A 57318-nucleotide genomic window follows, 5' to 3' on the forward strand; every position below is an offset into this window, starting at 1 on the left:
AGCTATTCCGGCACCACCAGGGGCAGCGGCAACCGCCCCGTCGGCAAGGCCGGCACCGTGGCGCGTTTCGCCAATACCGAACCCGAGAAACTGGACTTCACCATTCACCTCGACGGCACCGGCGTCGTGCCCGACACCGGCAAGACCACGGTCGCCGACCAGATCGCCAAGCTGCGCGACATCGTCTACGACTATGACGGCGACACCCACGAACCCAACCCGGTCAAGGTGGTCTGGGGCAAGGGGCTGACCGCGTTCTTCGGCCGGCTCACCGCCATGTCGGTCGACTACACCCTGTTCCACCCCGACGGCACCGCGCTGCGCGCCAAGGTGGCGCTGTCCTTCGTCGATGCCCGCACCGAGGCCCAGGAATCCCGCGAGGCCGCGCGCAACTCGCCCGACCTCACCCATGTCGTGCGCGTGGTCGAGGGCGACACCCTGCCGCTTCTGTGCCAGCGCATCTATGACGACGCGGGCAAGTACCTGGAAATCGCGCGGCTGAACGATTTCGACGGGTTCCGCGCGCTGGTGCCCGACACGCTCTTGCGCTTTCCCCCAATGAGGTAACCCATGGCCGACAGCCCCACCCTAGACGCCGACGGCCCGATCGGCATCACCATCAAGACCGACGGCGCCGCGATCCCCGACACCGCGCAGGTGGCCTCTGTGCGCATCCGGCGCGAGGCGAACCGCATCCCCGAGGCACAGGTCATCCTCGAAACCGGCTCGATCCCCGGGCAGGACTTCGGCGACGTGGACGGCACCGCCTATGCCATCGGCAAGGACATCACCATCGCCGCCCATTACGGCAGCGGCGACCCGGCCACGCTGTTTTCCGGCGTGATCGTCGCGCAGCGGCTGCGCATCGCCGAACCGCGCGGGCCGCGTCTGGAACTGTTGTGCCGGGACAAGGCCATCGCGCTGACCCGCGGGCGCAAGTCGGCGCTTTACGCCCAGATGAAGGACAGCGACATCATCGCCCGGATCGCCTCCGACACGGGGCTGACGGCAGATGCCACCGCCACGCCCGACACCGCCCGCGACCAGCTGCGCCACCACGCGACCGACTGGGATTTCCTGCGCGCGCTGGCCGACCGCAACGGCCACCTGGTGCTGGTCGACGCGGGCAAGATCACGACCGGCCCGCCCGACACCTCTGCCGCGCCCGTCCTCACCCTGACGCTGGGCGAGGACATCATCGAATTCGACGCCGCCGCGAATACCGAGGGGTTGTATGCCACCGCCCGCGGCCTGGGCTGGGACGACACCGCGAAAGACACGGTCGAGGGGCAGGGCGGCGCGCTGCCCGCGCTGACCTGGGGCAACCAGACTGCCACCGGGCTGGCCGAGGTCCCGGCCAAGCGCGAACACCTGTTCACCACGCCCAACCGGCTGGACGCCGCCGAGATCGAGACCATGGCAAACAGCCGTCTGATGCGCGCGTCGCTCTCCGCGCTTCAGGGCCATTGCAGCTTCCAGGGCAGCGGCAGGGTGGCCCCCGGCGACATGGTCGAATTGAAAGGGCTGGGCGCGCATTTCGGCGGCACCGCCTATGTCTCGGGCGTCACCCAGGTGATCGAGAACGGCGACTGGACCACCCGCGCCCATCTCGGCCTGCCCGAGGACTGGCTGACCGACGCGCCCGGCCCGGGCGGCGGGTTCGCCGCCGGGATCACCGCCCCGATCCACGGGCTGCACATCGCCACCGTCCTGCAAATCCACGAAGACCCCGACGCGCGGCTGCGGATCAAGGTCGAACTGCCGCTGATCGGCGACCAGCCCGCCCAGGTCTGGGCGCGCATCGCCCAGCCCTATGCCTCGGGCGGGGCCGGCATCCAGTTCATGCCCGAAATCGGCGACGAGGTGGTGATCGCCTTCCTCAACTCCGACCCGAACGGCCCGGTGATGGTCGGCGCGCTGCATAACGGCCAGACCGACCAGCCGCACACCCCCGACGCGGAGAACACGCTCAAATCCATCGTCACCCGCGAACAGCTGAAAATCCAGTTCGACGACGACAAGAAGATCATCACCATCGAAACCCCCGGCGGGCACAGCGTCACGCTGGACGACGACGCCAAGACCGTGACGATCAAGGACACCACCGGCAACACCGTCGAACTGTCCGAAAGCGGCATCAAGATGGACAGCCCCAAGGACATCACCATCTCCGCCGCCGGCAATATCGACATCACCGCGTCGGGCGACGCCACGCTCTCGGGGATGAACGTCACCGCCAATGCCGACATGCAGATGACCGCCAAGGGCGGCGCGGCGGCGGAACTTTCCGCTGGCGGGCAGACCACCGTCAAGGGCGCCATGGTGATGATCAACTGAAAGGACCGACCCCATGCCCCCCGCCGCCCGCCTGACCGACATGCACACCTGCCCCGCCGCGAACGGCCCCGTGCCCCATGTCGGCGGCCCCATCGTCGGCCCGGGCGAACCGACCGTGCTGATCGCCGGGATGCCGGCGGCGGTAATGGGCGACACCTGCACCTGCGTCGGCCCGCCCGCCACCATCGTCAAGGGCTCGTCCACGGTGATGATCGGCGGCAAGCCCGCCGCACGGATGGGCGACAGCACCGCCCATGGCGGCAGCATCGCCACCGGCGCACCCACCGTGTTGATCGGGGGCTAGGCGATGGCGCGCGACGATCCGTCTTTCCTGGGGCGCGGCTGGGCCTTCCCCCGGCCTTCGACGGGCGCAGCGGGCGGCCCGCCCTGGTCGAGGCCGAGGACGACATCGCCGAAAGCCTGCGCATCCTGATGGGCACGCGCCCCGGCGAACGGGTGATGCAGCCCGATTACGGCTGCCGGTTGCACGATCTGGTCTTCGACCCCATGACCGCCGAGACCGAGGCCGAGATCGAGGTCGCGATCACCCGCGCGATCCTGTTCTTCGAACCGCGCATCGTGCTGAATTCGGTCCAGGTCGCCGACGACTGGCGCGCGGGCACCCTGCGCATCCGGCTGGAGTTCCGCGTGCGCTCGACCAATGCCCGGCACAACCGCGTCTTCCCGTTCTACCGCACCGAGGGCACGCTGATCTCCGCCCCGCCAGAGCCGGGGACGTGATGGCAGGGGGCGGCAGCACGCCGATGGGCAAGGGCCGCGAGGTGCCCGAGATCCGCTCCGCCTTCGAAAGCGCGCTGTTCGGCACCAAGGGACAGGCGGGACCGCCCCGCCGCTTCGGCGGCGCCTTCCTGGTGCAGGGCGACGCGGGCACGATCACCGGCGTGTTCCTGTCCGGCGAGGGGGGCTGACCCGATGCGCGCCTTGCCCCATCGCCACCCTTATGCCGCGCCCCACCGGAACCGGGAAAGCCCCGCCCATGCCTGACCCCTGGCCCCAGATGCGCGTCTCGCCCGGCGCGCGGGCCGATGCCCGGCTTCCCGCGGCGCTCGACCCGATCGCGCTCCGGGTGCGCCCGGCGACGCTGGCCGAGGATTTCGCCGCCGCCGGTCGCCGGCTGGGGGCCGAGGTGCCGCCGCTGGCCCGCCTGTTCCTGGACGAACCGGCCTACCTGCTGGCCGAGATCCTGGCCTTCCGCCCCGAGGATGCCGAACAGGCCTTCGACATCGCGCTTGACAAGGCGCCCGAAACCGCGCCCGCCCTGGTCCGCGCGCTGGCGCTGCGGCTGGGCGACTGGGTCGCGCGGATCAAGGCGCGGCTTCCGGGGTTGTCGGATGCGCGCCCCGCGCGGGTGATGCAGGCGGTGCTGACGGGGGCGCCCGGCGCCGACCGCGCCGCCGCCACGCCCGCCGACCCGCTGGCCCGCCTGCACCTTGCCACCGCCCGGCTGCGCAGCACGCACGCACTCCTGCGCAACGCCGTGGCCAGCCTGCAACCCGCCGCCGCCCGCACCTTCGAGGCGCGGCTCGCCTCGGCCGGATCGACCCGGCGCTGGGCCTCTTGCTGGCCGAACTGACGGCCGCCCGCGACATCGACGCCGCGATGAACACCTTCGCCGCCTGGCACATGCGGTTCTATTACGGCCAGATCATCGGCCAGCACCCCCGCCCGGCCAGCCGCGAAAGTGTGCTGTTGCACCTGCCGCCCAGCGCCCGGCCCACCCATATCGCCCAGGGCACGCCCCTGCGCGCCCGCACCGCCGACGGCACGGTCCAACGCTTCATCACCGAAACCCCGGTCAGCGTCAGCCCCGCCCGCGTCGCCTCGACCGCGGTGCTGGTCTATGACACCGACCCGAAAATCTCGTTCAACGCCGCGCTTGCGGGCATCACCGACATCCGCGCGGCCCGCTATCCGCCGGGCCCACGCCCGACCCCGATACGCCCGACCCCGAGGTGGTGCTGGCCCTGCGTTCCGATCCCGAATTGCTGGCCGCCTTCGGGCTGGACGGCAACAAGGCCCGGCTTGATGCCATCGCGCGCGAGGTGGGCGCGCTGGCCGCAAACCGCGGCGCCCGCCCGTCACTGGCCCTGCTTTACGAGGTGCTGGCCCGCAACGTGCTGGACCTCGACCCGCTGCGGGTTCTCTTGGGCCGGATCGTCGCGCTGGCGCTGGTCGAACGCGAACCCCTGCCCGAAGGCGCCTATTGGGACATGCTGCAATCCAAGATCGACACCTGCCGCGACCGGCTGGGCGCGCAGACCGCGGACGGCTCCAGCGCCTCGATGATCTTCGAAACCTTCGCCCGCACCCCGGACGGGCGGCTGGTCTACACGCTGGACGACATCTTCCAGAAACTGCTGGGCGATGCTTTCACCCTGCGGCTGACCACCCCCGCCGGCCCTCGCGCCGCGACCTGGACCCAGATCCTGCCCCATGCCGAGCCGGGCGCGGGCGGGCTGTGCTTCCGGATGAAGCTGGATGCCGCGCGGCCCCCCGTCACCGCCCCCGAGGGCGCCGAGGCGCCGGTGCTGTCGATCCGCGCCGCCGACAGCGCGCGGATTTGCCCGGTCTCGATCTTCGAACGCTACCGCGTCACCGCCATCGGCTTTTACGTGCGCGCCGAGGGGCTGACCGATGTCTTCGCCTTTTCCGATGCCGGGCCGGTCGCCACCGACCAGACCTTCCTGCCCTTCGGGCCGCGCCCTGTGGACGGGGCCAGTTTCACCATCGGCGCGTCAGAACTGGCGCGCAAGCCGGTCACGGAAATCGGCCTGGGGCTGACCTGGGCCGCCCTGCCCGGTGCGGGCGCGGGCTTTGGCGCGCAGTATCGCCACTATCCCGACATCGACGCGCTGCCCAACCCCAAGCTGCGCGTCGACTACCTGGGCGGCGAGGGCTGGACCGCCTTGACCGAGGCGCCGGTGCCGGGCCAGCCGGTGCCCGCCGCCGCCCCCGTCACGCCCCGGGAATTCCGCTCGCGCCAGACGATGCGCGCGGGCGCGGTGCGGCTGACGCTGTCAGGCACGGCGGACGGGTTCCATGCCGGGCGCTACCCGCTGGCGCTGGTCCGCGCCATGCGCACCCAGCGCCTGCCCTTCGTCCAGCGCCCGGTGCCGCCCGAACCCTTCGTGCCGCGCGCGGCGGGCCTGACGCTGTCCTATGCCGCCGCCGACCGGATCGAGCTGAACGCCCCCGACACCGCCGATCCCGGCGAACGCGCCGTGCAGGTCTCGCCCTTCGGCCGGGTCGAACTGTTCCCCCGCCGCACCCGGCCCGAAGTGACCCTGTTCCCGCCCCGGCTGGGCTATGGCCACTTGTTCATCGAACTCGACGGCCCGCATGCCACCGGCCCGCTGGCTCTGTTGTTCGACATCGCCGCAAGCGGGCACCTGCGGCTGGTGCCCGACCCCAACCCCATCGCCTGGTTCTACCTGACCGCCGCGGGCTGGGCCGCGCTGCCCGCCACCGCCGTCCTGTCGGACAGCACCGCGGGGCTGATGCGCTCGGGGCTGGTGATGATCGACCTGCCCGAGGACGCCGCCCGCAACGCCCCCGACATGCCGGGCAAGGGCGTCTGGATGGCCGCGGTGGCCACCCGACCGGGCCTCGATGCCTTTCCGGCGCTGTCGATGGTCGCGACCAACGGCCTGCGCGTGATCCGCGCCGAGGATGGCACCCGGCCCGCCCCCGATGGTCCCGCCCGCGCCTGGAGTTTCGAGACACCCCGGCCGGGGCTGGGCGCGATGCGCGAAATCGCCCTGCCCGCCGCGATCCGCCCCCCCGAGACCGACCGCCACTACATCGCCCGCGTCTCGGAACGGCTGCGCCACCGCAAGCGCGCGGTCACCCCCTGGGACATGGAACGCATGGTGCCGGAGGAATTCCCCGAGGTCTGAATGGCGAATGCCTGCCGCACCTGACCCGGCACCGGCCCGGCCCCACCCCGGGCGAGGTGACGCTGGTCGCGGTGCGCCGCGCACCCGAAACGGGCACCGGGACCTGGGCGCCCCGCGCGCATCTCTTCGACGTCAACACCCTGCGCCGCATCCGCGACTTCCTGGCCGCCCACGCCCCCGGCTTCGCCCGGATCGAGGCGGTGAACCCCGCCTTCGAGCGGCTTCAGGTGCGGGCCACGCTGGCCTTCGACGCGTTCCGCGATGACGGCGCGATGGCCCGCCGCGTGAATGCCGAGATCGCCCGCTATCTTTCCGTCTGGACCGCGCCGCCCGCCATGGCCCGCTTCGGCTGGTCGCTGAACGCCCGCGCGCTCTGCGCCCATATCGAGGCGTTCGATTTCGTGCGCGGCGTCACCGATTTCTCGGTGCTGCACCTGTCGGGCGACGACGACGGCACCTATGCGCTGCTCGATACCGCGCAGTCGGACGGGCGCGGCCCGCACGGCCCCGCGATCCGCCCCGCCCGGCCCTGGAGCCTGCCGCTCTCGGTGCGCGACCACGCGCTGGCCACCGCGCCCGAGATCCGGCCCGAAGACCCGGTCCAAAGCGGCATCGGCCGGCTTTCCATCGGCGACATGTTCATCGTGCGGCAAAGGACGAACCCGTGACAAAACAGGATCGCACCACCCTCAAGTCCTTCTTCCGCGATGGCGCGCTGCCCACCGCCGAACATTTCCGCGACCTGATCGACAGCGGCGTGAACCAGGTCGAGGACGGCTTTGCCAAGACCCCCACCGACGGGCTGAAACTGACCTCGGTCGGCGCCTCGCTTCGGGTGACCAGCCTGTACCAGGGCCTGTCCAGCCCCGCGCCCTCCTGGGTGATCGACCACGGCGACACCGCCGACGGGCAGGACCCCGGCGCGCTGCAGTTCCGGCCGATGTGGGGCGACACCCCGCCCCCGCCCGACACCGACCCCGGCGCGCCCGCCTCGCACGGGCTGTGCCTGACGCGCGACGGACGCGCGGGCGTGAACGTGGCCGATCCGCTGTGGCGGCTGGACGTCGGCGGCGTGGCGCGGATGGCGGGCCGCGTGGGCGTCGCCACCGACACCATTCCCGACATCCCCGCCGATGGCGACTGGCACGACATCACCCCGGCGCTGACCGGCTGCCAGGCGTTCGAGGTGATGGCCGGCGCCGGCGGCGAGGTGACCGAGGGGCGCTATGCCCTGCTGCACGCCATCGCGATGAACGCCTACCACCCGCGCAACCCGATCCTGAACTGGCTGTTCGGGCGGCGGCGCATCCGCGCGCAGACCGCCGTCTACGGCAGCTATGCCGACCGGCTGCGCCTGCGCTGGGTGGCGGGCGATGAACGCCACCATTTCCGCCTGCAACTGCGTTCCAACGCCGATTACGGCGCGTGCAAGCGCATCCGCTATTACCTGACCCGGCTGTGGTTCGATACCCGGATGGAGGGCGCGCGCAGCCCCCGCACCGACCTTGACGAGGGCCTGCTGTGACCGACCCGACCCCGCCCGATTTCGCCCCCCTGCGCGAACGCGGCATCCGCGCCGCCCAGGACGCCTCGGGCGAGGTCTGGACCGATTACAACCTGCACGACCCCGGCGTGACGCTGCTGGAACAGACCTGCTTCGCGCTGACCGAGGTCGGTTATCGCAACGCCCACCCGGTGCGCGACCTGCTGACCGGGCCGGACGACACGCTCGACCACGACGCCGCCGGTCTGTTCGACCCGGCCCGGATGCTGCCCACCGCGCCGGTGACCGAACAGGACCTCGCCGCCGCGATCACCCGGTCCGACCGCATCGCTTGCGCCGTGGTGCTGCGCAGCGGCCACAAGGGGCTGTACGAGGTGCGGGTGATCCCCGAACCCGACCCGAACGATCCCGACCCCGACGCCGCCGACGCCGCCGCCCTGGCCGAGGCGACGCGCATCTTCCGCGAGAACCGGCCGCTCTGCTGCGATCTGGATGCGGTGCGGGTCAGCCGCCGCCGCCCGGTGCGCCTGACCGGCGAGGTGGCGATCACCCCCACCGCCGCGCCCGAACGCGTGGTCGCCGAGATCCTGTATCGCGTCGGCGCGCTGCTGCGCGGCCAGGCCGATCCCGCTGGCGACGACCGGAAAGGTCCGGCGCGACGGGCGGTGGCGCGGCTTCGACCGGCCGCCGGTCGACACGCTTTTACCGATGATCTACCGCACGCCCGGCGCACCACCGCCGCCGGTCCCGCGCCGCCCCACCGCCGGATCGAGGTGCTGGACCACCTGATCGCGCTGCAGGGCGAGGAAATGCCCGCCACCCGCCACACCGGCCTGCACCATTACCGCAGCCGCGCCGAACGCGAACGGGCCGAGATCGACCGGCACATCACCTTCCTGCGCGCGCTGCCCGACGCCAATTTCGCCCGCAGCACCGCCCCCCATGGCACCCGCGCGGGCGGCTTCCTGGCCAAGCTGGCCCTCTTGGCCGACCTGCGGGTGGCGCAGGGCGGCGACCTGGCCGGGCCGATGGCCGCCTTGGGCCTGGCGCTCGACCCCGACGCCTGCCCGCCCGACCCGGCGCTCGACCGCGCCGACCTGCCCGCTTCCGGCGATCCGATGGCCCTTCTGATGCCCCGCGACCCCACCGCGCCGCCGCTCGTGGACGAGGCGCTGCTGATCGCCTCGCCCTTCGTGGCGGAGGGCCGCATCGCGCCCGCGCTTTTCACCCGCGCCGCCGATCCCGCCGCCTATCTCGTGGCCCCCGACGGCGCGGGCGGGCACCGCGTGCTGTTCGACCCGGGCACGGGGCAGGGGCTGTATCCCTGCGGCCAGCTCCCCCGCCGGGCCGGGGCCGACCTGTTGGCCAACCGGTTGCGGAACGGCTGGCGCGCCCTGCACGAAAGGTGCGAGGGGCTTTATCTGGTCGAGGACATCCTGCTGCGCGCCCGCACCCAGGGGTTCGCCCCCCATGTCGCCGCCCTCGTGCTGACCGGCTGGACCGCCCGAACCGCGCGCCCCGATTTCCGCGCCCATGTCGAGGCGCTGGTCGCCCGCCTGTCCCCCGCCCATGTGCTGATCCGTCCGCTCTGGCTGGGGCTGGACCAGATGGCCCGTCTCGACCGCGCCGCCGCACGGCTCGACGCGCGCAACGTGGTCCGCGAGGCGCAGGCATGAGCACGGCGCACCCGTCCCCCCGGCCCGTGGCGCCCGGCCCGCGCCACCGCATCGGCGAGGTCATCGCCGAGATCCACGTCGCCCGCCCGCGCGGCCCGCTGTCTGCACCCGACCTGCTGCTTACCGCGCTTCGGCGCGAACTGTTGCCCGCGCTCGCCCCCTGCCTTGATGGCCCGCGCCTGGCCGGGCAGGCTGTGCAGGTCGACCGGCTGGAAATCGACCTGGGCGACTGGCCCGACGATCCCGACTGGGACGCGGTGCGCGCGGCCTTCCGCGCCGCGCTCGAATCCGCGCTGGCCCCGTATCTGCACGCCCGTCCTCCGGACCTTCTGGCGGACCTGCCCGCGCGCCCCATTGCCCCCGACGAACACCCCTCCGCCGCGCAACACCCGCTCGATCATGCCCGGACGGCCCCGGGCCAACCGCCCCCCGCCACCGCGGCCACCGATCCGGTGGCGCCGCCTCCGCCGCCCTTCACCGCGCCGAACCATGGCTTGCCCCCCGCGCCCTGACCGACGCGCTGCGCAAGGCCCTTCAGACCGACCCGGCGCTGGCCGCCGAAGTCTTCCCGGCCCGCGCCCAAACAGGCGAATTGGGCCGAAACAGAGACCAAACCGGCACAGATGCACAGGGGCCGGCCCCATCCCCGGACCCTGTTCCCGCCCTGGCCGAAGCACTGCGACGGGCCCTGCGAAACGACCCATCCCTTGCCACGGCACTGGCCCGAACGCGCGCGCCCCGCGAAGACAGGACAGGCGCGCCCCCGTCCGAAACCCACGTCCTGACCCGGGCCCTGCGCGCAGCCCTGCGAAACGACCCCGACCTGGCCGTGGCGCTTGGGGTGGCGGACCTGGCCCGACAGGACACGCCCGATACCGTGCCGGGCGGCCGCCGTGCCGAGGCCGCCGAAACGGTGCACGATCCGGCCCTGCGCGCGGCGCTGGATGCGCTGACGCGCGCCCTGTCCACCGCCCCGGAAAACCGCTTTCCACACGCCACCCGCGCGCTTCGCGTGGCGCTGGATGCCTTGCCCGCCGACGACCTGGCCCGGCTTGGAAAGCGGCTCTGTTTCGGCCCGTTATTGCCCCCGGACGGGCAAACCGGCCCAAGGATCGCCCGGCTTGCCCAGCTGCTTTCGGCCCCGCCGCTGACCGACACGGCGCGCGCCGCGCTGGCCGGCAACCTGTGGCGGCTGTTGCGCGCGGCCGGCCATGACGAAACCGCCGCGATCCGCGCGGCCCAGGCGATGACCGCCCGGCTGGCGGCCCGAACCAGCCCCGGCGCGGCACGGCGACCGCGCGCCCGAAACCGCCGCCGCCCGGCCGGGGCGCACCGCCCGCCAGCACCGGCGCGCTGGCCGCGATCACGCCCCTTCTGTCCGAGATGCTGCGCGCCGCCCCCGCCCCGGTGCCGCCCGACTGGCAGGCCGCGCTGGCGCTTCTGTGGGCGGCGCTGCCCGGCACGTCGCCGCAGGCCGCCACCCGCCCCGCCGACACGGCCGCACCGCCCCTTGCGCTGGCCGCGGCGGACCCGGCCTTCTGGCGGCTTTTGCTCGCGCAGGGGCTGGCCCCGCGCGGGCGCGGCTGGGCTATCCGCTGCCCGGCGTGCCGCCCGCGCTGCGCGTGGAAACACGCGCCGCGCTGGACCGGCTGCAGGGCACCCCCGCCGCGGACCCCACCCCCGCGGCCCCGACGGGCGACACCCTGGCCGAACCGACCACACGGGCCGGGCTGGTGCTGTTTCACCCCTTCCTCGTGCTGCTGTTCCAACGGCTCGACCTGCTGGACGACGCCCGCCGCATCCGCCCCGGGGCCCGGCTGACCGCCCGCGCCGCACTGCGCGCCCTGGCGGACCCGATGCCCGGCCCCGCGCGCCTTACCGATCCGATCGAACGCGTCCTTCTGGGCCTGCCGCGCGGCTGGGTGCATCCGGGCACGCCCGACCCGGCGCCGCCCGCCCCCGACCTGACCGACAGCCTGACCCGCGCGGTGATCGACCGCTGGGGCGCGCTGGGCCAGACCGCGCCCGAGGGGTTGCGCGAAACCTTCGTGCGGCGCACCGGAACGCTGACCGAAACCGATACCGGCCCGCGCCTGGCCGTCGATCCCGGCCCCTTCGACATGCTGCTTGACCGCCTGCCCTGGGGCCTGTCCACCGTGGCGCTGCCCTGGATGGCACTGCCCCTGACGGTGGAGTGGAGGTAACCGATGGCCGACACCGCCCGGCCCCTGGCCGGCCCCGACACGACACCACACGCCAAGGCCATCGCCGCCGAACTGGCCTGGCTGGCCGAGGTGATCGAGGCCCGGCTGAAACATTTCTTCGAGGGCCGCGCGACCCCCTTCGCGCCGCCCCCCGCGCCGCGCCCCGACCCCGTTTCCGCGCTGGGGCGGCTGATCCTGGCGCTGGCCATGGCGCCCCATGTGAATTCGGCGATCCTCGACCCGTTCTTCGTGCGCAACACCGCCATCGCCCGGGTGTTCTCGCAATTCGGCGGGGTCCATGCCGAGGCGGGCGCGTTCCAGCCCACCGCCGAGACCGCGCTGTTCCTGCTGGCCGGTGCCGATACCGCCGCGCGCATCGCCGCCATGGCGCTGTTCGACCCCGACCACCCCCTGCGCCGGCTGGCGGGCGTCACCCCGGGCGGCCCGCAGGCCCAGGCGCTGACCATGCCCGTGCACCGGGTGATCGCGCTGTGCGAGGGGCGCCCGCCACGGTCCGACCTGTCCCCCGGCTTCCCGGCGCAGCGGCTGAACACGCGCCTGACCTGGGGCGACTGGGGGCTTGCCCGCCATGTCGGCCACGGGTTCAAGGCGCTGTTCTACGGCCCCCCGGCACCGGCAAGACGCTGACCGCGGCCCTTCTGGGCCAGCGCACGGGGCTGGATGTCTAGCGGATCGACCTGTCGATGGTGGTCTCGAAATATATCGGCGAGACCGAGAAGAACCTCGGTCTGGTGTTCGACATTGCGGCCGAGCGCGAATGGATCCTGTTCTTCGACGAGGCCGACGCGCTGTTCGGCACGCGCACGGCGGCGACGAACGCCCATGACCGCTATGCCAACCAGGAAGTGTCCTACCTGCTGCAACGGATCGAGGATTGCCGCAGCCTGATGATCCTCGCCACCAACCTGCGCAGCAATATCGACGACGCCTTCTTCCGCCGGTTCCAGATGGCCATCGGCTTCGCCCGCCCCGACGCGGCCCAGCGCGAGCGGATCTGGCGCGGGCTGCTGGCGGACGTGCCGCTGGCCGGCGATGTCGATATCGCGGACCTTGCCCGCCGCCACGACCTTGTCGGCGGGTCGATCACCAATGTCGCGCGCCACGCCGCGATCACCGCGATGCGCCGCGGCGCCGACCGCGTGGGCACGGACGACCTGCACCAGGCCGTCGCCCGCGAGCTGCGCAAGGAGGGGCGGACCACATGACCCCAACCAGGACCCTCGCCCGCCTGTGCCTTGCCCTGCTGCTGGCGCTGATCCTGCCCCTGGCGGGCGCGGGCCGCGCGGCGGCCGATTGCGCCCAACTGCTTTCCACCCCGGCCCAGCCACCCGGCTATGACGTGGCGCTGGTGCAGGCCGGGCTGCGCACCGCGCTGCGCGACGACAACAGGCGGCTGAGCGACGCGCTGATCGGCAGCTATACCCGCGATGCGTTGGAAAAACTATGCCGCGGCGTGCCGCGCGCGGGGTCGGTACCCGACACGCTGGCCACGCTGGAACTGCCCGTTGCCTATGGCCGGCTGACCGCGCTTTTGCCCGACTGGTCGGCGCGGTTGCTGGCCCCCGGTTTCACTCAGGCGCTGGCCGCCGACCGCACCGCCCCGCTGCGCCTTGCCGCCACGCCCGAAATGGCGGCCGCCGTGCGGGACGAACCCCGCGTCGAACCGGCCGAGGACGCCCCGCCAGAACAGCCCCAGCCGCCGCAACTGGGCGTGACCGACGCCACCGCCCAGGCCGTGCTGGACACGATCACGACCAAGGCGTTCAAGGACACGCTGTACGAAAAACTGGCCACCCGCGCCTCCAACGCCGAACTGATAAAGGGCGAGGTGCGCGCCCTTCTGAACCCGCTGGTCGAGGACGAGGTGCGCCGCATCGGCGGCACCCAGATGACCACCACCTCGACCGCGATCCGCGAAACCTGGTCCCTGACCCCGCCGCTGGAAGATGCCGTCGCCCAGATCGCCCGGATCGGCCCGCTGGGCGAAGATCCGACCGCCGCCGACCTGCAAACCCGGCTGACCGCGCTGGTCGGCGTCGAATACCCCACCCACCAACTGTTCCAGGCCGCGCGGCGCACCCTGCCGCCGCCCCCGGCCAGCCCGCCGGGGCCTCGCCGCGCCCATCGCCGGCGATTGCGGCTGCGTCGCCGACCGGGTCTATCCCGGCACGACCGATGTCTACGGCTTCTACCCGTTCAGGCTGGCGCCCCCCGCACGGAAACCGGGCGCCGACCCTGCGGCCCCGGACGCCGACCCGCCCGCCCCCGTCACCGTCGATTTCGCGCTGTTCAGCGATGTCGCCTTCTGCGGGCTGGAATTCGCGTTCCAGTACCCCGACCGGTCCACCGACGCGCGCAACCTGGGCCTCGTCAATCTCGGCTTCTGGACCGCGGTGCGGCGCGATTTCATCGCCTCGGCGCATCGCCACCGCGCCCGCGCCGCGCGGCCCACCCTGTTCGACAGCATGCAACCCGACGGTATGACGCTGATCTTCTAGGATTACCGCGGCGACCCGGCGACCGACCCCAACGTGGGCAACCTGGTGAAACTGGTCACCCGGGTGCAGAACGCCATCGGCCCGCGCGGCCAGCGCGTCAATGTCGGCTTCGACTTCGATCTGGTCGCCGCCTCGGGGCGCGTTCCGGGGGCTGGAACGCTCCGAGGTGCTGCGCAGCATCATTCCCGTGGTGCCGCCGGGCGGGCATGAATTCGTGTTCTCCCGCCCCAGCGCGGGCGAGGCGCCCGATCCCGCGAACCGCAAGTTCAGCCAGTTCAGAGACGATATCATCTATTTCGAGGACGCGTTTTCCGGCGTCGGCTTCTGGCCCGTGCCGCGGCCCGACGCGCCCGAAACCGCCGCGCTGATGCAGGTCGTCACCGAGGAATGGGTCACCGGCATCCTGCCCGCGCCGCTCGCCGTGTTCGAGCCGCGCGCCCAGGCCGTCTGTTCCTGGGCCTGCCCGAACCGGCCCTACCTGGCGCTGTCGGCGATGGCGGCCTTCGCGGTGGTCGCGCTGTTGACCTGGCGGTCCTATTACAGCGGGCTCGTGGAAAAGATCGCCTTCCGCTGGAAAACCGTCTGGATCGGCACAGGCGGGGTGCTGGCGGCGTTGGCGCTGCTCAGCACCTGCGACGCGGGCGCGACCTGGCCGCCGATCCTGCTGGGGCTGCTGGTGGCGCTTATGGCCGGGATCCTCGTCTTCGACGTGATCCAGCGCGCGCGGAACGGGCCGAAACCCTGAGCGTTACGCCCGTTTCGCGGCCGCCCCCACGCCCAGAACCTCGATCACCTTGGCCTCGATATCGGGGGCGTTCAACTTGGCCACGGCGTACATGTCCGCGGGGCTCGCCTGGTCGATAAAGATATCGGGCAGCACCATCGAGCGGAATTTCAGCCCCGAATCGAACACCCCGTTCTCGGCGTACAGCTGCGCGACATGGCTGCCGAAACCACCCACCGCGCCCTCTTCGACCGTGATCACCGCCTCGTGGTCCCGCGCCAGCCGCAGCAGCATGTCGGTATCCAGCGGCTTGGCGAACCGCGCATCCGCGATCGTGGGCCGAATACCCGCCGCGCCCAGCGCCTGCGCCGCCTCGCGCACCTCTTTCAGCCGCGTGCCGAAATTGACCAGCGCCACGCGCTCGCCCTCGGCGATGATCCGGCCCTTGCCGATCTCAAGGAGCGTGCCCTTTTCCGGCAGGTCCAGCCCCACGCCCTCGCCCCGCGGAAAACGGAAGGAAATCGGCCCCTCGTCATGGGCGACCGCGGTGGCCACCATGTGCATCAACTCGGCCTCGTCGGCGGCGGCCATCACCACGAACCCGGGCAGGTTCGCCAGGAACGCCGTGTCATAGGCCCCCGCATGCGTCGGCCCGTCGGCACCCACCAGCCCGGCCCGGTCGATGGCGAACCGCACCGGCAGGCGCTGGATCGCCACGTCATGCACGATCTGGTCATAGCCCCGCTGCAAGAACGTCGAGTAGATCGCGCAGAACGGTTTCTGCCCGCCCGCCGCCAGCCCCGCGGAAAACGTCACCGCGTGCTGTTCGGCGATGCCCACGTCGAAACACCGCTCGGGGAACCGTTCGGCGAACAGGTTCAGGCCCGTGCCGTCCGGCATCGCCGCCGTCACCGCGCAGATCTTGCGGTCGCCGCGCGCCTCGGCGATCAGGGCGTTGGCGAACACCTTGGTATAGCTGGGCGCATTGGCCGGGGTCTTCTTCTGCTCGCCCGTGGCGATGTCGAACTTCGCCACCCCGTGCCCGCAATCGGGCGCGTTTTCCGCGGGCGCGTATCCCTTGCCCTTTTTCGTGATCGCATGGATCAGCATCGGCCCCGTGGCCCGCGCCTTGACCGTGCGCAGGATCGGCAACAACTGGTCCATGTCGTGCCCGTCCACCGGCCCGACATAGGAAAAACCCAGTTCCTCGAACAGCGTGCCGCCCACGGTGATGTGCTTGACCAGGTCCTTGGCGCGCTTGGCGCCCTCCTGGAACGGCGCGGGCAGGAAGTTCACCGCGCCCTTGGCCATCGACTTGAATTCCTGGAACGGCGCGCCGGCGTACAGCCGGTTCAGATAGGTCGACATGGCGCCGACGGGCGGCGCGATCGACATCTCGTTGTCGTTCAGGATCACGATCATCCGGGTGCCCAGGTGCCCGGCATGGTTCAGCGCCTCATAGGCCATCCCCGCCGACAGCGCGCCGTCGCCGATCACCGCGATGGCGTCGCCCACGCCCGCCTCGGGGGCCGATCCCAGGTCGCGCGCCACCGCATAGCCCAGCGCCGCCGAGATCGAGGTCGACGAATGCCCCGCCCCGAAGGCGTCGTATTCGCTTTCCTTCATCTTGCAGAACCCCGACAGCCCGTCCTTCTGGCGCAGGGTGCGGATGCGGTCGCGCCGCCCCGTCAGGATCTTGTGCGGATAGCACTGGTGGCTGACATCCCAGATCAGCCGGTCGCGCGGCGTGTCGAACACCGCGTGCAGCGCCACGGTCAGTTCCACCACGCCCAGCCCGGCCCCCAGGTGCCCGCCGGTTTCCGACACGGCGGCCACCGTCTCGGACCGCAACTCGGTCGCAAGCTGCTTCAGTTCGGCATCCGACAGCCCCTTGAGGTCGGTCGGGCTGGACACGCGGTCAAGCAGCGGCGTGGTCGATTGATCGGTCAAGACGGGTCTCCCTTCCGGGACGGTGCGCGTTTCAGGTTTCCCGGGCAATAACGAAGCGGGCGGTCTCCCGCAAGATATCGGCCCGGGCACCGAACGGGGCCAGCGCCTCGCAGGCCTCGTCCACCAGGGCGTGCGCCCGCGCCTTGGCGCCATCCAGACCCAGCAGCGAGACGAAGGTCGCCTTGCCTGCATCCGCATCCTTCTGCACCCGCTTGCCGGTCTTTTCCGCGTCGCCCTCGACATCCAGGATGTCGTCCGCGATCTGGAAAGCCAGCCCCAGCGCGGTCGCGTAGGATGACAAGGGCGCGATATCGGCCCGGCCCAGCCGCGCGCCGGCCTCGGCCGACCAGCGGATCAGCGCGCCGGTCTTGTTCGCCTGCAACTCGGTGATTTCCGCCAGCGTCAGCGGCCGCCCGGCGGTTTCCGCCGCGATGTCCTGCGCCTGCCCCAGAACCATCCCGTCGATCCCCGAGGCACGCGCCAGCGAGGCCACCAGGTCGATCCGAACGCCCGGGTCCGGGTGGCAGGCCGGGTCGGCCAGCAGGTCAAAGGCCAGCGTCTGCAACGCATCCCCGACCAACAGCGCGGTGCCGTCGTCCCATTTCACATGCACCGTCGGCTGGCCCCGGCGCAAATCGTCGTCATCCATGCAGGGCATGTCGTCATGCACCAGGGAATAGGCATGCACCGCCTCGATGGCGGCCGCCGCATGCACCGCGTGATCGGCCGGCACGCCGTACAGCGCCGCGCCCTCGATCACCAGGAACCCGCGCAGCCGCTTGCCCCCCGCCACCGCATAGCGCATCGCATGCGTCACCGGCTGGTCGGCGGCATCGGCCAAAGCCTCCATCAGCCGCGCCTCGATCAGCCCGGCGGCGTCCTGCAACTGCGACTGGAACATTACATCCCCTCGACGGGCGTGGTGCCGGTGGGGGTGCCGTCGGCGTCCAGCGTGATCTGGGCGACCTTTTCCTCGGCTTCCTTCAGCTTCTTCTCGCAATGCTTCTTCAGCATGGCGGCCTTTTCCGAAAGGTCGATCGACTCTTCCAGCGGCACGTCGCCCTGTTCCAGCGCCGTCACAGCCGCCTCCAGCGCCTTCATCGCCTCTTCGAAACTCATCTCGGAAACCGGCTTGTCGGTCATGCCCCACGCTCCATCAGCACCCGCACATGGGCCGCCACGCAGGCGGCCAGCGCATCCAGATCATAGCCGCCCTCCAGTGTCGAGACCACCCGCCCGCCGCAGGCCGCGTCCGCGATGTCGCACAGCCGCTCCGTGACCCAGGCGAAATCCTCCACCCCCAGGTCCAGCTGCGCCAGCGGGTCGGCCCGGTGCGCGTCGAACCCCGCCGACAGGATCAGCAAGTCCGGCGCAAACGCCGCCAGCCGGGGCAGCACTTTCGTCTCTATCTCGGCCCGAAACCGTTCCCCGTCCGTGTGCGGCGGCAACGGCACGTTCAGCACGTTGTCATGCGCGCCGCGTTCCTCGGGCGCGCCGGTGAACGGGAACAGCGGCATCTGGTGGGTCGAGACATACAGCGCGCGCGCCTCGTCCCACAGGATGTCCTGCGTGCCGTTACCGTGATGCACGTCGAAATCCATCACCGCCACGCGCGCCAGCCCGTGGTGGTCCAGCGCGTATTTCGCCGCGATCGCCGCGGTCGAGGCCAGGCAGAACCCCATCGCGCGGTTGGCTTCCGCGTGGTGGCCGGGCGGGCGCACCGCGGCAAAGGCGTTGCCCACCTCGCCCGCCAGCACCATGTCAACCGCCTTCAGCGTGGCGCCCACCCCGCGCCGCGCGGCGTTCATCGACCCCGGCGACACGAAGGTGTCGGGGTCCAGCTGCGCCATCCCCGTGGCCGGGATCGCGGCCTTCAGCATGTCCAGGTACCCCGCGCTGTGCCCGCGCCGCAACGCGGCCTCGTCGGCCAGCGGCGCGGCCACGCGCACCAGCAGCGCGAATTCGGGCGTGGTCAGCGCTTCGTTCACCGCCTCGATCCGGGCGACGCGTTCCGGGTGGCCGGGCGGGGTCACGTGGCCCAGGCTGTCGGGATGGGAGATCAGCGCGGTGGTCATGGGCCAAAGGCTAGGGGCCGCCGCCGCCCCGGGCAAGCCTCAATCCGGCGCCAGCATGTAACCCGCGCCGCGCACCGTTTGCAGGTATCGGGGCTGTTTAGGGTCTGATTCCAGCTTGCGCCGCAGCCGGGTGATCTGCACGTCCACCGCGCGTTCCTGCGCCTGGCCCCCGTCGCGGGCCAGTTCCTCGACCAGCCGGGTCCGGCTGACCGCCTCGCCGGGGCAGGCGGAAAAGATGCGCATCAACTGCGCCTCGGTGGCGGTCAGGCGCACCCGCTCCTCGCCCGACCACAGCTCGCCCCGCCCCACGTCATAGCGCACCGCCCCAAGGTGCAGCACCTTGGGCAGCTCCGCCTCGGCCTTGCTGGCCGGCACCCGGCGCAGGATCGCGTTGATCCGCAACAGCAATTCCTTGGGCTCGAACGGCTTGGCCAGGTAATCGTCCGCCCCCGCCTCCAGCCCCGCGATCCGGTCCGAGGTTTCGCCCCGCGCGGTCAGCAACAGGATCGGCGTGGCGATCTCCTCGCGCAGGGCGCGGGTCAGGCTGATCCCGTCCTCGCCCGGCATCATCACGTCCATCACGATCAGGTCGAATTCCAGCCCCGCCAGCAGTTTCCGCGCATGCGCCGCATCGCGCGCGGCACTCACCCAGAACCCCTGCCGTACCAGGAACTTGCGCAGCAGCTCGCGGATGCGCGCATCGTCGTCGACAATCAACAGGTGGATTCCGGTCTCGTCGCTCATCGTTCGGTCAGCCGGTTGAAATGGCGCCGCATCTCCGGGTCCATCATCGCCTCAAGAACCTGCCGGAACCCCGCGACCGCCGCCGGCCCCGCCGCGCGATAGGCCGCGCGCATGCGTTCGCGCTGAGCATCCGACAGCTTCTGTTCCAGCGCCTCGCCCGCCTCGGTCAGGTACAGGTGCCGCTCGCGCTTGTCGCGCTGGCCCACCCGCGCCTCGACCAGCCCGTCCTCGACCAGCGCGCGCAGCACCCGGTTCAGCGATTGCTTGGTCACGCCCAGGATCGCCAGCAGGTTGTTCACCGTGGTCCCCGGCGCCCGATGGATGAAATGGATCGCCCGGTGATGCGCGCGCCCATAGCCGTGCTCCTCCAGGATGCGGTCGGGATCCGCGGTGAACCCGCGATAGGCGAAGAACATCGCCTCGATCCCTTTGCGCAATTGCTCGTCGGTCAGGTACAGCAGGCTCTCGCCGCTTTTCTGGGCCACCGCCGGTCCACCTTGGGCCATACCCCATCCCCAATGTTTCAACACTGACCAATTGTTACGCGATCTTATGTCAGCCTTGTTGACTTTCCAAGACTCAACTGTTAGCGATCCGTGAATTTGACGCAAGATTATGTCCGCACCGGACCTAAACTGCGCAACATTCGGAAATTCAACGCCCCGGCGGGGGCAAGCGAAGGGAACGGGCGATGGCTGCCTATGACGACCGCGACGGCTTCATCTGGATGGACGGGAAACTGGTGCCCTGGCGCGAGGCCAACGTGCACATCCTGACCCATGCGATGCACTATGCCTCGTCGGTATTCGAGGGCGAGCGCGCCTATGGCGGCACCATCTTCAAGTCGCGCGAACATTCCGAGCGGCTGAAGAAATCGGCCAACCTGATCGACTTCGAAATCCCCTATTCCGTCGATGAACTCGAGGCGGCGAAATACGAGGTGATGAAGGCCAACGGCCTGACCGATGCCTATGTCCGCCCCGTCGCCTGGCGCGGCGCGGGCGAGGACATGGGCGTCGCCTCCCGCCGCAACCCGGTCCGCACCGCCATCGCGGTCTGGGAATGGGGCGCCTATTACGGCGACGCCAAGCTGAAGGGCGCCAAGCTGGACATTTCCAGGTGGAAACGCCCCAGCCCCGAAACCGCCCCCAGCCAGGCCAAGGCCGCCGGTCTCTACATGATCTGCACCATGTCCAAGCACGCCGCCGAGGCCAAGGGCTGTTCCGACGCGATGATGTTCGACTACCGCGGCTACGTGGCCGAGGCGACGGGCGCCAACATCTTCTTCGTCAAGGACGGCGAGGTGCACACGCCGAAACCCGACTGCTTCCTCAACGGCATCACCCGCCAGACCGTGATCGGCATGCTGCACGACCGCCAGATCAAGGTCGTGGAACGCCATATCGAACCGGGCGAACTCGAGGGCTTCCAGCAATGCTGGCTGACCGGCACCGCGGCCGAGGTCACCCCCGTCGGCCAGATCGGCGACTACAATTTCGAGGTGGGTGCGCTCGCCCGCGAGATGGTCGATTCTTACGAGAAACTGGTACGGGCCTGACCCGGTTCCGGCCGTTTCAGGCCGGAACAGAGCCTTTTTCGCCCGCCCGATGACAGGTCCGCGCCCTCCGCTGCCCGCCGAAATCCCCGGTTACGGCCCGGTCCGCCCTTACGCGGCCGGGCCGGTGCCCCCGGGCAGGCCCGGCCCCGAACGCGCCCCCAACACCGCCCCTGACAAGCGCGCGCCCTCGCTCGCCGCCGCACTTCGGGCCGCCGGGCTCCGCGACGGCGCCACCGTCAGCTTCCACCACCACCTGCGCAACGGCGACGCGGTCCTCAACATGGGGCTGGCCGAACTCGCCGCGCTGGGCCTGGGCGACCTGCACCTCGCTGCCTCCTCGCTGTTCCCGGTCCACGCGCCGCTGGCCGATCACATCCGCCGCGGCACGGTCACCCGGCTGTCCACCGCCTATATCTCCGGCCCCGTGGCACACGCGCTCGACGCGCTCGCCCAACCCGCCACGCTGCAAACCCATGGCGGCCGCGCCCGCGCGATCGAGGCGGGGGAACTGCCCATCGACCTCGCCATCATCGCCGCCCCCATGGCCGACCGCACCGGCAACCTGACCGGCGCTCTCGGCCCCTCCGCCTGCGGCCCGCTGGGCTACCCGATGGTCGAAGCGGCCCGCGCCCGCCACGTGATCGCGGTGACCGATTGCCTGTCCCCGACCCCGCTGACCGCACCCGAGATCCCCGGCCACCAGGTCGACCAGGTCGTCACCGTGCCCCGCCTGGGCGACGCGGGCCAGATCGTCTCGGGCACCACGCGCCCCACTGACAACCCGCAGGCCCGCCATATCGCCGCCCTCGCCGCCCGGGTCATCGCGGCCTCCGGCCTCCTGGCCGACGGGATATCCTTCCAGACCGGCGCGGGCGGCATCTCGCTCGCCGCCGCGCGCGACCTCGGCCAGATCATGGCCCAGCGCGGCATCACCGGGAGCTTCGCGTCGGGGGGCATCACCGGCACCCTGGTCGATCTCTTCCGCGCCGGCCTCTTCCGCGACCTCCTCGACGTGCAATGCTTCGATCTCGCCGCCGTGGCGTCGTTCCGCGAGGATGCCGCGCACCGCGCCATGTCGGCCAGCGACTACGCTAACCCCTGGCACCCCGACCCGGTCGCGCACCGGCTGGACGCCGTGATCCTCGGCGCGGCCGAGGTCGATCTCGACTTCAACGTGAACGTCACGCTGGGGGCGGACGGCGTGATCCTCGGCGGCTCGGGCGGGCATGCCGACACCGCCGCGGGCGCGAAACTGACCGTCATCACCACCGCGCTCACCGCCCGCGGCACCCCGAAAATCGTGCCGCGCGTGGGCTGCATCACCACCCCCGGCGACACCGTCGACGTCATCGTGACCGAGGCCGGCCTCGCCGTGAACCCGCGCCGCCCCGATCTCGCCGACCGGCTGCGCCACGCGGGCCTGCCCCTTACCCCCATCGCCGACCTGGTCCGCGCCGCCGGGTCCGACAACAGACCCTGTTCCGCCCAAACCGGCCCGATCCGCGCGGTCTCGCACTACCGTGACGGGCGGGTGACGGACGTGATCCGCGCGCCCTAGGGTCTTTTTCTTGGCGAAAATACTCCGGGGGAGTCGCCCGCAAGGGCGACGGGGGCAGCGCCCCCACCGGTCGCCGCGCGCCAGCGCGGCGAAACCGGGCTCAGCCCGGCTCCTGCACCTCGAGTTTCATCGCGGCATACCAGTCGGCATAGGCGCGGATTTCCTCGTCGCTCAGGTCGGCGGCGATCTCCGACATGATCTCGTGCGTCCGCTGGCCGTTGCGGAACGCCTTCAGCTGCGTCGCGATATAGATGTTGGTCTCGTTCGCCAGGTTCGGCGCATCCTCGTTCAGCGCGATCCCGTTCGCCCCGTGGCAATTCACGCAAAGCGACGGCGCCGCGTCCGGGTCCGCCCCCGCGGGCAGGCTGGCCGAGGCGCCATGCGCCGAATACCACGCCGCCACATCGGCGATCTGCTGGTCGGTCAGACCCTTGGCCACCACGCTCATCATCTCGTGCTCGCGCGCCCCGGACCGGAACGCTTCCAGCTGGCGCGTGATGTAACTCACCGGCTCGCCCGAGATATGCGGCGCGATCGGCACCTGCGCCACGCCCTGCAACCCGTGACACACCCGGCACAGGCCCGCCACCTTGCGCCCCGCTTCCAGGTCCTGCGCCAGCGCGCCCCCGGCGAGGATACCCCCGCCGAGAGCCAGGGCGATCAGCCCTTTCATCAGCTGCCCTCGTACCAGATGCGGTAGACCGCCCCGGCCAGGTCGTCCGACACCAGGATCGACCCATCGCGCAGCTGCGCCACGTCGACCGGACGGCCCAGGTATTCGCCGTTCTCGTCGATCCAGCCTTCGGCAAAGGGCTCGGAGGTGGCGTTCCCCTCCTCGTCGATGAAGGTCACCATGACCCGCGCCCCCACCGGCGTGGTGCGGTTCCACGACCCGTGCTGGGCGGAGAAGATGGCGTTCCTGTACTTCTCGGGGAACATGTTGCCGGTATAGAAGGTCATGCCCAGGTCGGCGGCATGGGCCACCATCTCGACCGCGGGCATCACCACCTCGACGGGTACCTCTTCGCCGGCATATTCGTTGGTGCGCACATCGCCGCCGCCATACCACGGGTGGCCGAAATGCTGGCCCATGGCGGTCTGCCGGTTCAGCTCGCCCGGCGGAATGTCGTCGCCCATCCCGTCCACCTGGTTGTCGGTGAACCACAGCTCGCCGGTGACCGGGTGGAAGTCATGCCCGACCGAGTTGCGGATGCCGTAGGTATAGACCTCGCGGCCCGTCCCATCCAGGTTCATCCGGATCATGCCGCCGATGCCGACCTCGTTGTAAAGGTCCAGCTTCTCCTTGGGCGCCACGTTGAAGGGTTGCCCCAGCGAGATGTAGATCTTGCCATCCGGCCCGATCTTGCAGACCCGCGCGGTGTGGTTGTAGCTTTCTTCCTCGGGCGGGATCAGCTCGCCCTGGGCCACCAGGTTGAACGCCGCCACGTCCGGGCTTTCGTAAAAGAATTCCGCCGCCGGGAACAGCAGCACCCGGTTCTGTTCGGCGATGTACAGGAACCCGTCATCCGAAAAGCACGGCCCGTTCGGGATCGCGAATTTCAGCGAGGGGGCGAAATCCTTGACCTCGTCGGCGACGCGGTCCTTGTTGCGGTCGGTGACCGACCAGACCTTGTCCTTGCGGGTGCCGACGAAGGTGACGATGCCCTGCGGCCCCACCGCCATGTGGCGTGCGTCCGGCACCACGGCGTAAAGCCCGATCTTGAACCCGTCGGGCAGGGTGATCCGTTCCAGGTTGCGCTTGATCCCGTCCGCGAAATCGCCGGTCTGTTCGACAAAGGTGAACTCGGTCACGCCGGTGGTCTGGAAATTTCCCAGCTTTTCCAGGTTGTCCGGCACGTCGGCGCCCTGCGCCAGAACAGGTGTCGAAAGCACGGCCCAGGCGGCCGCGCCCATCAATGCACGTTTCATGTCTCCTCCCTCCGGGGGTTACCCCGTCCTTTTCCCGCGGCATCGCGCCGAAGGCGATCCGACGGTACCACGCAGTCGGGAGTCGGCAAATTGATCCGAAAGTCGGCGTTTTCGCCCGGCGCCGGCGCGCTAGGCGGCCCTAGCCCTGCGGGGTCATCCCCTTGCGCGCGCGGCTGCGCTCCAGGCCCAGCTGGCGTTCGCGCCAGATGATCAGCACGCCCGCCGCGATCACCAGGCTTGCCCCCATCAACGTCGCCCGCGTCGGGACCTCGTCGAACACCGCATAGCCCACGGCCAACGCCATAAGCATCGAGGCATAGTCGAACGGCGCCACCACCGCCGCCTCGGCATGGCGATAGGCCGAGGTCAGGCAGATCTGCGCCAGCCCCCCCAATATGCCGGCGCCGACCAGCATCGCCGCCTCGGCCGGGCCGGGCACCACCCAGCCAAAGGGGATCGTGGCCAGCGACAGAACCGAGGCCGTGACCGAGAACCAGAACACGATGGACGAGGTGCTTTCGGTGGCGACCAGCTTGCGCACGAAAACCTGCGCCAGTGCCGCGCAGGTGGCGCCCCCCAGCACCACGATGGCGCCCAGTGCCTCGCGCGCGTCCATCGCGTCGCTGCCGAAGGCGGTCAGCCGGGGCGACAGCACGATAAGCACGCCCACCAGCCCCAGCGCGACCGCGCTGAGCCGGAACAGGCGCACCCGCTCGCCCAGGAACATCGCGGCGAAGATCACCACCAGCAGCGGCGCGGCATAGCCGATGGCGGTGACCTCGGGCAGCGGCAGAAGGCCCAGCCCCGCGAACATCAGCCCCATCGCCGTCCCGCCCACCAGCCCGCGCCACAGGTGCCCCATCGGGTTGCGGGTGCGAAGGCCCCGGGACAGCTGCCCCTGCCAGGTCAGCCAGACCAGGATGACCGGAATGGCAAAGAACGATCGAAAGAACACCGCCTCGCCCGGCGGCACGTGATCGGCCGACGCCTTGATCAGCGCCGACATCGCCACGAACAGCGCGACCGAGGCGAGTTTCAGGGCGATGGCACGGGCGGGGTTCATGGGGGCACTCGGGATGCGGGGATGGGCCCTGCTTACGCCTGTCGCGGCGGGTTGGGAAGGGTTCGGGTTTCGCCCCGGCTGACGCCGGGGCGACCCGCGCGGGGGGCGCTGCCCCCCGCGACCCCCCGGAGTATTTGGACCAAGAAAAAGACGGGGGTCAGGGGTCCGAAAGCCGCCCGACGGCCCAGCGCGCAGCGTCGGCCACGGCGGGGTCGGGGTCGTGGATCAGTCTCTGAACCGGCCCGATCAGCGTTTTGTCGCCGGAATTGCCGATGGCATAGCAGACGTTGCGCACGAAGCGGTCGCGCCCGATCCGCTTGATCGGCGAGCCGGAGAAGCGCGCGCGAAAGGCGGCATCGTCGAGCGCCGCCAACTCGGCCAGCGGTGGGGCGCACAGGTCGTCGCGGGCGGCGTATTTCGCCTCGGTCGCGGCGACCGCGAACTTGTTCCACGGGCACACCGCCAGGCAATCGTCGCAGCCATAGATGCGGTTGCCGAGGCCCGGGCGCAGGGCCTCGTCCACCGGGCCCTTGTGCTCGATCGTCAGGTAGGAAATGCAGCGCCGCGCATCGAGCTGGAACGGCGCGGGGAAGGCGCGCGTCGGGCAGATGTCGAGGCAGGCGGTGCAGCGTCCGCAATGGTCCGTCTCGGGCGGGTCGGGGGGCAGGTTCACGGTGGTGAACATCGCACCGAGGAAGACCCAGTTGCCCAAGTCCCGCGACAGCAGGTTCGTATGCTTGCCCTGCCAGCCCAGACCGGCGGCCTGGGCCAGCGGTTTTTCCATCACCGGGGCGGTGTCGACGAAGACCTTGATTTCCGCCCCCGGCGCCTGGTCGATCAGCCAGCGGCCCAGCCGTTTCAGCCGTTTCTTGACCACGTCGTGGTAATCGCGGTTCTGCGCGTAGACGGAAATCGCCGCCCGGTCGCGGCGCGCCAGCACGTCCAGCGGGTCATGCTCGGGGGTGTAGGGTTCGGCCAGCATCACCACCGATTGCGCCGCCGGCCACAGCGCCGCCGGATCGCCGCGCCAGGCCATGCGCTCGGCCATCCAGGTCATCTGGCCGTGGCGGCCCTGGCCGACGAACGCGGCCAGCCGGGCCGGGGCCTGCGGAATCGCGTCGGGGCGGCACACGCCCATCGCCGCGAACCCCTCGTCCAGGGCGCGCGCCTTCAGGCGATCCTTGAGACCCGCGCTCAAAAGTCGAGATTGGCGTAGTGCCGGGGCGGCGGAAAGCCGGGCACCTGGTCGGCCAGGATGTTGCGGAAGGCGGGGCGCGACTTGATCTTGGCGTACCAGTCCTTGACCGCGGCGTTGCGGTTCCAGTCGACATCGGAAATGTAGTCCAGCGCCGACAGATGCGCGGCGGCCGCGAAATCCGCGAGCGTCATCACGTCGCCCGCCAGCCACCGGCGTTGGTCCAGCAGCCAGCCCATGTAATCGATGTGATACTTGATCGCCTGCGCGCCCGCCTTGACCGCGCGGCTGTCGGGATAGCCCTGGCCCATCAGCTTCTTGTTGACGCGTTCATACAGCAGGTTCGACGTCACCTCGGCGTGGAACTTGTCATCGAACCAGAAGCACAGTCGCCGCGCCTCGGCCCGGTCGGCGGGGCTGCCGGGCAAGAGCGGCGGGTCGGGGTACGTCTCGTCGAGGTATTCGCAGATCGCCTGGCTTTCGGCCATGCTGCGCCCGTCCATCCGCAGCACGGGCACCTTGCCCGCGGGGTTGCGGCGCATGAAATCGGCGTCGCGTTCCCAATAGCGTTCCTCGACCAGTTCGACCTCGATCTTCTTCTCGGCCAGCACAAGGCGGACCTTGCGGCAAAAGGGCGAAAGCGCGACGTGATAGAGACGGTTCATGGCACGACCGGGGGTACACCTGTGGTCCCTCTTGCCCGCTTGGGCGCGGTTTTTCAACTCTCGAAGCAGTCCGACCGCCCATCGGCCCGGATCGTGGCCGCGCCATCCAGGATCTGCGCGGCCCGGCGTTTCAGGGCGGGCGTCAGGCGGGCGGCGTTGCGCCCCTTGGGGTCGGGCAAGACGGCGGCCAGCGCCCCGGCCTGGGCCGCCGACAGTTGCGCGGGCGGCACGCCGAAATAGTGCCGCGCGGCGGCGTCGATGCCGAACACGCCCTCGCCGAACTCGGCCACGTTCAGGTAGACCTCCAGGATGCGCCGCTTGGACCAGGCCAGTTCGACCCCCGGCGTGATCACCGCCTCCAGCGCCTTGCGCGGCCAGCTGCGCCCCTGCCACAGGTACACGTTCTTGACCGTCTGCTGGCTGATGGTCGAGGCGCCATAGCGCCCGCCCGCCTCGATCGCGCCGCGGATGGCGCGCATGTCAAAGCCCCAGTGACGGCAGAAATTCGCATCCTCCGCCGCCACCGTCGCGCGCAGCATGACCGGCGCGATATCGTCGGCGGCGATCCAGTGATGCTCGATCCCGCCCAGCCGCCGCGCCTCGGACAGCATCGTCCATGTGGTCGGCGGGTTCAGAACGGCGGGCGCGAGGATCGCCAGACCCACCAGCGCCAGCCCGCCGAACGCCCCGCGCCGCCCCCACCGCCGCAGCCGCGCGCCCAGCGGCAGGGCCGGCCTTGCCGATGCGCGTTTGCGCGGCGCGGGTTTCTTGCGCGCGCCCTTGCCAGAGCGTGATTTCGTTTGCCGTGCCATGGGCCGCGTCATAGCCCAGCGCCGCGCGCTTGACCATTGTCCCGGAACGCGAAACCCCCGCGGCAGGCACCGCGGGGGTCAGATGTCTTCGGGCCGAAACAGACCCTATTCCGCCGGAACCGCGCGTTCCTCGATGCCCAGCGGGTGGGACAGGTGCGCCAGCATCTCCTTGGGGCAGACCTGCAGGAAGTTGCCTTTTTCCAGGTCCCAGTGGTCCAGGATGTCGCGCGCGCGGCGGCTTCCGGTTTCCTCGGCATGGCGCGCGATCAGGCCTTTCAGCTCGGCCTCCCAGTGCTGGACGGTGACCCGGCAGGTCACCAGCGTCTCCATGTTCATCCGGTCCTGGGCGATGCCGTCGGGATCGTACAGATAGGCCATCCCGCCGGTCATGCCCGCGCCGAAATTGGCCCCGATCCGGCCCAGGATCACCGCCACCCCGCCGGTCATGTATTCACAGCCGTTCGAGCCGCAGCCCTCGACCACGACCCGCGCGCCCGAGTTGCGCACCGCGAACCGTTCGCCCGCCCGGCCCAGCGCGAACAGGTAACCGTCCGTCGCGCCATACAGCACCGTGTTGCCGATGATCGTGTTGTCCGACGCCACCAGCGGCGAGGACAGCGGCGGGCGCACCACGATGGTCGCCCCCGACAGGCCCTTGCCGACATAGTCGTTGGCATCGCCCGCCACCACGATCTTCAGCCCCGGCGCCCCGAACGCGCCCAGCGACTGCCCCGCGCTGCCCGCCAGTTTCACGGTCAGGTGGTCGGGCTGCAGCTTGTTGCGCATCCCGAACTTCTGCACGATGTGGCTGGACACGCGGGTGCCGATGGTCCGGTCGGTGTTCCGCACCGCGTAAGACACCTGCATCTTCTCGCCATCCTCGAAGAACCGGTGCGCATCGCGCAGGATCGCGGCGTCCAGCGTGTCGGGCACCGCGTTGCGCGGGCGGTAACGGTCCAGTTTCGGCCGGTCCGACGCATCGACCTGCACCAGCAGCGGGTTCAGGTCCAGGTCGTCCAGATGCGCCGACCCGCGGCTGACCTGCGCCAGAAGGTCGGTGCGCCCGATCACGTCGTCCATCGACCGCGCGCCGATCTGCGACAGGATTTCCCGCACTTCCTGCGCGTAGAAGGTGATCAGGTTCACCACCTTGTCGGCGTTGCCGGTGAACTTGGCGCGCAGGCGTTCGTCCTGCGTACACACGCCCACCGGGCAGGTGTTCGACTGGCATTGCCGCACCATGATGCAGCCCATCGCGATCAGCGCGGCGGTACCGATGCCGTATTCCTCGGCCCCCATCATCGCCGCCATGACGATGTCGCGGCCCGTGCGCAGGCCCCCATCGGTGCGCAGGGTCACCCGCTCGCGCAGGTTGTTCATGCTCAGCACCTGGTGCGCCTCGGTCAGGCCCATTTCCCAGGGCAGGCCGGCATACTTGATCGACGTCGCGGGCGACGCCCCCGTGCCGCCATTATGCCCCGAGATCAGGATCACGTCGGCCTTGGCCTTGGCCACGCCGGCGGCAATCGTGCCGACGCCGCTGGAGGCCACCAGCTTCACCGTCACCTTGCAGCGCGGGTTGATCTGTTTCAGGTCATAGATCAGCTGCGCCAGGTCCTCGATCGAATAGATATCGTGGTGCGGCGGGGGCGAGATCAGCGTGACGCCCTTGGTCGAATGCCGCAGCCGCGCGATCAGGTCCGTGACCTTCATCCCCGGCAACTGGCCGCCCTCGCCGGGCTTCGCGCCCTGGGCCACCTTGATTTCCAGTTCCTCGCAGTGGTTCAGGTATTCCGCCGTCACGCCGAACCGGCCCGAGGCCACCTGCTTGATCTTGGCCGACGGGTTGTCGCCGTTGGGTTCGGGGTGGAAATGCGCCGGATCCTCGCCGCCCTCGCCACTGTCGGACTTCGCGCCGATCCGGTTCATCGCCACGTTCAGCGTCTTGTGCGCCTCGGGCGACAGCGCGCCCAGCGACATGCCCGGCGTCACGAACCGCTTGCGGATCGAGGTGATCGATTCCACCTCCTCGATCGGGATCGGCTTGCCGATGGGCTTGATGTCCAAGAGGTCGCGCAGGTGGATCGGCGGGTTGGCCCGCATCGCCGCCGAGAACTGTTTCCACAGCTCGTAGGACGCGCTGTCGCAGGCCTTCTGCATGATCGACATGGTCTTGGCTTCCCAGGCGTGGGTCTCGCCGGTGCGCCGCGCCTTGTAGAAGCCGCCGATGGGCAGCACGTCGCGCCCGCCGCGCCAGCCAAGGCGATGCACCTCTTCCAGCTTGCGCTGGATGCCGGTCACGCCGATGCCGGAAATGCGCGAATGCATGCCGGGGAAGTATTCCGCGCACATCGCCCGGCTCAGCCCCACCGCCTCGAAGTTCAGCCCGCCGCGATAGGACGAGATCACCGAGATGCCCATCTTGGACATGATCTTCAAAAGGCCCAGGTCGATCGCCTTGCGGAACCGCGCCACCGCCTCGGTCAGGCTGCACTCCAGCAGGCCGCGATTGATCCGGTCGGCCAGGGTGTCCTCGGCCAGGTAGGCGTTGACGGTCGTCGCGCCGCAGCCGATCAGCACGGCGAAATAATGCGGGTCCACGCATTCGGCCGACCGCACGTTCAGCGAGGTGAAGGTCCGCAGACCCTTGCGCGTCAGCCAGCTGTGCACCGCGCTGGTCGCCAGGATCATCGGCATCGCCACCCGGTCCTCGGACTGGTGCTGATCGGTCAGCACCAGGTGCCCCGCACCCGAGCGCACCGCATCCTCGGCCTCGGCCCGGATCCGCGCCAGCGCCTCGCGCAGCGCATCGGGCCCCGCGCCCGCCGGGAAGGTGCAGTCGATTTCCGTCATCGGCACGACGAACTGCTTCACCAGCTCATCGAACTGCGCGTTGCCCAGGAACGGGCTTTCCAGGATGATGATGCGCGTCTGGCTGCCATCCTCGTCCAGCACGTTGCGCAGGTTGCCGAACCGCGTCTTCAGGCTCATCACCCGGTATTCGCGCAAGCTGTCGATCGGCGGGTTGGTCACCTGGCTGAAATTCTGGCGGAAGAAATGGCTGAGCGGCCGGTATTTCTCCGACAGAACCGCCGACGGCGTGTCGTCGCCCATCGAGGCGATCGCCTCCTTGCCGTCCTCGGCCATCGGCATCAGGATCGACTCGATCTCCTCGACCGAGAAGCCCGCCGCGATCTGCCGCTTGCGCAGTTCTGCGCCCTCGTACAGCGTCTTTTCCTCGGCGCCGGCCAGCGTCTCGTCCAGCTCGTGCACCTTTTCCAGCCAGTCGCTGAACGGCTGGCTGGCGGCCAGCATGTCCTTCAGCTCGCTGTCGTGGAACAGCTTGCCCTCTTTCATGTCGACGGCGATCATCTGGCCCGGGCCCAACGCGCCCTTTTCGCGCACGGTGGATTCGTCGGTCGGCACCATGCCGATTTCCGACCCCGCGATCAGCAACCCGTCGCCGGTCACCACGTACCGCATCGGCCGCAGCCCGTTACGGTCCAGCCCGCCGCAGACCCAGCGCCCGTCGGTCATCGCCAGCGCCGCGGGGCCGTCCCAGGGCTCCATCACCGAATTCACATAGGCATACATGTTGCGCCAGCTTTGCGGCAGCTCGACCGCCTGGTTCGACCAGGCCTCGGGCACCAGCATCGTCTTGGCCATCGGCGCGCTGCGGCCCGCGCGCACCAGCACCTCGAACACCGAATCCAGCGCCGCCGAATCCGACGACCCCTGCGCCACGATCGGCTTGATATCCTCGGCCAGCTCGCCAAAGGCCGAGGACGCCATGCGGATTTCGTGGCTCTTCAACCAGTTCAGGTTGCCCTTCAGCGTGTTGATCTCGCCGTTATGGGCCAGCATGCGGAACGGCTGGGCCAGCCACCATTGCGGGAAGGTGTTGGTGGAATAGCGCTGGTGATAGATCGCAAAGGCGGACGCAAAGCGTTCGTCCTGCAGGTCGGGATAGAACTCGGCCACCTGCTCGGCCAGCATCATGCCCTTGTAGATGATGCTGCGGCAGGACAGCGAACACAGGTACAGCGTCGGCACCTGGGCGGCGGCGGCGGCCTTCTCGATCCGGCGGCGAATGACGTAAAGCTCGCGCTCGAACGTCTCTTCGTCCACGCCCTTGGAATTCGAGATCAGGATCTGTTCGATCTCGGGCCGCGTCGCGTTGGCCTTTTCGCCCAGAACATCGGTGTTCACCGGCACGTGGCGCCAGCCGTAGATGTAATAACCCATCCGCAGGACTTCGGTTTCCACGATGGTCCGGCACACCTCTTGCGCGCCGAAATCGGTGCGCGGCAGGAACACCTGGCCCACCGCGATCAGGCGTTCGGGGTGGGGTTCGTGGCCGGTGCGGCGGATCTGGTCATAGAAGAACGGCACCGGGATCTGCACGTGGATGCCCGCGCCGTCGCCGGTCTTGCCATCCGCATCGACCGCGCCGCGGTGCCAGACCGCCTTCAGCGCGTCGATGCCTTTCTCGACCACCTGGCGCGACGGCTTGCCGTCGATCGCCACGACCAGCCCCACCCCGCAGGACGCGTGTTCGTCATCGGGGCGGTAAAGCCCGTGCTCGGCCATGTAGGCGCGCTTGGCTTCCTCGTTGGCCACCCAGGCAGCGTCGTATTTCGTCATGGTCGGAACCCTTCCGTGATGGGTCAGGGGCTATGCCCTAATCTTGTCTCGGTCCTCGGGGGCGGTGCACGAAACTCATATGGAATTCATATGCGATTCATATGGAATTCATATCGCGGTTTCGCGCCGTTTCCCGCCCGCCGGCTGTCACTCCGCCGCGACCTGCGCGGGCTGCGCCAGATAGGCCAGGATGCTGTCGGCGGCCTCGCGCCCGTCGCGAATCGCCCAGACCACCAGGCTTGCGCCGCGCACGATATCGCCCACGGCGAACACGCCCGGCAGGCTGGTTTCGTGGCTGCGGAAATCGGCCTTGATGGTGCCCCAGCGGGTCACTTCCAGCGCGGTTTCGCCCCACAGCGTCGGCAGGTCCTCGGGCTCGAAGCCCAGCGCGGCGATCACCAGGTCGGCGGGTTCGACGTAATCCGCGCCCTCGATCACCTCGGGGGTCTGGCGGCCGGTGGCGTCCGGCGGGCCCAGGCGCATCTTTTGCACCATCACCGATTCCACCGGGTCGCCGGCGAACCCCTTGGGCGCCGAAAGCCACACGAATTCCACGCCTTCCTCTTCGGCGTTCTGCACCTCGCGCTGCGATCCGGGCATGTTGGCCCGGTCGCGGCGATACAGGCATTTCACCGTTTCCGCGCCTTGCCGGATCGCCGTGCGCACGCAATCCATCGCGGTGTCGCCGCCGCCGATCACGACGACGCGCTTGCCCTGCGCGTTCAACTCTCCGCTTTCGAATTCCGGCACGCTGTCGCCGAAGCCCACCCGGTTCGAGGCGGTCAGGTAGTCGATGGCGCGCACGATGCCCGGCACGCCCACGCCGGGCGCCTGCAGGCCGCGCGACTTGTAGACGCCGGTGGCGATCAGCACCGCGTCATGCTTGCCGCGGATCGCGTCGAAACTGATGTCTTCGCCCACGTTGCAGTTCAGAACGAACTCCACGCCGCCCTGCTCCAGCTGCTGCACGCGGCGCATCACCACGTCCTTTTCCAGCTTGAACCCCGGGATGCCATAGGTCAGCAGCCCGCCCGCGCGGTCGTGGCGGTCATAGACCGTGACCTGCAGGCCCTGCCGGCGCAGCACGTCGGCCGCCGCCAGCCCGCCGGGCCCCGCGCCGATGATGCCCACGCTTTCGGGGCGTTCCTCGGCGGGCGCGATGGGCTGCACCCAGCCTTCGTCCCAGGCGGTATCGGTGATGTATTTTTCCACCGCGCCGATCGTGACGGTGCCGTGGCCCGACTGTTCGATGACGCAATTGCCTTCGCACAGGCGGTCCTGCGGGCAGATGCGGCCGCAGATTTCCGGGAAGGTGTTGGTGGCCTGGCTGATTTCATAGGCCTCTTGCAGGCGGCCCTCGGCGGTCAGGCGCAGCCAGTCGGGGATGTTGTTGTGCAGCGGGCAATGCGACTGGCAATAGGGCACGCCGCACTGGCTGCAGCGGGCGGCCTGCTCGGCGGCCTTCTCGCCGGCGTACTCGGCATAAATCTCGTTGAAATCATGCGCGCGCGACTCTGCGTCCCGCTTCAGGGGCATTTCCTTGGCGACGCTGACGAACTGAAGCATCTGACGCTTCGACATGGAACTCTCCCTGCGGCACGGCCTCGTTTTTCCAGCCGCCTCTATACGAGCGTTCCAGCGCAATTAAAAGTCATATAGGCTGACCTTTTTGGAAAAAATTTTCGCCCCGAACCGCGCAGCCACGCCTCATGAGGTAATTTTAGGTCAGTATATATTCCATATCACGTGCCTTCTCATTCCGAATCAAGCGCGTATGCTGCCCGCGATTCCTGTAGCGGCGGATTCCCATGGAACTTTACAACCTGCTTCTGATCGCGGTGATCCAGGGGATTACCGAGTTCCTGCCGATTTCGTCCTCGGGTCACCTGATCCTATTGCCGCACCTGACCGGCCAGGCCGACCAGGGCCAGGTCATCGACGTCGCGGTGCATGTCGGCACGTTGGGCGCGGTGATCCTGTACTTCCGCAAGGACGCGATGCTGGCGCTGCGCGGGCTGGGCGGGGTCGTCCGGGGCCAGATCGACACCCCCGGCGCATTCCTGGCGCTGTGCCTGATCGTGGCCACGATTCCCGTCATGGTGCTGGGCCTGATCATCAAACTGACCGGCTTCGACGGGGCGCTGCGCAGCATGGCGGTGATCGGCTGGACGATGCTGGTCTTCGGGCTGCTGCTGTGGTGGGTCGACATCCGGTCGCCGCAAACCCGCAAGGCCCCGCAATGGACATTGAAACACGCGGCGATCCTGGGGCTGTGGCAGGCCATCGCGCTGATCCCGGGCACCTCGCGGTCGGGGATCACCATCACGGGGGCACGGGCGCTGGGCTATGACCGGGTCGGCGCGGCACGCATCTCGATGCTGATGTCGATCCCCACGATCATCGCCTCGGGCGTTCTGCTGGGCGGCGAGGTGATCCTGGACGCCGATCTGGCCATGGCCCGCGACGGCGCCATCGCCGCCGGGTTCGCCTTTGTCTCGGCGCTGGTCGCGCTGGCGGTGATGATGCGGCTGGCCCGCTCGATCAGCTTTACGCCCTACGTCATCTACCGGGTCGTGCTGGGCGCCGTCCTGCTGGGGATCGCCTACACCTAGGACCGCAGCCGCTTGGCCGATTCCCGGATGTCGTAGAACTGCCCGGCGGGGCGATAGCGCCACAGGTATTCCGGCAGCACCGATTCCATCGCGGTGGGTCTGATCCCCAGTTCGGCAAAGCCGGGCATGCCCTCGCCCACGACGTTGTCGATGGCCAGGTTCGTCACCTGGTCGCGGGTCAGAACCGTGTTCTTGAACAGCTCCAGCGTCAGACGCTGCAGAAGGTCGAACACCGTTGCCATGGCGGCGGAAACGAACAGCGGCAGGTTCAGAACGATCCGGTTCGGCCGGCCGATCACCTCGAGCATCTCTTCCATCAGTTCGGCAAAGGTGCGTACCTCGGGGCCGCCCAGTTCGTAGATGCCGGGTTTGGCCTGGCCGGTCACGCCCAGAACTGCGGCCTGCGCAACATCATCGACATAGACCGGCTGGAACCGGGTATTGCCGCCCGTGACCGGCAGCACCGGCGCGAACCGCGCCATCGAGGCGAAGCGGTTGAAGAACTGGTCCTCGGGGCCGAAGATCACCGAAGGCCGCAGGATCACGGCATTCGGGAACTGCTCCAGAACCGCCTGTTCGCCGCGCCCCTTGGTTTCGGCATAGGCGCTTTTGGCATGGGGATCGGCCCCGATGGCCGAGATCTGCACCAGACGCTCGACCCCGGCCTTGGCGGCCTCTTCGGCAATGTGCAGGGCGCCGTAATGCTGCACGAGGCCAAAGGTGTTGCGGCCGACCTCGTTCAGGATGCCGACGCAATTGACCACCGCGTCCGCCCCTTGCACCGCGGCGGCGACCGAGTCGCGGTCGCGGATGTTGCACAGGATCGGCTCCACCTGGCCGACCGCGCCATAGGTGCGCACGAAGATCGCTTCGTTCGGGCGGCGCACCGCAACGCGCACCCGCCAGCCGGCATCGGCCATGCGCCGTGCGACATAGCGCCCGACAAAGCCAGAGCCTCCGAAAATCGTCACCAGCCTGGACATTGCAAGCCTCCCTCGCGAATTGCGCCCTGCCCTGCAATATAGGGCCGGGCCGCCCCTCGCAAGACACGCGAAAAAACCCGACGAATCTCCGTTGACACCACCTGCGGGCCTCTGTAAGTCACCGCCTCACGACACCTGCCCAGGTGGCGGAATTGGTAGACGCGCTAGCTTCAGGTGCTAGTGTCCGTACGGACGTGGAGGTTCGAGTCCTCTCCTGGGCACCAACCCCTAAAGACCAGGGGCCATAGTGGCGAATTTCCTATACAAGCATGACCTGCCCGACGATCTGGACCTCGGGTCCGTCGTGGCGATCGATTGTGAAACGATGGGGCTGAACCCGCATCGCGACCGGCTGTGCGTGGTGCAGATGTCGGGCGGCGACGGCAACGCGCATCTCGTTCAGATCGAGAAGGGCCAGACGCAGGCGCCGAATCTGGCGCGGATGCTGGCCGATCCGCAGGTGCTGAAGCTGTTCCATTTCGGCCGGTTCGACATCGCGGCCCTGCTGAACACATTCGGCGTGGTTACGGCGCCGGTCTATTGCACCAAGATCGCTTCGAAGCTGGTGCGCACCTATACCGACCGGCACGGGCTGAAATTCCTGCTGCAGGAATTGCTGGGCGTCGACATCTCGAAACAGCAGCAAAGTTCGGATTGGGGGGCGGAAACGCTGACCGCGGCGCAGCTGGACTATGCCGCGTCGGACGTGCTGCACCTGCATGCGCTGAAGGCGACGCTGGACGTCATGCTGGAACGCGAGGGCCGCATGGACACGGCACAGGCCTGTTTCGATTTCCTGCCGACCCGGGCGCGGCTGGACCTGGAAGGCTGGCCCGAGATCGACATCTTCGCCCATTGAGGCCGGCCATGAACCGCGAAACCTATATCGCCATCGGCCGCCGCGTCCTGACCCGCGAGGCTGATGCCCTGTCGATGCTGGCCGACGGGCTGGACGACAGCTTTGCCCGGGCCGTGGAACTGATCCTGGGCGCCTCGGGCCGGGTGATCGTATCGGGCATGGGCAAATCGGGGCATGTGGCGCGCAAGATCGCGGCCACCTTCGCCTCGACCGGGACGCCCGCCCATTTCGTCCACCCCGCCGAGGCCAGCCATGGCGACCTGGGGATGCTGACGAAGGGCGACGTGTGCCTGGTGCTGTCGAACTCGGGCGAGACGCCGGAACTGGCCGATATCATCGCCCATACGCGGCGCTTCTCGATCCCGCTGATCGGGGTGGCAGGGCGGGCCGAAAGCACTCTGTTGCGCCAGTCGGACGTGGCCCTGCTGCTGCCCGCGGCAGAAGAGGCCTGTCCGATGGGCCTGGCACCCACCACATCCACAACGATGACGCTGGCGCTGGGCGATGCGCTGGCCGTCGCGCTGATGGAGCACCGGCACTTCACGCCCGAGAATTTCCGCGCCTTCCATCCCGGCGGCAAGCTGGGCGCGCGGTTGTCCAAGGTCGCGGACCTGATGCATACGGGCGCCGACCTGCCGCTGGTCGCATCGGGCACGCCGATGGCGGATGCCCTGCTGACCATGAGCCAGAAAAGCTTTGGCGTGGTCGGGGTCGTCGACGCGACGGGCCATTTGTCGGGCATCGTCACCGACGGCGACCTGCGGCGCCACATGGACGGGCTGCTGGAGCGCCGCGTCGACGAGGTGATGACCGCGAACCCGCTGACCGCCGGGCCCGACGACCTGGCGGAAAAGGCCCTGGGCGTGATGAACGGGCGCAAGATCACCTGCCTGTTCGTCGTCGGCGCCGATGGCCGGCCGCAGGGCATCCTGCATATCCACGACTGCCTGCGCGCCGGGATCGCCTGAGGCATGGCCTCGTATGACAACGCCTATTCCCGGTTCATCGCACTGGCCAAGATCGTGCTGCCGCTGGCCGCGCTGGGGCTGTTGTCCACGCTGTTCCTGATCTCGCGGGGGCCGGGGACGGGCGACGATCTGCCCTATGCCCAGGTCGATGTCGACGAATTGCTGCGCGAGCAACGCATCGGCGCACCAAACTATGCGGGCGTTACCCGCGATGGCACCGCCATCGCGCTGCGCGCCGATACCGCCCGGCCCGATCCCGCCACGCCCGGGCGCACCGCCGCCGACCACGTGCGCGCCCGGCTGGACATGCCCGACGGCAGCCATGCCGACATCGCCGCCGAACGCGGCATCGTCGACAGCGACGCGGAAATCGCGCTGCTGGAAGGGAGCGCGCGGATCGATACCTCGACCGGCTACCGGGTACGGGCGGAAACGCTAAGCTCGGCGCTGGGCAAGACCGAGGTTCTGGCCGAGGGACCGGTCGAGGCCGATGGCCCGCCCGGCCGGATCGAGGCGGGCGCCATGCGGCTGAGCACCGATCCCGGTAACGAAGACCGGTACGTTCTGGTTTTCAAGGACGGCGTCAAGCTGGTATACGATCCCGAGAATTAGGGGAAAGGGATTGGTCGTGTCGTTTCGCGTCGCGCTGGCCGTGCTGGCCCTTGCGCTGGGCCCGGCGGTGGCCCTGTCCCAGAACGCCGAGATCGCCTTTGGCGCGCTGTCCCATGACAAGACGCTGCCCGTCGAGGTCACGGCCGAACGGTTGAGCGTCGACCAGAGCGACGGCACCGCCATTTTCACCGGAGAGGTGCTGGTCGGGCAGGGCGACATGCGGCTGTCCGCCGACGAGGTGCTGGTGGTCTATGCCGGCGAGGGTTCGGCCTCGCGCCGCATCGCCCGGATGGAGGCCAGCGGCCAGGTCGTGCTGGCCCTGGGCGCCGAGGCCGCCGAGGCCGATCGCGCGGTCTACACCATCGACAGCGGCAGCATCGTGATGACGGGCAACGTGCTGTTGACCCAGGGGCAAAGCGCGATTTCGGGCGAGCGGCTGGTGGTCGACCTCGACCGCGGCACCGGCTCGATGGAGGGCCGCGTCCGGACCGTGTTGCAGCCCGGCGGGGCGCAATGACCCCCGAGCGCACCGACCTGACCGTGGCCGAGGGCATGGCGGGGCTGCGGGTGCGCGACCTGCGCAAGAATTACCGCCGCCGCCCCGTTATCCGCGATGTCAGCCTGACCCTTGACCGGGGCGAGGTGGTGGCGCTGCTGGGGCCGAACGGGTCGGGCAAGACCACCTGTTTCTATGCCGTCGCCGGGCTGGTCCGACCCGAGGGCGGGCGGGTGACCCTGGACGGGCGCGACGTGACCGGCCTGCCGATGTATCGCCGTGCGCGGCTGGGCATCGGCTATCTGCCGCAAGAGGTCTCGATCTTCCGCGGGCTGAGCGTCGAGGACAACATCATCGCCATCCTCGAGATCGTCGAACGGGACCGGCACAAGCGGCGCGAACGTCTGGAAGAGCTTTTGTCGGAATTCTCCATCGAACACCTGCGCCGGGCGCCCGCGCTGTCGCTGTCGGGCGGCGAACGGCGCCGGGTGGAGATCGCGCGCTGCCTGGCCGCGAACCCGAAATACCTGCTGCTGGACGAACCTTTCGCCGGGGTCGACCCGATCGCGGTGGGGGAAATCCGCGCACTGGTGGCCGACCTCAAGACCCGCGGCATCGGCGTGCTGATCACCGATCACAACGTGCGCGAGACATTGGAAATCGTCGACCGCGCCTATATCCTGCACGATGGCAAGGTGCTGATGAGCGGCACCACCCAGGAGGTGATCCGCGACGAGAACGTCCGGCGGGTCTATCTGGGCCAGAGTTTCCGGATATCGTGACCGGTATCGCATGAACTTCCGTCTTTCCCTGTCCCCGCGCCCGACGCAGGGCCTGCGCCTGACGCCGGGGATGCGCAACGGGCTGGCGATCCTGCGGATGCCCGCGGCCGACCTGTCGGCCGAACTGCATCGCGCGGCCGCCGAGAACCCGTTGATCCGGCTGCACGACCCCCTGCCCGACGCGGCGCAGGCCGGCTGGACCCCCGCCGACACGCTGGCCGCGCCCGACCCCCTGGGGGAACGGTTGCGCCGCCAGATCGCGCTGATGCCGCTGGACCCGGCGACCGCCGCCATCGCGCGGTTCCTGACCGGCGATGTCGGCGAGGACGGGTATCTTGACGCCGAAGCGGCCGAAACCCTGACGGCCTTGGGCGCAGCCCCCGACCAGATCGAGGCCGCCATCGCCGCGCTGCAATCCTGCGAGCCTGCGGGGGTGGGGGCACGCAGCCTGGAGGAATGCCTGGCCCTGCAATTGCGCGAACACGGGGTCCCCGAGGCCGAGGCGCGCGCGGCCTGCACGCATCTGGACCTTTTGGCCGAGCAACGATTCGCCGCGCTGGCCGCGGCCACGGGGCTGTCCGAACCGGCATTGCGCCGAATGGCCGAAATCCTGCCGCGGCTGACACCCCGCCCGGGCGACTCGGTCAATGGCGACCCGCTGCCCCCGGTGCCCGAAATCCTGGTCGAAGAGGGGCCCGACGGGCAATTCACCGCGACGCTGGACCGTCACATGCTACCCAATGTCGAGGTCGACACCAACCTGGCCGAAGGGCTTGCACGCGGGGCCGGGGGCACGCGGATGCGCGACGAGGCGCAGGGCCTGGTCCGCGCGCTGCGCTTTCGCGAACGCACGCTTCGGGCGGTGGCGTGGCTGATCCTGTCGCATCAACACCGGTTCTTTTCCGAGGGCATCGAGCATCTGGCCCCGATGACCCGCGCCGAGATGGCCCGGGCGCTGGGTCTGCACCCCTCGACGGTGGGCCGCGCGCTGGCCGACAAGGCGCTGAGTTTCCGCGGCGCGGTGCATCCGCTGTCGCTGTTCGTGTCGCCGGCCCTGCCCGGACCGGGTGCACGCGGCGTGACCGCCTATGCCGTGCAGCAGCGCATCCGCAGGTTGATCGACGACGAACCGCCCGACGACGCGTTGTCGGATGACCGGATCGCCGAGATGTTGCGCGGCGAGGGCGTTGACATCGCCCGGCGAACTGTCGCCAAATACCGCCAATGCCTGACCATTCCGTCATCCTTCGACCGCAGGAGGCGAAAGGCGCGATGCGGCTGACCCGAAACCCTTAAACCGTTGACCCCGGCGCCCCTCACCTTTAACGGGGGGCAACCCTGCGAAAGGCAGGCAATCCTAGGAGGCAAGATGCTGTATCAGATCAGCGGCAAACAGATCGACATCGGCGAGGCCCTGCAAACCCACGTCAAGAACGAGCTGGACGCGGTCGTGCAGAAATACGCAGAGCGCCCGACTGACGCGAACGTAGTATTTTCGCGCAATGCGCATGAGTATGTCTGCGAAACCACGGTTCACCTGTCGACCGGTCTGACGGCGCAGGCCAAGGCCCACGCCACCGAGATCTACGCGGCCTTCGACAGCTGCTGCGACAAGATGGAAAAGCAGCTGCGCCGCTACAAGCGCAGGTTGAAAGATCACCATCGCGACCGCGCCGAACCGGTTGAACTGATGCAGGCAGCTTCTTATGTTCTGGCCGCATCCGAGCACACGGAGGACGCCGAGCCCGAGAGCCTTCAGCCGATGATCATCGCCGAGATGGAGACCCAGATCCAGTCGATCTCGGTCGGCGAGGCGGTGATGCAGATGGAACTGGCCGGCAAGGATCTGCTGGTGTTCCGAAACGAGAAAACGGGCAAGATCAACGTCGTTCACACCCGCGAAGACGGGAATGTGGGCTGGATCGACCCGTAAGCCGAAGCCGACCTGCCGCGCGCCCACGCGCGCGCGGCACGCCAGAAGCGAGAGGCATATGCAGCTTTCCACACTTCTGAAACCCGAAGCCGTGCGGGTTCTCAGCACCATGTCGAGCAAGAAGCGCCTGTTCCAGGAACTGGGAGAGGTCGCGCATGCCGTCTATGGGCTGTCCGCGAATGCCGCCGTCGATGCGCTGCAGGAACGCGAAAGCCTGGGGCCGACCGGGGTCGGCCACGGCGTCGCACTGCCCCACGCCCGGCTGGCCGGGCTGGACAACGTGCGCGGCGCCTTTGTCAGGCTGGAAAAGCCGATCGATTTCGGTGCGGTCGATCGCAAGCCCGTCGACCTGATCTTTGCGCTGTTCGCGCCCGAGGATTCCGGGGTCGACCACCTCAAGGCGCTGGCGCTGGTGTCGCGGACGCTGCGCGACGCGACGATCTGCGGCAAGCTGCGCGCCAATACCGACCCGGCGACCCTGCACGCCGTTCTGACCGAGGCGCAGACCTCGACACAGGCGGCGTGACCTAGCCCGCCGTCCAGGGACCGTACCCCAGCCCCATATAGTCGCGCTGATAGGCGTTGCGCGCCGCGGCCTCGATCTCGTCATCGTAGATCGCGGCCAGCGGCACCGGCGAGGGGTCGTCCTGCGACGCGGGCAGGCCGGGCGCGTCGGCACCCACCTGCGCGGCCAGCATCGGCAATTCGATCGCCATCCGTTCGGCACGCAGCACCATGTCGGGCAGCACGACCTGGGCAAATCCTTCCAGCACTCGGGTCTGCGACGCCCAACTGGCATCGACGCGCAGCCCGGTCTGTCCCCCGAGATTGCCCTTGAGAAAGCGCAGGAAGGCGAAGAACGCCGTCCGGTGCGCGGCAGCGTCGTAGTCCGGGCCTGGCGCGCCCTCGGGCAGGGGCACGCCATAGCTTTGGCGCAGCGCGGCGCGGATCACCGGGAAACTGCCCGGCCCCGTGGGCAGGATATGGGCGGCAAAGGCCGCATGCGCGCGCGCCAGCGGGTGCGTCACCACGGTAAAGCTGCGATGGCCGGGGCTTTGGCGTTTCCATTGGCGCAGCGATTTCTGGGTAAAGCCGCGCCGAAGCGCCCCGGTGCCGGTGCCGTCCAGCGCGCCAAGCCAGGCCTCGACCTGCGCCACGGGTCCGCCCTGGATCGGCAGGAACAACAGCGGGCTTTCGGGCGCGGCGACATGGCCGGGCACCGCGGGACCGCGGCGGGGTTCGAAACAGGGGGTCCGCGACAGGTCGAACCGATCGAACCGGGCCAATGCGTCTTCCATTTCGGCGAAATTCACCACCTTGGCCGACAGGGGGTCCGGGTTCTGCTTTTTCAGGCGGTCCGATACCGTCTCGATCCGCGCCGCAACACCCAGGAACGCCAAAAGCCCGTTCAGCACCTCGGCATCGGCGATGTCTTCGTAGGCCAGGTAAAAGGCGGTTTGCCCGCTGGTCTGCAAGCCGCGCTGCAGCCGAAGCTGAAACGCCTGCACTTGGTCGAGATACCGGGCGAAATCGCGCGCATCGAACCGAACCTGGGCGGTGCGGGCATGTTTCATGTCGGTCAGGCGCCACTGGCCGGTTTCCCGCGCGATCCGCTGCGAGACATAGCTTTCGACCGGGTTGCGGGTCAGCACGATCTTGGCGCAGCGCCGATCGGCCAGCACGCGCGCCAGAACGCGCGGATCGTGGTCGTGGAAAAAGCGAAAGCCGGGCAATCCCTCGTCCGCCCGCGCCATCGCGTCGAGCAACAACGCGGGGTCGCGGTCGCGTTGATCCTGGGTGACACCCAGAAGCGCGCGCTTGTCCTTGCCACCGACGAAATGCGGATTGAACGCCTCGCCATAGCACCGCAGCCCCGGGACGGCGTTCAGGTTTTCCTCGAGAAAATTCGATCCGGTCCGCATCTCGGCGAAGATGACGAAGCTGTCGAAGGGGCCGGCGCCGGTCACGTCATTGCACCAGGTAGGGTTTCCTGGGCCGGGCCGGCAGGGCCTGCAACTCGTCGCCCACCAGGAAATCGCCCATCAGATGCGGTTTCATCCCCTGGTTCTTGAGGTTCTGCAGGAATTGGCCAAAGCCCGCCAGATCGGCCAATCGCGGCGCCTCGGTCAGGCGGCGTTGGGCGCGCGGCGCGATTTCGTCGATCAGGATCTGCAGGGGTTCCATCGGGTTCTGGACGAAATCCGCCATCGTCCAGATCCGCACCCGCGCCCGCGTATGGGGCGAGCGCAGGATCTGCAGGTGCGCCGCCTCGATCCGCTGCAACTGGGCCGCACGTTTGCGCAGATCGACAAAGCTTTGCCGGGAGTGGAACAGCGGCACGGCCCAGGCCCCGGTGATGACCGAGATCTGTGCGTTCGGGTCGGCCGCCATGAACCAGCTGATCTGCTGGTTGTCGGCGGGACCGAACTGCCAGCATTGCCGTTCCCCGCGTGTGTTCCAGATCAGGTTGGTCAGAAACGCCTTGGGGTCGTAGTCGCGGATCGCCGCGCTGTCGGACAGACCGCCATTATAGACCGGCACGCCCCCGGCGAACTGCGCCCGCTCGGGGTCGAACAGGTGGCCGTGGACCCGCGCGCCGACCGACCGGCCCAACCAGTCCTCGAAATCCTGGAACAGCTCGGCAAAACCCTCGAACACCGAATAGGGCGCGCAAGTGCGCCCGTTTTCCCAGCCTTCGCGGGGGAACCGGCTTTGCATGTACAACCCCGCCCGGCCACGGGTGCGCCGCTCCACCGCCTTGGAAAACAGCCGGTCGATCTTGCCGGGGTTTGGTTCGGCACGGTTGGCCGCGCCAGCATCGGCCCCGAGGAAGGTATCGTAAAGCCGGTTCGCCTGCGGCCAGACCTTGCGCGCGACAAAACAGTCCGACCGGCGCAAGAGTTGCAGGTGATCGTCGTAGAAGATGTGCGGCTTGCCCTGGAAATCGAACTTCGACAGCGTCAGCGAGCGGCTTTCGATCTCGGTCGCGTGTCGTCGCACAAGGGTCTGGAAATAGCTTTCGTCGGGGATCCAGACCCGGCGGAAATAACGTTCATAGATCTCGCGCCGGGGGTCGTTCAGGATCGTCGTCAGCGTTCGCCGCGTCAGGCACCACCATTGCGAGCCCAAATGCGGCGCGATCCCCTCGGGCACGCGACGGCGGACCCCCAACCGGCGCTGGAGGCGAACATAGCGGTCGAACAACCGGCGGTGGCGTTTCCATGCAAAGGGAAAACGCAGCGAGAACCTTTCCTTGCCCAGCCCCCCGACGATCCAGTCCACCTCTTCGGCGATGACGGATTCGATGAAATCCGTACGCGGCCGTTCGGCCAGATAGGCGCGCAACTCGTCCACTGGGCGAAGCGGCAGGCAAGAGCCCGAGGCCAGGTAGACATGGTCGATCTCGGGAAATTCCTCGAGCGCCATCTCGGTTCCGGCGATGGCCGCGGCGACGATCGACCAGGTGCCCCACTCGCAGCGATAGCGCCCGCAGAAGCGGATATTCGCAAGATCCCCCAACCCGGCCCTAAAGGCGCGCATCTCGGCGCGGGGCACGCGCCGGTCGACATGGATCACCACCGGGCAATCCTGCGCCGCCCAATGCCGCGCCACTGCGGCCGCCCGGTCGAGCGCGGTGTGCACCAGCATGACGAACCCCACGCTCATGCCCAGTTCCCCTTGGACATCAGCCCCAGGATTTCGAGCTGGCGCCAGTTGATGTATTTCTCGGACCACTTGCACCACAGATCCGGGTGGTCCTTCAGCTTGGCGTGATAGGCGCGGTATTCGTGACTGTTGGCATAGTGCTGGCGGCGGGTTAGTTCCTCGGCCGCCTTGTCTACGAACCCATCCAGGAACTTGGCGTGCAACAGCGCGCCGCTCGCTTTTTCGCCGCCCCACTCGTCATAAACGAGGTTCAGACCCCGTGGCAAAAGCATGTGGGTCGAGCTGATATAGACGAAACCGCGTTCCCAGCGGACCAGCGGGATCTTGTTCAGCGCGGGCGCCCGTTCGGGCCGGTCGGGGAAGAACGCGCGCGCGCGGGGCCCGCCCTGGATCCACAGGTTCCGGTATTTCCCGTTCTTGCGGATCGTGTAATTGCCGCTGTCGAACCAGGATGCGATCTCGAACGGGTCCTGGCCCGCGCGATAGGGCAGGGCGTCGATCGGACCCTTGGGATACATGTCCACCAGCATCGCCCCGAACGACCGGATCGCCGAGGTATCCAGCCAGTCGCACAGCGCCGGGATCGAGCGGGTGTCGCAGAACGGGTAGACGAAGAATTCGTCGACATCCACGGTCAGGGTCCAGTGCCCGTGGCCATATCGCATGAGCAGCCAGTTGACCCAGTCCAGGCCGAAATGCGCCTTGCGGTAACTGGCATCGGTCGACCAGAGCGAGACATCGGGCTGATCGGCGAGGAATTCGCGCGAGCCGTCATCGGACCCGTTGTCGACCACCAGGAAATGGCCGATCCCGTGGCGCCGGTAGTAGTCCAGGAAATAGGGCAGGCGGACCGCCTCGTTGCGCAGCACCACAAAGGCCAGAACGTCGGTCGGGGCGATGTCCGAGGTGCGGTCGGCGACGCGCGAAAGCTGCCAGCGCTTGCGCCGCGCCCTGAATTTCCACAGCTTGCGCTCCATGCGCATACGGTATGAGGACAGCGCGCCCAATGGCTCTCCTGCCTGTGTCCGACTTCGGGAGTCTGCCTCTGGCCTAACGGAAACCGGCTAACCGCGTGTTAAAGGCGTCTTGCCGCGCCCCTTATCGGTCTGCTTCCGGCACCGACCATCCCTCGGTCACTGCTCGCCGTGAAAGATACGCAGGCGGCCCGCGCAAGTAAACGGACCATTCGCGCGCGGACTTCAGTCCCAGCCGCCCCGTGACATGAGGCCCAGCGCCTCGAGCTGGCGCCAACCGTCATAACGGGTCGAGTCGGGACACCAGAGATCGGGATTGGCGATCAGCGCGTCGTAATAATCTTCGTACAGCGCACAATTGGCGAAATGCTCGCGCCGGCGCTTCTCCTCGCGGGATTTCTCTACGATCGAGGGCAGGAACTTGGTATGCAGCAGCACGCCCGACGGCAAGTCTCCGGCCTCCCGGCCCCGCACCCGGTTCAGCCGGGTGGGCAGCGCCGAATGGGTCGAACTGACATAGGCATAGCGCCGGTGCCAGCGGATCAGCGGCGTCTTGGACAGGGTGGGCGCGCGTTCGGGTTCGGCGGCAAAGAACATCCGCTGGCGCACGCCGCCCCGCACCAGCAGGTTCTTCAGGGGCGGCTGGTACTTGGTGGCGATGTTGCCCGCGTCGAACCAGCCGATCACCTCGGTCGGGTCCTGCCCGGGCGCATAGTGGCCGTCGGCGACCGGACCCTTGGGATACAGGTCCAGCATCACCGCGCCGAAGGCGGGCTGGCCATGCGCATCCAGCCAGGCGGTCAGATCGGGCAGCGGCCGCGTGTCGTGATGCGGATAGACCAGCAATTCGTCGGCATCCAGGGTCAGGCACCAGTGGCCGTGACCGTGGCGGATCATCAGCCAGGTCAGCCAATCCATCCCGAACCGCGACAGGCGGTAACTGTGGCCGGTGCGCCAAAGCGAAACGTCGGGCTGGGCGGCCAGCAGATCGCGTGTGCCGTCGTCGCTGTCATTGTCCACCACCAGGAAATGAGCAACGCCCAGCGCCCGGTGATGGGCCAGGAAATATGGCAGCCGCTCGGCCTCGTTCCGGACGGAGGCAAGGCCCAGGATATCCGCCTTGCCGATTTGCCCCGTTCGGTCGCACACCGGAATCAGTTGGCCACGCTTTCGGAACGCGCGCAACAACAGCCGACGGCGCGTCCAGTGCATGCGATAGGCCGTCCAAAGCGCATGCCAGTCGGGGATCGCGGTGCGGCGCAGCGGCCGCCTGCCCTTCCCGCCGGCAGGTTGCGGAGCCTCGGCCAGGCGCATGGGGCCGCGGGGTTACTGGGCGGCCTCGCGCATCGAAACCAGGTCGACGAGATATTCCATGAACTCGTCGCGCAACTCGGGGCGCGCCATGGCGAAGGACACCGTGGCCTGCAGGAATCCGGCCTTGGAACCGCAGTCGAAGCGCTGCCCCTTGAAGCGGAAGCCATAGACGCCCTGCCCGTCGATTTCTTCGGCGATGGCGTCGGTCAGCTGGATTTCCCCGCCCGCGCCGGTGCGGCCATGCTTGCGGTTCTGATCGAGGTTGTGCAGCACCTTGGGCGTCAGGATATAGCGTCCGATCACCGCCAGGTTCGAGGGCGCCTCGTCCACGGCGGGTTTTTCGACCATGCCCTTCACCAGAACCTTGTCGCCCAGGTCGCGGTCGACGTCCAGGATACCGTAGGCCTTGGTCTTTTCGTGCGGCACTTCCATAGCGGCGACCATGTTGCCACCGGTTTCCTCATAGGCCTCGATCATCTGCTGAAGGCAGGGCTTGTCGGACGCGATCACATCATCGGGCAGAATCACCGCGAAGGGTTCGTTCGCGATCAGGCGCCGGGCGCACCACACCGCATCGCCCAGGCCCGCCGGCTTGTGCTGGCGAATATAGGCGATCGCGCCGCTTTCCATGTTGGTGGTTTCGAGGATCTTGAGCAAATCGTCCTTGCCCGACTTGCGCAGCGACGCCTCGAGCGTGGGCGCGTAATCGAAATAGTCCTCGAGCGCCCCCTTGCCGCGCGAGGTGACGAAGATGAATTCCTTGATCCCCGCAGCGCGCGCCTCGTCGATCGCGTACTGGATCAGCGGGCGGTCCACGAGGGTCATGATCTCTTTGGGGATCGACTTGGTGGCAGGCAGAAAGCGAGTTCCGAGGCCCGCGACGGGAAAGACGGCTTTGGTTACCTTGCGCTTCATTTGCTCGATCGTCCCTTCGTTTTCTTAACCAGTCGACCGACGGATCCGCCGATCTGCTTCCCGCTCACGTTTAATGCATCACAATCTTACCAAAAAGGTGACGCGGGACCTTGATCCAATATACTTTCCGTTACGGCAACAAAGTGGCGCGAGCACAACAATTCCGTTCTTTCAGGCAAAGATGTGCCATCCCGGTACACATTTTTGGCCGCATTTCGCCGGCGCGGCAACATGGACGAAGGGACAGGCTGCACAGGCCCCGATCAATCCAGGCCCATTTCGGCCATCATCGACTCGATCCGGGGAACGTCCTCGGGGTTGTTCAACTCCCAGAACTGGCGGCCGCGCGCCTCGACCTCGACGCACAGCACCGGGCGTTCGCGTTCGAGGAAACGCAACTGTTCCAGCCCCTCCAGACGTTCCAGCGGCCCAGCCTCCCAGCGGTGATAGGCGGCCAACGCCGAGGGCCTGTAGGCATAGACGCCGACATGGTGAAAGACGGGCGTCGGCGCATCGTCGGAAAAGATCTGACCGGTATAGGGTATGACCTCTTTCGAGAAATAAAGCGCGCGACGGTCCCAACCGAATACCGCGGTCGTACCCCCCACACGCCCGGCCCGACGGTCGGCCAGCAACGCGTTGAGCGACCGCCCGTCGCAGCGCAAGACCGGCGTCGCGACCTCGGCCACCGGGTCGGCGGCCAGTCCCGCGACAAGGTCCTCGACGAACCAGGCGGGCGTCAGCGGGGCATCGCCCTGCAGGTTCACCACGATCTCGAACCCACCGCCAAGGGTGTCGAAGGCCTCGGCCACGCGCTCGGTGCCGTTGGCGCATCGCTCCGATGTCATCACCACCTCGGCACCGAACCCTTCGGCCGCTGCGCGGATACGGTCGTCATCGGTGGCAACCACCACGCGCGCCACGCCCGACACCGCCTGCGCGGCCAGCCAAGACCGCTCGATCAGGGTCTTCTCCTGCCCCGAGGCGCCTTTCAATGCCACCAGTGGCTTGCCCGGATACCGGGTGGACGCAAAGCGCGCGGGGATAACGATCAGCACCGACATCAGGCGGGCCGAAGAACAACGTCGGGCGAACAGGCGATGAAGAACGGGTTCTCGTAGCCCGGCTTGCCATAGGTCAGCGGCCCATGGTCGTCGAACCGTACCACCCGGCCACCTGCCCCCGCCAGTACAGCGTGACCCGCGGCGGTGTCCCATTCCATCGTGCGACCGAGGCGCGGGTAAAGATCGGCCTCGCCGGTCGCCACGAGGCAGAATTTCAGCGAAGAGCCCGCGCTGGTCATGTCCTTGACGGCGTATTTCGCGATGTAGTCGTCGGTCGCCTGGTCGCGATGCGACTTCGACGCCACGACGATCAGCGCCCCGTTGTCGGGCTGCGACACCGAGAGAGGCGTAACCGGCCCCACCGCGTCGACGGCAAGCGGCCCGGTTTCCTCGACCGCGGCGCCATCGGCGCGGGTGTAGAACAGCCGCCCCTTGGCCGGCGCATAGACCACGCCGCGCACCGGCTGGCCATCCTCGACCCAGGCGATGTTCACGGTGAAATCACCCCGCCGCTTGACGAATTCCTTGGTGCCATCCAGCGGATCGACGATCAGGAAGTTCGCGGCGCGTTCGGCATGGGTGTCAGCCTGCTCCTCGGTCACGATCAACGCGCCGGGGAACGCACGGGCGAGTTCGTCGGTGATCATCGCGTCGGCGGCCTCGTCCGCCTCGGTCACGGGGCTGGAATCGGACTTGGCGCGCACCTCGAAATCGTCCGAACGGTAGATCTCCATGATGCGCGCCCCGGCCAGCAGCGCGGCGCGCCGCATCACGGACTCGAGCTTGGCGTAATCCAAATCTGACTCCTTTCGGGCGCGGATTGTAAGGAAATCGCAAGCCCCTTATGCTTGCGTGGCAGGCGAACGGCAAGGGCGGGCAACGCCTGGAACGCACGGAAGGGTCCATGTTCCACACGAGCAGATCTCGATCGACGACGATGGGCGGGCTGCGCCTGCTGCTGCTGATTTACCACGGCAGCGTGCGGCACGTGCGCCGCAGCCACCGCAATGCGCTTGTGGGGCTGGTGATGAACATCCTGCAGACGGTGATCTTCGTCGCCGCCTTCTACCTGATGTTCACGCTGATCCCCGGCATGCGCGGCTCGGCGATCCGGGGTGATTTCCTGCTGTACCTGATGTCGGGCATCTTCCTGTTCCTGACCTTCAACAAGACCATGGGCGCCGTCATCGCCTCGGAAGGACCCGCCTCGCCGATGATGCAGCACGCCCCGATGAACACGATCGTGGCGATCGGTTCGGCCGCGTTCGGCACGCTCTACATCCAGATCCTGTCGATGCTGGTGGTGGGCTTCGTCTACCATACCGCGTTCACCCCGATCACGATCCACGACCCCGCGGACGCCTTCGCGATGGTGATGCTGTCCTGGTTCTCGGGGCTGTCGATCGGGATGGTCTTTCTTGCGATGAAGCCATGGGCGCCGGGCTTCGTCGGCCTGGTCTCGACGATCTTCCAGCGCATGAACATGATCGCCTCGGGCAAGATGTTCGTGGCCAACATGCTGCCGGGATACATGCTGGCCCTGTTCGACTGGAACCCGCTTTTCCATTGTATCGACCAGGCGCGGGGATTCACCTTCATCAATTACAACCCGCATTTCACCTCGATCGAATACCCGCTTTACATCAGTATCGCGCTGATCATGGTCGGCCTGATGGGCGAGTTCTACACGCGCAAGTTCGCCTCGGCGAGTTGGTACGCCCGGCGCTAGAACAACGTCCCGCCTCCTTGTCTTGGAAAAATACTCCGGGGGCCCGGGGGCAAGGCGATCCACCGGCAGCCGCAGAGGCCCCCCTAGTCCACCACTCGAAGCGTCAGGTTGATCCGCCCACCGCCGGCAAGCAAACTCGACGAGCCGGCACGCACCCGGTCGATGCCGTGATGGACCAACCGCGCCGCGCCCCCCATCACCAGAACATCGCCCGAATTCAGCCAAAGGCTTTCGGTCGGCCCACCCCGCTCAACACGGCCGATGCGGAACCTGGCCGCGTCGCCCAGCGAGATCGAGACGACCGGCCAGCGGAAATCGGCCTCGTCGCGGTCCTGGTGCATGCCCATCTTCGCGCCCTCGCCATAGTAGTTGACGAGGCAACAGTCGGGCCGGCGGTCCAGCCCGGTGACTGCGTCCCACACCGCCAGCGCCGATGCCGGGATAGGCGGCCAGCCCACCCCGGACGGGTGGCGCGGCTCGTACCGATAGCCGCGCCGGTCCGACACCCAGCCAAAGCGCCCGGCCGAGGTCATGCGCACGCTCATCTTCCGGCCCCGGCGGGTTTCGGGCTGGAACAGCGGCGCGGCCGCGACGACCGCACGCACCTCGTCGACCATCGCGCGCTGGCCCTCCGGGTCCAGCCAGCCGGGAAAAACCTCGACCCCGCGCACCACCATCGCGTGCCCCGGCCGCTTTGCGCCATCCCCCTCAGACATCGTTCACCACGCTCACATTTCTGTCATATGCCAAGCTTGCAGGGTCCCTGACCCCTCCTTATATAGCCCCAAGACACGGGTCCGGGGCCAATCCCCGGCCGATTTTTGGGATCGGAGGACAGAGGCCTTTTCAGGGTCTGGCCTCCACAACATCGCCGAAGAAGAGGTAACACACATGGCCAAAGTCATCGGGATCGACCTTGGGACCACCAACTCCTGCGTCGCCATCATGGACGGGTCGCAGCCGCGCGTGATCGAGAACGCCGAAGGCGCGCGCACCACCCCCTCGATCGTCGCCTTCACCGACAACGAACGCCTGGTCGGCCAGCCCGCGAAACGCCAGGCCGTCACCAACCCCGACAACACGATCTTCGCCGTCAAGCGCCTGATCGGCCGTCGCGCCGATGACGAGGCGGTGGAGAAGGACCGCAAGCACGTCCCCTACACCATCGTCGATGGCGGTAATGGCGACGCCTGGGTCGAGGTGCGCGGCGAGAAATACAGCCCCAGCCAGATCTCCGCCTTCATCCTGCAGAAAATGAAGGAAACCGCCGAAAGCTATCTCGGCGAAAAGGTGGAACAGGCCGTCATCACGGTGCCCGCCTACTTCAACGATGCCCAGCGTCAGGCCACCAAGGACGCCGGCAAGATCGCCGGGCTCGAGGTCCTGCGCATCATCAACGAACCGACCGCGGCCGCGCTGGCCTATGGTCTGGACAAGAAGGAAACCCGCACCATCGCGGTCTATGACCTTGGCGGCGGCACCTTCGATATCACCATCCTTGAAATCGACGACGGTCTGTTCGAGGTGAAATCCACCAACGGCGACACGTTCCTTGGCGGTGAAGACTTCGACATGCGCATCGTCGCCTATCTGGCCGACGAGTTCAAAAAGGAACACGGCGTCGACCTGACCAAGGACAAGATGGCGCTTCAACGCCTGAAGGAAGCCGCCGAAAAAGCCAAGATCGAGCTTTCGTCCTCCAGCCAGACCGAGATCAACCAACCGTTCATCTCGATGGACAAGGACACCGGCACACCGCTGCACATGGTCATGAAGCTGACCCGGGCAAAGCTGGAAAGCCTGGTGAGCGACCTGATCAAGAAATCGATCAAGCCCTGCCAGGACGCGTTGAAGGATGCCGGCCTGTCCACTGGTGACATCGACGAGGTGGTGCTGGTCGGCGGCATGACCCGGATGCCCCGCGTGATCGAGGAAGTGACCAAGTTCTTCGGCAAGGAACCGCACAAGGGCGTGAACCCCGACGAGGTCGTCGCCATGGGTGCGGCGATCCAGGCCGGCGTGCTGCAGGGTGACGTCAAGGACGTGGTCCTTCTGGACGTGACGCCGCTGTCCCTGGGGATCGAGACGCTGGGCGGCGTGTTCACCCGGTTGATCGACCGTAACACCACGATCCCCACCAAGAAGTCGCAGATCTTCTCGACCGCCGAGGACAACCAGTCGGCGGTGACGATCCGGGTCTTCCAGGGCGAGCGTGAAATGGCGGCCGACAACAAGATGCTGGGCCAGTTCAACCTGGAGGACATCCCGCCCGCGCCGCGCGGCATGCCCCAGATCGAGGTGACCTTCGACATCGACGCCAACGGCATCGTGTCCGTGTCGGCCAAGGACAAAGGCACCGGCAAGGAGCAAAAGATCACGATCCAGGCCTCGGGCGGTCTGTCCGATGACGAGATCGAACAGATGGTCAAGGATGCCGAGTCCAACGCCGAGGCCGACAAGGCCCGACGCGAACTGGTCGAGACCAAGAACCAGGCCGAAAGCCTCATACATTCGACCGAGAAGTCGATCGAGGAGCATGGCGACAAGGTCGACCCCTCGACCGTCGAGGCGATCGAACTGGCGGTCGCCGCCCTCAAGGACGTGCTGGAAACCGACGATGTCGGCAAGATCAAGGGCGGCATCCAGAACGTCTCCGAGGCCGCGATGCGTCTGGGCGAGGCGATCTACAAGGCCCAGCAGGAAGAGGCCGCCGGCGCCGATGCCGACGAGGCCGATGGGCCCAGCAGCGTCGACGAGGACATCGTGGACGCCGAATTCGAAGACCTGGACGACGACAGGAAGCGTTCGTAACGAGCGACCGGAACCCAAGCGGCCGGTCCGGGGAAAACCCGGGCCGGCCCGCGCGTTCCGGGCAGAGGGATAGCCGATGGCAAAGCGTGATTTCTACGAGGTCCTGGGTATCGCCCGCGGCGCTTCGGCCGACGAGATCAAGAAGGCCTACCGCAAGAAGGCCAAGGAGTTGCACCCCGACCGCAACGCCGACAACCCCAAGGCCGAATCCCAGTTCAAGGAGGTCAACGAGGCCTACGAGACGCTCAAGGACCCCGACAAGAAGGCCGCCTATGACCGGTTCGGTCATGCCGCCTTCGAACAGGGTATGGGCGGCGGGCCGCGCCCCGGGGGGCCGGGCTTTGGCGGCGGCGATTTCGCATCCGCGTTCTCGAACGTCTTCGACGACCTGTTCGGCGATTTCATGGGCGGCGGGGCGGGCGGGCGGCAGCGCGCCACGCGCGGCTCGGACCTGCGCTACAACCTGCGCATAAAACTGGAAGACGCCTATGGCGGCCTGCAAAAGACGATCAACGTCCCCGGGTCGGTCGCCTGCGATGTCTGCAAGGGCACCGGCGCCGAGGGCGGCGCGGAGCCTGCCACCTGCCCGACCTGTTCGGGCATGGGCAAGGTGCGCGCGCAACAGGGATTCTTCACCGTCGAGCGTACCTGCCCGACCTGCGGCGGCATGGGCCAGATCATCAAGAACCCGTGCAAGGCCTGCGGCGGTGCCGGACGGGTCGAAAAGGAACGCGCGCTGTCGGTGAACATCCCCGCGGGCGTCGAGACCGGCACCCGTATCCGCCTGGCAGGCGAGGGTGAGGCCGGCCTGAGGGGTGGACCGCCGGGCGATCTTTACATCTTCATCGAAGTCACAGAACACCCGCTGTTCGAACGCGAAGGCATGAACCTGTATTGCCGCGTGCCGGTGTCGATGGCGAACGCGGCATTGGGCGGCGAGATCGAGGTACCGACGATCGACGGCGGCCGCTCGCGCGTAAAGGTGCCGGCCGGCAGCCAATCGGGCCGGCAGATGCGCCTGCGCGGCAAGGGCATGCCGGGGCTGCGCGGTGGCGGGCATGGCGACATGTTCATCGAACTGGCGGTCGAAACGCCCGTGAACCTGACCTCGAGGCAAAAGGAACTGTTGCGCGAGTTCGAGGAACTCAGCGAAGAGAACAACCCCGAGGGGTCCAGCTTCTTTCGCAAGGTCAAGAGCTTCTGGGACGGGATGAAAAGCTGACGCCGGGATTTCCGGCCCGGTGTTAACGTTTCGTTCAGCATGGTTTTCGTAGGCTCGGGGCGATGACTCGCCCACGTGACACCAACCAGCTTTCGGAACCGCCGCTGCCGATCTTCACCGAGGCGCAGCCTGTCCCGCGTGCCCGCGGCGACCGGCTGCCGTCCTACCTGCGCGACCACCGGCAACGGCTGCGCACCCGCTTCATGGATGGCGGGGCGGACGCGATGCCCGATTACGAACTGCTGGAAATGGTATTGTTCCGCGCGATCCCGCGGCAGGACGTCAAGCCGCTGGCCCGCGCCCTTCTGGAACGGTTCGGCGATTTCAACGGCGTCCTTTCGGCCCCCACCGCCCGCCTGCGCGAAGTGCGCGGGGTGGGCGATGCGGTTCTAGTCGAACTCAAGCTGATCGAGGCCGCCGCGCACCGGCTGGCGCGGGCGCGCGTCATGCACCGGCCGGTGATCTCGGGTTGGGACGCCCTGCTTGACTATTGCCGCACCTCGATGGCCCATCGCGAAACGGAACAGTTCCGCGTCCTTTTCCTGGACCGCAAGAACATCCTGATCGCCGACGAGGAACAGGCGCACGGCACAGTCGATCACGTTCCGGTCTACCCGCGCGAAGTGGTCAAGCGCGCGCTTGAACTGAACGCTTCGGCCCTGATCCTGGTGCACAACCACCCGTCGGGCGACCCGACGCCGTCCGACTCGGACATCGCGATGACCGAACAGATCGCCACGGGCTGCACCGCGCTTGGTCTTGTTCTGCACGATCACCTGATCGTCGGAAAGGCGCGCGAAATCAGCTTTCGCGCCGAGGGCTTTCTTTAACCCGTCAGCGGACCCACACCTCGACACGGCGATTGATGAGACCGCCCCAAGCGCTTTGGTCACAGGCAATGGGCAGCGCCTCGCCGAATGCCTCGATACGCAGGCGGAACCTGCCGGGATCGGCGGCCGTCGCCGTCGCCAGAACGGCATCGCGTACGGCCTCGGCCCGCGCGCGCGCAATCCGGCGGTTCGGTCCGGCCGCGCCCGCGCCATCGCTGAAACCGGCAAAGATCAGCGTGCGTCCATCATACAGCCCCGCCTCGAGCGCCCGCGCAAGCGCCCCGACATTGCCATGGGATTGCGCATCCAACTCGGCCGATCCGCCGGCGCGGAACCGGAACGTGGTGGTCAGCCGCGCCGCGTCCGAAAGCACGGCGACAAGGCGCTGTAATTCCGACAGCGGCACCTCAGGGCCGGCCTGGGCGATCGCCTGGCCCAGCCTGTCCCCCTGCCGTCCGAAGGGGATCGTCTCGC

Annotated in this window: 56 protein-coding genes and 1 tRNA gene (2 of these 57 cut by a window edge); 31 read left to right on the plus strand and 26 right to left on the minus strand. The window is 68.4% G+C overall.

Annotation, left to right across the window (positions count from 1 at the left end):
- From EV662_RS12825 to EV662_RS19915, 14 genes are all read left to right on the plus strand, one after another.
- Positions 1 to 567, plus strand: partial view of a CIS tube protein gene (locus tag EV662_RS12825; protein WP_132463051.1) — the 3' portion only. Its footprint begins 123 nt before the window's first position; only the last 567 of its 690 coding nucleotides appear in the window; its start codon lies beyond the left edge, outside the window; the stop codon is at positions 565 to 567.
- Positions 568 to 570: 3 nt separating this feature from the next.
- Positions 571 to 2337 (plus strand): type VI secretion system tip protein VgrG, encoded by a 1767-nt coding sequence (gene vgrG, locus EV662_RS12830; protein ID WP_132463054.1) that lies wholly within the window; start codon positions 571 to 573, stop codon positions 2335 to 2337.
- Between the two features lie 13 nt (positions 2338 to 2350).
- Entirely contained in the window at positions 2351 to 2641 is a 291-nt protein-coding gene (locus tag EV662_RS12835) for a PAAR domain-containing protein (RefSeq protein ID WP_132463057.1), read from the plus strand.
- A gap of 128 nt (positions 2642 to 2769) precedes the next feature.
- A complete protein-coding gene (locus EV662_RS12840; RefSeq protein WP_243695845.1) occupies positions 2770 to 3078 on the plus strand; it encodes a GPW/gp25 family protein in 309 nt (102 codons plus the stop codon).
- A complete protein-coding gene (locus tag EV662_RS12845; RefSeq protein ID WP_132463060.1) occupies positions 3078 to 3266 on the plus strand; it encodes a hypothetical protein in 189 nt (62 codons plus the stop codon). The genes EV662_RS12840 and EV662_RS12845 overlap by 1 nt, the downstream gene beginning before the upstream one ends.
- 68 nt (positions 3267 to 3334) lie before the next feature.
- Entirely contained in the window at positions 3335 to 3931 is a 597-nt protein-coding gene (locus tag EV662_RS12850; RefSeq protein ID WP_132463063.1) for a hypothetical protein, read from the plus strand.
- Positions 3932 to 4313: 382 nt separating this feature from the next.
- Positions 4314 to 6254, plus strand: a complete 1941-nt coding sequence (locus EV662_RS12855; RefSeq protein ID WP_165915592.1) for a hypothetical protein — start codon at positions 4314 to 4316, stop codon at positions 6252 to 6254.
- Between the two features lie 56 nt (positions 6255 to 6310).
- A complete protein-coding gene (locus EV662_RS12860) occupies positions 6311 to 6922 on the plus strand; it encodes a hypothetical protein (RefSeq protein WP_132463070.1) in 612 nt (203 codons plus the stop codon).
- Positions 6919 to 7779: a hypothetical protein gene (locus tag EV662_RS12865; protein ID WP_132463073.1), complete on the plus strand. Its 861-nt coding sequence runs from the start codon at positions 6919 to 6921 to the stop codon at positions 7777 to 7779. Before EV662_RS12860 ends, EV662_RS12865 begins: the two co-directional genes overlap by 4 nt.
- Complete coding sequence (locus tag EV662_RS12870; RefSeq protein ID WP_132463076.1) at positions 7776 to 9434, plus strand: hypothetical protein; 1659 nt, start codon at positions 7776 to 7778, stop codon at positions 9432 to 9434. The genes EV662_RS12865 and EV662_RS12870 overlap by 4 nt, the downstream gene beginning before the upstream one ends.
- The gene (locus EV662_RS12875; RefSeq protein WP_132463079.1) at positions 9431 to 9946 is read left to right on the plus strand and encodes a hypothetical protein; all 516 of its coding nucleotides are present in this window, start codon (positions 9431 to 9433) and stop codon (positions 9944 to 9946) included. Before EV662_RS12870 ends, EV662_RS12875 begins: the two co-directional genes overlap by 4 nt.
- Positions 9947 to 11056: 1110 nt before the next feature.
- Complete coding sequence (locus EV662_RS12880; protein ID WP_132463082.1) at positions 11057 to 11638, plus strand: contractile injection system tape measure protein; 582 nt, start codon at positions 11057 to 11059, stop codon at positions 11636 to 11638.
- Positions 11639 to 11641: 3 nt separating this feature from the next.
- Complete coding sequence (locus tag EV662_RS19910; protein WP_243695846.1) at positions 11642 to 12286, plus strand: hypothetical protein; 645 nt, start codon at positions 11642 to 11644, stop codon at positions 12284 to 12286.
- Between the two features lie 56 nt (positions 12287 to 12342).
- A complete protein-coding gene (locus tag EV662_RS19915; protein WP_243695847.1) occupies positions 12343 to 12864 on the plus strand; it encodes an ATP-binding protein in 522 nt (173 codons plus the stop codon).
- 367 nt (positions 12865 to 13231) lie between these two features.
- Here EV662_RS19915 and EV662_RS12890 read toward each other — a convergent pair whose 3' ends face one another.
- Complete coding sequence (locus EV662_RS12890) at positions 13232 to 13738, minus strand: hypothetical protein (protein ID WP_132463085.1); 507 nt, start codon at positions 13736 to 13738, stop codon at positions 13232 to 13234.
- Between the two features lie 109 nt (positions 13739 to 13847).
- Positions 13848 to 14033, minus strand: a complete 186-nt coding sequence (locus EV662_RS19575) for a hypothetical protein (RefSeq protein WP_165915593.1) — start codon at positions 14031 to 14033, stop codon at positions 13848 to 13850.
- A gap of 224 nt (positions 14034 to 14257) precedes the next feature.
- On the opposite strand from EV662_RS19575, the gene EV662_RS12895 reads away from it, so the two are divergent.
- Complete coding sequence (locus EV662_RS12895; RefSeq protein WP_132463088.1) at positions 14258 to 14902, plus strand: hypothetical protein; 645 nt, start codon at positions 14258 to 14260, stop codon at positions 14900 to 14902.
- Between the two features lie 3 nt (positions 14903 to 14905).
- Here EV662_RS12895 and dxs read toward each other — a convergent pair whose 3' ends face one another.
- Genes dxs through EV662_RS12925 form a run of 6 tightly spaced genes read right to left on the minus strand, consistent with a single transcriptional unit; the run spans position 14906 to position 20156 of the window.
- Positions 14906 to 16831 carry a 1-deoxy-D-xylulose-5-phosphate synthase gene (dxs, locus tag EV662_RS12900; protein WP_132463091.1) on the minus strand — a complete coding sequence of 642 codons (1926 nt, stop codon included), beginning with the start codon at positions 16829 to 16831 and terminating at the stop codon, positions 14906 to 14908.
- Between the two features lie 31 nt (positions 16832 to 16862).
- Entirely contained in the window at positions 16863 to 17732 is an 870-nt protein-coding gene (locus EV662_RS12905; RefSeq protein WP_132463094.1) for a polyprenyl synthetase family protein, read from the minus strand.
- Positions 17732 to 17974: an exodeoxyribonuclease VII small subunit gene (locus EV662_RS12910; RefSeq protein ID WP_132463097.1), complete on the minus strand. Its 243-nt coding sequence runs from the start codon at positions 17972 to 17974 to the stop codon at positions 17732 to 17734. The genes EV662_RS12905 and EV662_RS12910 overlap by 1 nt, the downstream gene beginning before the upstream one ends.
- Positions 17971 to 18906: a histone deacetylase family protein gene (locus EV662_RS12915; RefSeq protein WP_132463100.1), complete on the minus strand. Its 936-nt coding sequence runs from the start codon at positions 18904 to 18906 to the stop codon at positions 17971 to 17973. The genes EV662_RS12910 and EV662_RS12915 overlap by 4 nt, the downstream gene beginning before the upstream one ends.
- 39 nt (positions 18907 to 18945) lie before the next feature.
- On the minus strand, positions 18946 to 19650 hold the full coding sequence (locus EV662_RS12920; RefSeq protein WP_132463103.1) for a response regulator: 705 nt from the start codon (positions 19648 to 19650) through the stop codon (positions 18946 to 18948).
- Positions 19647 to 20156 carry a MarR family winged helix-turn-helix transcriptional regulator gene (locus tag EV662_RS12925; RefSeq protein ID WP_132463106.1) on the minus strand — a complete coding sequence of 170 codons (510 nt, stop codon included), beginning with the start codon at positions 20154 to 20156 and terminating at the stop codon, positions 19647 to 19649. The genes EV662_RS12920 and EV662_RS12925 overlap by 4 nt, the downstream gene beginning before the upstream one ends.
- Before the next feature lie 185 nt (positions 20157 to 20341).
- Here EV662_RS12925 and EV662_RS12930 point away from each other — a divergent pair, with 185 nt between their 5' ends.
- Positions 20342 to 21208, plus strand: coding sequence for a branched-chain amino acid aminotransferase (locus EV662_RS12930; RefSeq protein WP_132463109.1), 867 nt, complete (start codon positions 20342 to 20344; stop codon positions 21206 to 21208).
- Between the two features lie 124 nt (positions 21209 to 21332).
- On the plus strand, positions 21333 to 22766 hold the full coding sequence (locus tag EV662_RS12935) for a citrate lyase subunit alpha (RefSeq protein ID WP_243695848.1): 1434 nt from the start codon (positions 21333 to 21335) through the stop codon (positions 22764 to 22766).
- A gap of 100 nt (positions 22767 to 22866) precedes the next feature.
- Here EV662_RS12935 and EV662_RS12940 read toward each other — a convergent pair whose 3' ends face one another.
- The 8 genes from EV662_RS12940 to EV662_RS12975 form a co-directional block, all read right to left on the minus strand.
- Positions 22867 to 23439, minus strand: a complete 573-nt coding sequence (locus EV662_RS12940) for a c-type cytochrome (protein ID WP_132463115.1) — start codon at positions 23437 to 23439, stop codon at positions 22867 to 22869.
- Complete coding sequence (locus tag EV662_RS12945) at positions 23439 to 24695, minus strand: PQQ-dependent sugar dehydrogenase (protein ID WP_132463118.1); 1257 nt, start codon at positions 24693 to 24695, stop codon at positions 23439 to 23441. Before EV662_RS12945 ends, EV662_RS12940 begins: the two co-directional genes overlap by 1 nt.
- 139 nt (positions 24696 to 24834) lie before the next feature.
- Positions 24835 to 25758, minus strand: coding sequence for a DMT family transporter (locus tag EV662_RS12950; RefSeq protein WP_132463121.1), 924 nt, complete (start codon positions 25756 to 25758; stop codon positions 24835 to 24837).
- 157 nt (positions 25759 to 25915) lie between these two features.
- On the minus strand, positions 25916 to 26956 hold the full coding sequence (queG, locus tag EV662_RS12955) for a tRNA epoxyqueuosine(34) reductase QueG (protein WP_132463124.1): 1041 nt from the start codon (positions 26954 to 26956) through the stop codon (positions 25916 to 25918).
- Positions 26953 to 27618: an FtsZ-binding protein FzlA gene (fzlA, locus tag EV662_RS12960; protein ID WP_132463127.1), complete on the minus strand. Its 666-nt coding sequence runs from the start codon at positions 27616 to 27618 to the stop codon at positions 26953 to 26955. Before fzlA ends, queG begins: the two co-directional genes overlap by 4 nt.
- Before the next feature lie 53 nt (positions 27619 to 27671).
- Entirely contained in the window at positions 27672 to 28430 is a 759-nt protein-coding gene (mtgA, locus tag EV662_RS12965; protein ID WP_132463130.1) for a monofunctional biosynthetic peptidoglycan transglycosylase, read from the minus strand.
- A gap of 105 nt (positions 28431 to 28535) precedes the next feature.
- The gene (gltB, locus tag EV662_RS12970) at positions 28536 to 33074 is read right to left on the minus strand and encodes a glutamate synthase large subunit (protein ID WP_132463133.1); all 4539 of its coding nucleotides are present in this window, start codon (positions 33072 to 33074) and stop codon (positions 28536 to 28538) included.
- 147 nt (positions 33075 to 33221) lie between these two features.
- Positions 33222 to 34655 carry an NAD(P)-dependent oxidoreductase gene (locus EV662_RS12975; RefSeq protein WP_132463136.1) on the minus strand — a complete coding sequence of 478 codons (1434 nt, stop codon included), beginning with the start codon at positions 34653 to 34655 and terminating at the stop codon, positions 33222 to 33224.
- 227 nt (positions 34656 to 34882) lie between these two features.
- On the opposite strand from EV662_RS12975, the gene EV662_RS12980 reads away from it, so the two are divergent.
- A complete protein-coding gene (locus EV662_RS12980; protein WP_132463139.1) occupies positions 34883 to 35686 on the plus strand; it encodes an undecaprenyl-diphosphate phosphatase in 804 nt (267 codons plus the stop codon).
- Here the strand turns inward: EV662_RS12980 and EV662_RS12985 are convergent.
- On the minus strand, positions 35683 to 36669 hold the full coding sequence (locus tag EV662_RS12985) for a complex I NDUFA9 subunit family protein (protein WP_132463142.1): 987 nt from the start codon (positions 36667 to 36669) through the stop codon (positions 35683 to 35685). The genes EV662_RS12980 and EV662_RS12985 overlap by 4 nt on opposite strands.
- 137 nt (positions 36670 to 36806) lie before the next feature.
- On the opposite strand from EV662_RS12985, the gene EV662_RS12990 reads away from it, so the two are divergent.
- The 9 genes from EV662_RS12990 to EV662_RS13030 all read left to right on the plus strand — a co-directional run bounded on the left by EV662_RS12990 (position 36807) and on the right by EV662_RS13030 (position 42845).
- Positions 36807 to 36893, plus strand: a tRNA-Leu gene (locus EV662_RS12990).
- 23 nt (positions 36894 to 36916) lie between these two features.
- Complete coding sequence (locus EV662_RS12995; RefSeq protein ID WP_132463145.1) at positions 36917 to 37528, plus strand: ribonuclease D; 612 nt, start codon at positions 36917 to 36919, stop codon at positions 37526 to 37528.
- An 8-nt stretch (positions 37529 to 37536) separates the two neighbouring features.
- Positions 37537 to 38496 carry a KpsF/GutQ family sugar-phosphate isomerase gene (locus EV662_RS13000; RefSeq protein ID WP_132463147.1) on the plus strand — a complete coding sequence of 320 codons (960 nt, stop codon included), beginning with the start codon at positions 37537 to 37539 and terminating at the stop codon, positions 38494 to 38496.
- Positions 38497 to 38499: 3 nt separating this feature from the next.
- Entirely contained in the window at positions 38500 to 39108 is a 609-nt protein-coding gene (locus EV662_RS13005) for a hypothetical protein (protein ID WP_132463150.1), read from the plus strand.
- Between the two features lie 16 nt (positions 39109 to 39124).
- Positions 39125 to 39625 (plus strand): lipopolysaccharide transport periplasmic protein LptA, encoded by a 501-nt coding sequence (gene lptA / locus EV662_RS13010; protein WP_132463154.1) that lies wholly within the window; start codon positions 39125 to 39127, stop codon positions 39623 to 39625.
- On the plus strand, positions 39622 to 40386 hold the full coding sequence (gene lptB, locus EV662_RS13015; RefSeq protein WP_132463157.1) for an LPS export ABC transporter ATP-binding protein: 765 nt from the start codon (positions 39622 to 39624) through the stop codon (positions 40384 to 40386). The genes lptA and lptB overlap by 4 nt, the downstream gene beginning before the upstream one ends.
- Before the next feature lie 10 nt (positions 40387 to 40396).
- Entirely contained in the window at positions 40397 to 41668 is a 1272-nt protein-coding gene (locus EV662_RS13020) for an RNA polymerase factor sigma-54 (RefSeq protein WP_132463160.1), read from the plus strand.
- Positions 41669 to 41755: 87 nt separating this feature from the next.
- The gene (gene hpf, locus EV662_RS13025) at positions 41756 to 42319 is read left to right on the plus strand and encodes a ribosome hibernation-promoting factor, HPF/YfiA family (RefSeq protein ID WP_132463163.1); all 564 of its coding nucleotides are present in this window, start codon (positions 41756 to 41758) and stop codon (positions 42317 to 42319) included.
- A 58-nt stretch (positions 42320 to 42377) separates the two neighbouring features.
- Complete coding sequence (locus tag EV662_RS13030; protein WP_132463166.1) at positions 42378 to 42845, plus strand: PTS sugar transporter subunit IIA; 468 nt, start codon at positions 42378 to 42380, stop codon at positions 42843 to 42845.
- Between the two features lies 1 nt (position 42846).
- On the opposite strand, the gene EV662_RS13035 is transcribed toward EV662_RS13030, so the two are convergent.
- From EV662_RS13035 to cysQ, 7 genes are all read right to left on the minus strand, one after another.
- Positions 42847 to 44241, minus strand: a complete 1395-nt coding sequence (locus tag EV662_RS13035) for a nodulation protein NodH (protein ID WP_207903619.1) — start codon at positions 44239 to 44241, stop codon at positions 42847 to 42849.
- 46 nt (positions 44242 to 44287) lie between these two features.
- Complete coding sequence (locus EV662_RS13040; RefSeq protein WP_132463172.1) at positions 44288 to 45985, minus strand: DUF5927 domain-containing protein; 1698 nt, start codon at positions 45983 to 45985, stop codon at positions 44288 to 44290.
- Positions 45982 to 46968, minus strand: coding sequence for a glycosyltransferase family 2 protein (locus EV662_RS13045; protein WP_132463451.1), 987 nt, complete (start codon positions 46966 to 46968; stop codon positions 45982 to 45984). The genes EV662_RS13040 and EV662_RS13045 overlap by 4 nt, the downstream gene beginning before the upstream one ends.
- A gap of 216 nt (positions 46969 to 47184) precedes the next feature.
- Positions 47185 to 48171 carry a glycosyltransferase family 2 protein gene (locus EV662_RS13050; RefSeq protein WP_132463175.1) on the minus strand — a complete coding sequence of 329 codons (987 nt, stop codon included), beginning with the start codon at positions 48169 to 48171 and terminating at the stop codon, positions 47185 to 47187.
- Between the two features lie 114 nt (positions 48172 to 48285).
- The gene (locus EV662_RS13055; protein ID WP_132463178.1) at positions 48286 to 49188 is read right to left on the minus strand and encodes a UTP--glucose-1-phosphate uridylyltransferase; all 903 of its coding nucleotides are present in this window, start codon (positions 49186 to 49188) and stop codon (positions 48286 to 48288) included.
- 263 nt (positions 49189 to 49451) lie between these two features.
- Positions 49452 to 50252 carry a 3-deoxy-manno-octulosonate cytidylyltransferase gene (locus EV662_RS13060; RefSeq protein ID WP_132463181.1) on the minus strand — a complete coding sequence of 267 codons (801 nt, stop codon included), beginning with the start codon at positions 50250 to 50252 and terminating at the stop codon, positions 49452 to 49454.
- Positions 50252 to 51049 (minus strand): 3'(2'),5'-bisphosphate nucleotidase CysQ, encoded by a 798-nt coding sequence (gene cysQ / locus EV662_RS13065; protein ID WP_243695849.1) that lies wholly within the window; start codon positions 51047 to 51049, stop codon positions 50252 to 50254. The genes EV662_RS13060 and cysQ overlap by 1 nt, the downstream gene beginning before the upstream one ends.
- A 107-nt stretch (positions 51050 to 51156) precedes the next feature.
- On the opposite strand from cysQ, the gene EV662_RS13070 reads away from it, so the two are divergent.
- Positions 51157 to 51981 carry an ABC transporter permease gene (locus tag EV662_RS13070; RefSeq protein WP_132463184.1) on the plus strand — a complete coding sequence of 275 codons (825 nt, stop codon included), beginning with the start codon at positions 51157 to 51159 and terminating at the stop codon, positions 51979 to 51981.
- A gap of 83 nt (positions 51982 to 52064) precedes the next feature.
- Here EV662_RS13070 and EV662_RS13075 read toward each other — a convergent pair whose 3' ends face one another.
- Positions 52065 to 52697, minus strand: a complete 633-nt coding sequence (locus EV662_RS13075; protein WP_243695850.1) for an alpha-ketoglutarate-dependent dioxygenase AlkB family protein — start codon at positions 52695 to 52697, stop codon at positions 52065 to 52067.
- A 175-nt stretch (positions 52698 to 52872) separates the two neighbouring features.
- On the opposite strand from EV662_RS13075, the gene dnaK reads away from it, so the two are divergent.
- From dnaK to radC, 3 genes are all read left to right on the plus strand, one after another.
- On the plus strand, positions 52873 to 54792 hold the full coding sequence (gene dnaK, locus EV662_RS13080; RefSeq protein ID WP_132463187.1) for a molecular chaperone DnaK: 1920 nt from the start codon (positions 52873 to 52875) through the stop codon (positions 54790 to 54792).
- A gap of 76 nt (positions 54793 to 54868) precedes the next feature.
- The gene (gene dnaJ / locus EV662_RS13085) at positions 54869 to 56014 is read left to right on the plus strand and encodes a molecular chaperone DnaJ (protein WP_132463190.1); all 1146 of its coding nucleotides are present in this window, start codon (positions 54869 to 54871) and stop codon (positions 56012 to 56014) included.
- Between the two features lie 62 nt (positions 56015 to 56076).
- Positions 56077 to 56844: a RadC family protein gene (gene radC, locus EV662_RS13090; protein ID WP_132463193.1), complete on the plus strand. Its 768-nt coding sequence runs from the start codon at positions 56077 to 56079 to the stop codon at positions 56842 to 56844.
- 4 nt (positions 56845 to 56848) lie between these two features.
- Here radC and EV662_RS13095 read toward each other — a convergent pair whose 3' ends face one another.
- Positions 56849 to 57318 carry the 3' end of a substrate-binding domain-containing protein gene (locus EV662_RS13095; RefSeq protein ID WP_132463196.1) on the minus strand. Its footprint extends 1087 nt past the window's final position, so only the last 470 of its 1557 coding nucleotides appear in the window; its start codon lies beyond the right edge, outside the window; its stop codon occupies positions 56849 to 56851.

It is taken from the genome of Rhodovulum marinum (genome assembly GCF_004343075.1).
Lineage (GTDB): Bacteria > Pseudomonadota > Alphaproteobacteria > Rhodobacterales > Rhodobacteraceae > Rhodovulum > Rhodovulum marinum.

Bases quoted from the DNA above. Each gene is read 5' to 3' on its own strand.
- vgrG (WP_132463054.1), top strand. From the start codon at position 571: ATGGCCGACAGCCCCACCCTAGACGCCGACGGCCCGATCGGCATCACC.
- EV662_RS12835 (WP_132463057.1), top strand. From the start codon at position 2,351: ATGCCCCCCGCCGCCCGCCTGACCGACATGCACACCTGCCCCGCCGCG.
- EV662_RS12840 (WP_243695845.1), top strand. From the start codon at position 2,770: ATGGGCACGCGCCCCGGCGAACGGGTGATGCAGCCCGATTACGGCTGC.
- EV662_RS12845 (WP_132463060.1), top strand. From the start codon at position 3,078: ATGGCAGGGGGCGGCAGCACGCCGATGGGCAAGGGCCGCGAGGTGCCC.
- EV662_RS12850 (WP_132463063.1), top strand. From the start codon at position 3,335: ATGCCTGACCCCTGGCCCCAGATGCGCGTCTCGCCCGGCGCGCGGGCC.
- EV662_RS12875 (WP_132463079.1), top strand. From the start codon at position 9,431: ATGAGCACGGCGCACCCGTCCCCCCGGCCCGTGGCGCCCGGCCCGCGC.
- EV662_RS19910 (WP_243695846.1), top strand. From the start codon at position 11,642: ATGGCCGACACCGCCCGGCCCCTGGCCGGCCCCGACACGACACCACAC.
- EV662_RS19915 (WP_243695847.1), top strand. From the start codon at position 12,343: ATGGTGGTCTCGAAATATATCGGCGAGACCGAGAAGAACCTCGGTCTG.
- EV662_RS12895 (WP_132463088.1), top strand. From the start codon at position 14,258: ATGTCGGCTTCGACTTCGATCTGGTCGCCGCCTCGGGGCGCGTTCCGG.
- EV662_RS12905 (WP_132463094.1), bottom strand. From the start codon at position 17,732: ATGTTCCAGTCGCAGTTGCAGGACGCCGCCGGGCTGATCGAGGCGCGG.
- EV662_RS12910 (WP_132463097.1), bottom strand. From the start codon at position 17,974: ATGACCGACAAGCCGGTTTCCGAGATGAGTTTCGAAGAGGCGATGAAG.
- EV662_RS12915 (WP_132463100.1), bottom strand. From the start codon at position 18,906: ATGACCACCGCGCTGATCTCCCATCCCGACAGCCTGGGCCACGTGACC.
- EV662_RS12920 (WP_132463103.1), bottom strand. From the start codon at position 19,650: ATGAGCGACGAGACCGGAATCCACCTGTTGATTGTCGACGACGATGCG.
- EV662_RS12925 (WP_132463106.1), bottom strand. From the start codon at position 20,156: ATGGCCCAAGGTGGACCGGCGGTGGCCCAGAAAAGCGGCGAGAGCCTG.
- EV662_RS12930 (WP_132463109.1), top strand. From the start codon at position 20,342: ATGGCTGCCTATGACGACCGCGACGGCTTCATCTGGATGGACGGGAAA.
- EV662_RS12940 (WP_132463115.1), bottom strand. From the start codon at position 23,439: ATGAAAGGGCTGATCGCCCTGGCTCTCGGCGGGGGTATCCTCGCCGGG.
- EV662_RS12945 (WP_132463118.1), bottom strand. From the start codon at position 24,695: ATGAAACGTGCATTGATGGGCGCGGCCGCCTGGGCCGTGCTTTCGACA.
- EV662_RS12950 (WP_132463121.1), bottom strand. From the start codon at position 25,758: ATGAACCCCGCCCGTGCCATCGCCCTGAAACTCGCCTCGGTCGCGCTG.
- fzlA (WP_132463127.1), bottom strand. From the start codon at position 27,618: ATGAACCGTCTCTATCACGTCGCGCTTTCGCCCTTTTGCCGCAAGGTC.
- mtgA (WP_132463130.1), bottom strand. From the start codon at position 28,430: ATGGCACGGCAAACGAAATCACGCTCTGGCAAGGGCGCGCGCAAGAAA.
- gltB (WP_132463133.1), bottom strand. From the start codon at position 33,074: ATGACGAAATACGACGCTGCCTGGGTGGCCAACGAGGAAGCCAAGCGC.
- EV662_RS12975 (WP_132463136.1), bottom strand. From the start codon at position 34,655: ATGTCGAAGCGTCAGATGCTTCAGTTCGTCAGCGTCGCCAAGGAAATG.
- EV662_RS12980 (WP_132463139.1), top strand. From the start codon at position 34,883: ATGGAACTTTACAACCTGCTTCTGATCGCGGTGATCCAGGGGATTACC.
- EV662_RS12985 (WP_132463142.1), bottom strand. From the start codon at position 36,669: ATGTCCAGGCTGGTGACGATTTTCGGAGGCTCTGGCTTTGTCGGGCGC.
- EV662_RS13000 (WP_132463147.1), top strand. From the start codon at position 37,537: ATGAACCGCGAAACCTATATCGCCATCGGCCGCCGCGTCCTGACCCGC.
- EV662_RS13005 (WP_132463150.1), top strand. From the start codon at position 38,500: ATGGCCTCGTATGACAACGCCTATTCCCGGTTCATCGCACTGGCCAAG.
- lptB (WP_132463157.1), top strand. From the start codon at position 39,622: ATGACCCCCGAGCGCACCGACCTGACCGTGGCCGAGGGCATGGCGGGG.
- EV662_RS13020 (WP_132463160.1), top strand. From the start codon at position 40,397: ATGAACTTCCGTCTTTCCCTGTCCCCGCGCCCGACGCAGGGCCTGCGC.
- hpf (WP_132463163.1), top strand. From the start codon at position 41,756: ATGCTGTATCAGATCAGCGGCAAACAGATCGACATCGGCGAGGCCCTG.
- EV662_RS13030 (WP_132463166.1), top strand. From the start codon at position 42,378: ATGCAGCTTTCCACACTTCTGAAACCCGAAGCCGTGCGGGTTCTCAGC.
- EV662_RS13035 (WP_207903619.1), bottom strand. From the start codon at position 44,241: ATGCGGACCGGATCGAATTTTCTCGAGGAAAACCTGAACGCCGTCCCG.
- EV662_RS13040 (WP_132463172.1), bottom strand. From the start codon at position 45,985: ATGAGCGTGGGGTTCGTCATGCTGGTGCACACCGCGCTCGACCGGGCG.
- EV662_RS13045 (WP_132463451.1), bottom strand. From the start codon at position 46,968: ATGCGCATGGAGCGCAAGCTGTGGAAATTCAGGGCGCGGCGCAAGCGC.
- EV662_RS13050 (WP_132463175.1), bottom strand. From the start codon at position 48,171: ATGCACTGGACGCGCCGTCGGCTGTTGTTGCGCGCGTTCCGAAAGCGT.
- EV662_RS13055 (WP_132463178.1), bottom strand. From the start codon at position 49,188: ATGAAGCGCAAGGTAACCAAAGCCGTCTTTCCCGTCGCGGGCCTCGGA.
- EV662_RS13060 (WP_132463181.1), bottom strand. From the start codon at position 50,252: ATGTCGGTGCTGATCGTTATCCCCGCGCGCTTTGCGTCCACCCGGTAT.
- EV662_RS13070 (WP_132463184.1), top strand. From the start codon at position 51,157: ATGTTCCACACGAGCAGATCTCGATCGACGACGATGGGCGGGCTGCGC.
- EV662_RS13075 (WP_243695850.1), bottom strand. From the start codon at position 52,697: ATGTCTGAGGGGGATGGCGCAAAGCGGCCGGGGCACGCGATGGTGGTG.
- dnaK (WP_132463187.1), top strand. From the start codon at position 52,873: ATGGCCAAAGTCATCGGGATCGACCTTGGGACCACCAACTCCTGCGTC.
- dnaJ (WP_132463190.1), top strand. From the start codon at position 54,869: ATGGCAAAGCGTGATTTCTACGAGGTCCTGGGTATCGCCCGCGGCGCT.
- radC (WP_132463193.1), top strand. From the start codon at position 56,077: ATGACTCGCCCACGTGACACCAACCAGCTTTCGGAACCGCCGCTGCCG.